Genomic DNA, 57,114 nt, shown 5'->3' with positions numbered 1-57,114 from the left:
GCTCCTGCAAAAATCCGGTAGTCGGGAGCCTTGTCGTTGTCCTTCTCGGAGGCAGCGAACTTGGCCTTGATGTTCAGCGTCAGCGTCTTGATCGAGCCGGTGTAGCCGTTGTCCGAAGCAGTAAAAGTGCCGATGGTCGCCATGGTCATCTCCGTCTGTCTGTTGCTCGGGCCGCGCCCATCGCAGCCTCGATGGCGATCCTTGGCCCGGGGAGCGATCGGCCCGCAGCCTTCAGGCCCGCAGCGCAGCGGAGGACGGCGAAAGCCTGCTTTTTTGTCTTCCGCGAGGAATGCCGCCGCTTGGCGGCAGGGGAAAAAAGCAGGCGTGAGCTGTTGCGGGAAGGCGATCGAGGCTCTTGCCGTCCCTCGGGCCTGATCAGCCATTCGAGGGTGCGTTGGACGCGAGCCCATGACCGAACTGACGGCGATGACCATAGCTGCCACCGCCCATCACAGCATTGGAAAACGGCGGGATCGATCAGAAAAACACCGACGTCTGCGGATCAATCGCCAGCACGACACACGGGACAAACCAAGCAAGCTCGATTGCATTCTTGCATCAGGAAACGACGGCGCCGGCCGGGACTATTCGCCCGATTGCGCTTTGAATACGCGAGGTCTAGGCACGATCAATGCCCCAACCTGATAGCCTCGCCGCGACGAAAGGGAGGTGCGGCATAGCCTCACAAGCCGCCGCCGGCCCGCGCAGATTGAACGGTTTATGGCCCGCATTTGGAGAGGGCTAGTGTGAGTCATCGCCAGCTTCGCTTCAGCTGAACCGGCCGCGCACCGTAAGGTGCGCGGCCGAAATTTGTTGCGCCGGGGCTGTTCCTTGCGACCCCGGCTTACCTCTTACTCGGCAGCTTCCGAGCAGAAATCATGCCCTTGCGCCCCGTCTGGCGCATCGGCCTGCTCCTTCGTCTTGGCCGTGCGCAGCAACAACGGCAACCAGCCGGTTGCCGCCAACAGCTCCTCGGCGGCAGCTGCCATCTCGGCCTTTTTCATCCCCGAGATACGTTCGGCGGCCTCCTCGCTGACGCCTTCGCGGACGGCCTCAAGGATGCGCGCCTTGGTGACCCGGCCGAGATAGCTTTGCACCGTCGGTCGCCAGTATCCGGTCATGTCGAGGGCGATGGCCCCGGCCAAACGGCTGGCCGCCGCCAATGCGCGCGGCCTGAGGTCAAATGGCAATTTGACCGCATTGACCGTCAACGCCGTGCAATGGGCGAACAGCGCCATGCGGCTGTCGTGATCGAGTTCGACCACGAATTCCCACAGCTGAGCCGCGTCGCGCGGCATTTGCCTCGCCCAATTGGCATGGCGATCCGACCAAGCTTTGCCGGCCGGAGCGTCCTCGATTCCGACCGCATGCGTGGCCAAATCCGTCTTCACGGGTTGAATGCCAACCACATGGGCATTGGCCCCGACATAGAAGATTTGCGCGGCGAGCGCATGGGTGGCCGCCACGATGGCGACGTCTGGCTGCTCACTCAGATTGAGGCGCAGCCCCAAGGTGCGATGCGCGGAGAGGTCGCGAACGAGCGTGTCAGACAGCCTCCGTTCCTCCTCTTCCTCCTCGTTTTCTCCCTCATCGCGCGTGGTTTGATCGCCTCCTTCACCCTCCTCGTCCGGTGCCTGGGCGTCGCCTTCCTGCTCGGTTTCGGCATGAGGGTTCTCATCCTCGGGGCGGATAAACCCGCGTTCGATCCTGATGGTGCCGTCGTGATTGAGGATCACGAACGCGCCGCCGCGCGCGACGTCACCGGGATCGTACGCCTGCCGTTTCGCCTCAAACTGCTCGATTTGGTTCTCCAACTCGCCGAACCGCGCGTCCACCTCATCAGGCAGTTCCTCAGCCGTTTGATGCGCTTCGGTCAGCCGATCGAACTCGGATTGAACGGCTTGAAGGGCGATCTGATCGTCCGCGGAAAGGTCGACCGGATGCGGGTAGGCACGGCGCATGCCGTGGGCGTGCGGGAAGTCGAGATGGGGCTCCGTCCACTTCCATCCCTCGGCTGCCCGTAAGGCGTCCGCCTCCCGGCCAAGCCGTGCTGTCACCAAGAGATCGAGCAGCGCCACGTCTTCCAGATAGCCGCTGCGATCCTCGGTAAAGAGGTCGCGCAGGATCGTACCGCCTGCCCCGATATAGGCCTCGAGCCCGACAAACCGCGCGCGGCGATCGGTTGCAGCGACATGGGTTTCGGTGAGCAGACGCCGGATCGTGCTGGCATCACGGTCGTAGGACAGACGCTCATAAACGCCTTCTTGCCGAGCCTGATCGTCAGTGATGGCAAAAGCCATCAACTGGTCAAGGGTCAGATTGCCATCGCGATACAGCTGCACCAATTTGGGGGAAACCGCACCCAACCGGAGGCGTTGCCGCACCACATGCGGCGTCACGCCAAAGCGGGCGGCGATCTCCTCCGCGCCGAAACCCCGCTCGTCCGCGAGCTTCCGGAACGCCTCGAACTGGTCGGCGGGATGCATGTTTTCGCGGGTGACGTTCTCGTCCAGGCTGATTTCGTGGGGATCGTTGGCGGTGTCGATAATGCAGCGCATCGGCTCAGTCTTCTTGATCTCCTTCCGCTTCACCCGCAGCAGCTGTGCAAGCCGCCTGCCCTCGCCGATGGTCACGAGATAGAACCCCGTGGCGGTTCCCGCTCCGTCCAACTCGGGCTCAACCACCAGATTTTGCAGGATGCCCTTGGCGGCAATACTCGCCGCATAACCCTCGATCGCCGCCTCGCTGTGCGGCGTCTTGCGCGCATTGTTCGGGGACTTCTTGAGCTTGTTGAGCGGAATGAAAACCTCCGTCCCGTTCGCGGGAATGATTTCAACTGATTTGGCCGACATGATCATTCTTCCCTTTGCTTCCATGGGTGCAGCGCGCACTCCGCGCCTGCACCCCTGCCCGTCGGCGAGACCGGGGGTAGCAAGCGCCAGGGCGACCCGAGCGGAGGGGGATCGCCCGCCCGCAAGGGCCGCTCGATAGAAGCGGGTCTGCACGAGCGCATGTGAGCTGTTCGAGAAATTGAAGACCTTTTGAAAGCACGGAAGACCGGGGAGACCGCTCGGGTCGGCGCCAGCGCCAGCCGGCGCTTTACCCTGGCGCGCGCGAGGGGCAGCGCCCATTAGGTCTCAAGCGTTAGAACGTTGAGCAAGTCAGCGCAGGCCAAAACAAGAGATCGAAAACAAGAGCAAGAGTGAGCAAATCAAAAGAGGCACCCGCAGGAGGGTCAGCATAGCGCCGACGCGGTACGCGGCGGGACCCGGGACCGAGTGCAGTCGCGAGACCGGTTACCAAGGCACCCGCGCGACGGGCAGTGATAGCGGTGCCGCGCAGCGGCAGCCCTTCGTGCGAGTGCCTCCGGCGAGCGACACATTATATCTGCTTGCGTGAGGGATCGAAGCCGAATGGCCGAGACGCAACGCGCTCGGTTCACGAGAGCCCGATGCGGCGACAGCCGCACGCGCACCCAAATCAGAATCAGTGAGACAGCGGCGGGGAGAGTGAGCCGATCCAGGATCGCCATCTTCGGCGCTCGACGGATTTCGTCGCATCTCAAGACAATGTGAGCCGCCTGATCTGGCTTGATTCTTCTTGCGTGATCGCATTCCCACAAGGCTGCAGCTTGATCTCCGTGCCGGTGCTTGCAGTTGCGCCAGCCAGCGAAAGTGCGATCTTCCAATTACCTCGGCGTGGTGCTGTCACGACTGGATAATTCCGATGGATTCTGTTCGGGGCGGTATTGGCCAGCGCCTGGTGTCGCGTGACCAAGCTGCCTCATACTGTGGTTTGTCAGTCAGCACCTTCTCGAACTGGGTAAAAATCGGAAGACTACCCTCTGCTCTTTCTGGCACGTCGCGATGGGACTTGAAAGCGATCGATCTCGCGTTAGACTCGCTGAGCGGATTACCCATCACTCAAACTCCGGACGTTGCGACATCCGCGCTGGACGAGTGGAGAGCAAAGCGTGCGCGTCAATCTCAAAGGGATTCATAAAGTAAAGGTGACGCTCTCAAGCGGCGAACCAAAGACGTACTATTACGCCTATCGCGGCGGCCCCCAGATCAAGGCAGAACCAGGCACCCCTGATTTCGTCCAGCAATACCAGGAGGCGCATTCGAACTTACGGCAGCCTCGGGCCGGCACCTTCATGTCAGTCATCGCGCGATACAAGGCGGCACCGGAATTCACCAAGATCGCAGCGTCCACCCGCCGTGACTATTTGAGGTACATCAAGCTCATTGAGGATGAATTCGCTGACCTGCCGATCGCCGCTCTCGCCGATCGCAGAATTCGCGGCGACTTCAAAGGCTGGCGCGACAAATTCGCCAACACGCCGCGCAAGGCTGATCTCGCCTGGACGGTGTTGGCGCGCATTCTGTCCTTCGCGAAAGATCGCGGCATTATCACCAGCAATCCTTGCGAGCGTGGTGGTCGGCTCTACGTCGCAGACCGCCGAGACAAGATCTGGACCGAGCAGGACATTGCCGCAGTTCTATCAGTTGCATCTGAAGAGATCAGGTTGGCGCTGATCTTGGCTTTATGGAGCGGTCAACGACAAGGCGACCTTTTGCGCTTACCTTGGTCAGCCTACGAGAGCCCTCATATTCGTCTCCGCCAGTCGAAAGGCGGGCGCCGCGTAGTGATGCCTGCCGGCACTCCCTTGAGAGCTCTGCTCGACACCACGCAGCGTCGGGGACCTCTTATCCTGACGAACACGCTCGGCCGGCCCTGGACTTCCGACGGCTTTCGAACATCGTGGGCAAAGGCCTGCGAACGGGCGGGCATTGGCGACCTGACGTTTCACGATTTGAGGGGCACCGCAGTGGTTCGGCTGGCGATCGCTGGCGCGAGCGTACCGCAGATCGCGGCTGTGACCGGCCACTCGTTAAAGGACGTCGAGGCCATTCTGGACGCGCACTATCTTGGTCGCGACATTCAGCTTGCAGAAGCTGCGGTACTCAAGCTCGAAGCGAGAACAAAACTGTAAAACGACCTGTAAAACGAGGTCGCCTACGATACCAAGCCAGATGCTAAGTGCTTGATTTATATGGTGGGCGCACCAGGGCTCGAACCTGGGACCCGCTGATTAAGAGTCAGCTGCTCTACCAACTGAGCTATGCGCCCGAAAGGCGGTCAATGCCTTGCGAGGCCGGTCGTTTAGCAAAGCGATCCGGGTATGGCAAGCGATGTGGCGCATGTTTTCCAAGGTTCTTCCACAGGCCCGAAAATGCTAAAAGCCGCTGGATTCCAGCGGCTTCGCCAAGGCCAATCCCCGGGCTAATTCCTCGGGAAATACGGGGTGGCTCAGAGCCGGCCCTCGCGATCCCGTTCCGGGCCGCCGTCACGGTCGAAACGGTCGCCGTGGAAGCGGTCCATGCCGCGCTCCATCATGCGGTCCATGCCCCGTTCCATGAAGTGTCGGGACGGGCCGTCCCCACCGCCGCCGAACGGGCCACGGTGGCGGGTCAGCACGGCAAGGCGCCGCTTCTGGCCCTCGTCGAGCGTCTTGTAGAGCGGATCGGCGGCATCGGCGATCTTCTTCAGGGCGGCGGAGGTCGCGCCCATGTCCTCGGCGCGCTGGCGCAGGCGGGCGACCGGATCCTCGGGCTTGTCGGCGTTCTTGCCGGCGTCACCCGGGCCGGCATTCATCCGCGCGTTGGCGCGGTCGATGCGCAGCTTGGCGAAGTCGCGCACGGCAGCCTCGACCGGCGGCCACAGCTTCTCCTGGTCGGCGTTGAGCTTCAGCCCGGCATGGACGGCGGCGATCCGCGCGTCGACGAAGGCGGCACGGTCCTCCGGGTTCATGCGGACGTGGCGGAAGTGCTCCATCCACGGGCGATGAAATTGGGCATAGACCGCGCCCGAGCCGGCGATGCTGAGCACGGCGATGGCGGCGATGGTGAACTTCCTCATACGGACCTCCTCTGGAAGGATGCCGGTGAGGATGAGCGCCGGACGGCTGACGCGCAACTTACAACTTGGACAGAGAGAGCGTTCTTACGAAGATGTAACTCCCCTGAATGTCCATTCAGATGCAGACTGAAATGATTTGCAACAAAAAGGGCCTCCGCGCAGGCTGCACGGAAGCCCCTTCATTGATGGTCGATCCGGATCAGTTCGTCGTGCTCTTCGATTCCTTGAGGAACTCGTCGATCAGCGGCTGGCCGACGCGGCCTGCGGCGTCCTTGTAGACCGGCTCCATCGCCTTGCGCATCGCCTCGTCCTGCTGCGGCGTGAGCTTGATGATCTCGCTCTTGCCGCTCTTCTTGATCTCGGCCAGCGCGTCGTCGTTCTCCTTCTGCGACTGCGCGTTGTTGAAGTCGGTCGCCTCCTTCATCGCCTTCGACAGCTGGTCGCGGATGTCGGCTGGCAGATCGTCCCAGAACTTCTTGTTCACGATCACGACGTAGCCGATGTAGCCGTGATTGGTCTCGGTGATGTACTTCTGCACCTCGTGCATCTTCTGCGTATAGATGTTCGACCAGGTGTTCTCCTGGCCGTCGACGACGCCGGTCTGCAGCGCCTGATAGACTTCCGAGAACGCCATCACCTGCGGCAGCGAGCCGAGCGACTTGAACTGGGCCTGCAGCACGCGCGAGGACTGGATGCGGAACTTGACGCCCTGGTAGTCGGCGGGCGTGACCAGCTTCTTGTTCGCGCTCATCTGCTTGAAGCCGTTGTCCCAATAGGCAAGGCCGGTGATGCCCTTGGAGTCCAGCAGCTTGAGCAGCCGGAGGCCGAGCGGGCCTTCCGTCACCTTCCGCAGCGTCTTCAGGTCCGGAAGGATGTAAGGCAGATCGAACACCTCGAATTCGCGGATGCCGAGCGGGCCGAACTTCGAGTTGGACGGCGCCAGCATCTGCACACTGCCGAGCTGGAGCGCCTCGAGCTCTTCCTTGTCCTTGTAGAGCGTCGAGTTCGGGTAGACTTCGATCTTGACCTTGCCGCCGGTGTACTTCTCGGCAAGCTCCTTGAACTTCTCCGACGCCTTGCCCTTCGGCGTGTCGGTGGCGACGACGTGACTGAACTTGATGATGATCGGCGATTGGGCCGATGCTGGCCCGGTCAGGGCCAACGCCCCGGTCAAGACCGCAACCGATGCCGCAGCCCAAATGAGTTTCCGCATGCTTCCTCCCGCACGTTTTTTGGTGGGGCACGAACCGTCGCCCCCAAGCCCTAGATTCAAGACTTGAAGGCAGGATTATAGGGAAGCGGGCACAGGCGCCATTGCCCCTTAGCAGGGGGCGGCTTGCAAAAATGCGGTATCCGGAGGCGAAATCTGCCGGACTGCCTCGCGCAGGGCGATGGCAGGGAAACCCTGCCATCGCCGTTGCCGCCTCGCGCAACCTCAGCCGTGCAGCGCAGGCGCGAGCTGGGCCTGCTGCGCGACCGCCGGATCGGTGATCAGAGTGCCGCCGTGCCCGTCCGAGGAGATCGCGAAGTCGGCGGCGCTGTACTGACCGAGCAAGTGCAGCGTCGCGACGTGGGTGCCGTCGGAGACCGTCAGCGTGCCGCCGGTGTTGTCGTTGTTCTGCGCATAGGCCATCGAGGTCAGGCTGTCGCTGAACAGGATGTCGCCGAGATCGAGACTGTCATGGTCCTGCCAGCCGGAGATCGTTCCCGTGAAGGCCGACGCCTGGGCCAGCACCAGCGAGGCATTGGGACCGGCGAAGATCACGTCGTCGATCGTGCCGCCCGCATGGACGAAGGCAAGCGCGCCCGAGCCGATCGTGGTGTCATCAGCGCTGCCGCCGGCCTGCACGTGCTGCGTGCCGGACAGGACCGTCGTGCCGGTTGCGCTGCCATACACATATTGCACGCCGCCGTTGACGATGGTGGCGTTGGCGGCGCCCCAATCGACCTGGACTCCGCCGGCATTGATCGTGGTGCCGGTCGCCGTGCCGTCGGCGTAGACGCTCTGCTGGCCGCCGGCGTTGACCGTCGTGATCGACGCGTTGCCGTGGAGATACTGGAGGGCGCCATTGCTGATCGTGGTCTGGACCACCGTGCCGCCATAGACCGACTGGGCGCCGCCATCCATGGTGGTGTTGATCGCGGTTCCACCCAAATAGACGTCCTGCCCGCCGCCATGGATCGTCGTGTCCGAGGCCGTGCCGCCGCTCTCCACGGCCTGCAGGCCCGAATTGATCGTCGTGAGGCTCGCCGACCCGAACACGTACTGACCGCCGCCGCTGATCGTCGTGATGATCGTGAAGCCCCAATCGATCTGGATGCCGCCGGCATTGATGGTGGATCCGGTCGCACTGCCGTCGATGTAGACGTTCTGCTCACCCCCGGCATTGACGATGGTGTTGAAAGCATTGTTGTGAACGTGCTGGAAGCCGCCATTCGCGACCGTGGTCTGGATTGCAACGCCGAAGACGTTCTGGGTGCCACCGTCCACGGTGGTGTTGGTCGCGATACCACCGCCAAGGATATCCTGGTCGCCGCCGGCCTCGATCGTCGTGCCGTCGGCCGAGCCGCCGATCTGGATGTATTGATTGCCCGAGATCACCGAGTTCGAGGCCAGACCGAACACCAGCTGCGCGGCCCCCGCGGCAACCACCATTCCATTGGCCGAGCCCTCCAGCACGACTGCCGCGCCGCTCTCGACCTGGATGTCGGAATAGCCGGACGCGTCCTTGATCCGCCAGACGCCGCTCTGGACGTCGAGCTTCTCGACATTGACGACCGCGCCAAGGAGCGAACCGGAGCCACTGCCCGACAGCACCAGCGTGTCGACGCCGTCGCCGCCGTCGATCGTGCCGGTGACGATCGAAGCGGCGGCCAGATTGATGCTGTCATCGCCCGCGCCCATCGAGACGTCACCGATGATGGAGCCGCTGTTGGTGAGCGTATCGTTGCCGCCGTCGGTGGCGACGCTGCCGAAAATGCCGCCCGTGTTGGTAACGGTATCGCCGAAGGCGCCGACGATCGAGATCGCCTCGCCGTTGTTGCCGCGGATCGTGCCGTCGTTGATGATGGTCATGACGCCGAAGGCGCTACCGTCATTGCTGTCGTCCACGGTGACCGCGCGCTGATCGCTGATGATCAGGCCGCCCACCTCGTTGTGGACGAAGCCGCCGCCGATCGCGAGCGCCTCGTTGAGGCCGTTGGCGCCGCTGGTCAGGCCGACCGCTGCGATCGTCCCGAAATTGTCGATCGAGACCAGACCGTCGACATCGACGCCGTCGGCGTCAGCACCGCCGACCGCCGTGCCGGTGATGGTGCCGCGGTTGGTCACACCGTCGTCGTGTTAGCCGCGCTGTCCATGTTGATGCCGGAGCCGCTGCGGCCGGTGATCGTGCCGTCGTTGTTGACGGTGATCGGCTGGTCGCCGGTGATGGCGTGGCGGGCGCCGTCGATGATTCCGCCGGCGTAGTTGTTGACCACGCCGCCGGCGTTGACCGACTGGAAGTCGATCGCGTCGTTGCCATCAGAGGCCGCCGAAGCGTTATGGCTGACGATCTGGCCGTAATTGTTGATGGTGGCGTTGGCGCCGGGCCGGATCGCGTCGGCATCGGCCGCCGAGATCACGCCGGTTGCCGCGTTGTTGATGACGGTATTGGCGCCGCTCGAATTGATGTCGTCGAGATCGAGCGCCTGGCCGGCATTGCTGCCGGTCCCGGTCGACGAGATCGTGCCCTCGTTGTTGACGGTGAAGGTGCCGCTCTTGCCCGGGACTAGGTTCGAGATCTTCACCGCGTCCTTGGTCGCGGTGATGGTGGCGCCGGCCTTGTTGTTGATGGTGAGGCTGCCGCTGGTCGAACCGCTGGTGGCGATCGCGCGGCTGGTGCCGGTGATGGTGCCGGAATTGTCGACCACCGCGCCGGGCGAGGTGCTGCCGCCGATCCAGGTGACCGGGGTCGAGCCCGACAGGGTCGCGCCGGCGAGAACGGTCAGATGATCGTTGTTCGCCAGCGTAATCGGGTTCGACGAGTTGCCGGAGACGAGAGTGCCGTCGTCATTGGCGATGGTGCCGGTCGCCGTCGCGGTGCCGATCGTAACCGCCGCGCCCGGATTGCTGGCGCTGGTGAGCGTGAGCGTAAAACTCTCGTCGGGCTCCGCGGTGGTGTCGCCTGAGATCGTGATGGTGATTGTCGCCGAGGACGCACCGTCGGCGAAGCTGCCGCTGAAGGTCGAGGCCGGCAGCGTGCCGCCGAAATCGGCCGCATCGGTGGTGCCGGCGGCGAAGCTGCCGGAGAAGCTGAGCACGCCGGTGGTGCCGCCGGTGCGCGCAATGGTGAAAGTCATGGTCTTGGTGCCGCTCTGCCCCTCGGCAACCGACACGCTCGGCGACGAGAACGAGATCGTCTGCGTGGCGGGCGCCGCAACGGTGAAGGCAGTAATCGGGAACGGTGCGTCGGGCGTGGTGCCGTCCGTACTCTGGTCACCGCTGCCGTTCTGGGTGGCCCAATTGGCGATGTTGCCGATCGCGGCGAGGTAGTCCGCGAAGCTGGCGAAGCCGGAGCGCGGGCCGTTATAGCCGACGATGTCGAGGCCGCCGGTGAAGCTGACCGCGGTCTGGCCGGCGACGAGGCCGGTGCCGGTCAGCGTGCCGTCGGAGGTCGCATAGCCGACATTGGAGATCGCGGCGAGGAAGGTCGGCGACGTCGAGGTGCCGACATAGGCGTAGACGACCTCGCTATCGTTGGACAGGCCGGTATTGTTGGCGTTGGTGAAAGTGGCCGAGCCGGCGCTGGTGCCGAACGTGCCCTTGCCGATGTTGTTGATGTCGATGACGGTGCCGGCGGGAATCGCGCCGGTCGCGGTCCAGGCGATCGTGCTTTCGGCGTTGCTGCCGGTTGCGAAGGCGGAGCCGTTCCAGTTGCTGTCTGTGAAATTGATGACAGTGCCCTGCGGGATGTCGGTCAGGGCGACAAAGGACAAATTATCGTTGCCGTCACCGTTGAAACCGGTGAAGGCGATCGAACCAGCGGAAAGGGGCATTCCAAATTCTCCAGCAGCAAGGGCGCGCAACGCTGCCGGTTAATGGAATGTTAACATGACATGTTAATAACATATTTATTGCGATACACCCCCGCATAACGGGATCGTGTGCCAAACGAAAAACGCGGCGCCGAGGGCGCCGCGTTTGCCGATGAACCGGAGAGGATGAAGCGTCAGCTCGCCGCTGCCGTCGTCACCGTATCGCGCTGGCGCTTCATGACGATCTTGTTGAGCGCGCCGAGATAGGCCTTTGCCGAGGCCACCAGCGTATCCGGATCCGCTGCGCGTGCCGTCATGGAACGGCCGTCATGGGACAGCCGCACCGAGACTTCGGCCTGCGCGTCGGTGCCTTCGGTCACCGCATGGACCTGATACAGCTCGAGCTTTGCCTCATGGGGCACCAGCGCCTTGATGCAGTTGAAGACCGCGTCGACCGGCCCGTTTCCTTCGGCTTCCTCGATCCTGATCTGGCCGTCGACGTCGAGCTTCATGGTCGCGCGCTGCGGGCCGTGGGTGCCGGCGATCACGGTCAGCGAGGTCAGCTTGATGCGGTCGTGGGAGGCCGCCATCTCCTCGTCGACCAGCGCCTCGATGTCCTCGTCGTAGATGTCCTTCTTGCGGTCGGCCAGTGCCTTCATCCGCGTGAACGCATCCTCCAGCTGGTTGGCGCCGAGCTTGTAGCCCATCTCCTCCAGCTTGTGCACGAAGGCGTGGCGGCCGGAATGCTTGCCGAGCACCAGCGACGACTGCTTCAACCCGACCATCTCGGGCCGCATGATCTCGTAGGTCGAGGCGTCCTTCAGCACGCCATCCTGATGGATGCCGCTCTCATGGGCGAAGGCGTTGCGGCCGACGATCGCCTTGTTGTACTGGACCGGGAACGAGGTTGCGGCCGACACGACCTTCGAGGCGCGCGTCAGCTGCGTGGTGTCGATCTTGTTCCACCACGGAAACACGTCGTTGCGGACGTTGATGGCCATCACGACTTCCTCGAGGGAAGCGTTGCCAGCCCGCTCGCCGATGCCGTTGACGGTGCACTCGATCTGCCGCGCGCCGCCGGCAATGCCGGCCAGCGAATTCGCCACGGCCATCCCGAGGTCGTTATGGCAATGAACCGAGAATACCGCCTTGTCGGAGTTCGGCACGCGCTCGATCAGCGTGCGCATGAAACGGGCATATTCCTCGGGCGTGGTGTAGCCGACGGTATCGGGGATATTGACGGTGGTCGCGCCGGCCTTGATCACGGCCTCGACGATGCGGCAGAGATAGTCCATCTCGCTGCGGGTGGCGTCCTCGGCCGACCATTCGACGTCGTCGATCTGGTTGCGGGCGCGGGTCACGTTGGCGATCGAGAGCTCCATCACCTGCTCCGGCGTCATGTTCAGCTTGACGCGCATGTGCAGCGGCGAGGTCGCGATCACGGTGTGGACGCGGCCGCGCCTGGCGAATTTCACCGCTTCGGCGCAGCGGTCGATGTCCTTCGGGTTGGCACGCGACAGGCCGGCGATCACCGAGTTCTTGGAGCGGCGGGCGATCTCGCTGACGGCCTGGAAGTCGCCTTCGGAGGTGATCGGGAAACCGGCCTCGATGACGTCGACGCCCATGTCGTCGAGCATCTCGGCGATCTCGATCTTCTCCTCGAACGTCATGGTGGCGCCGGGGCACTGCTCGCCGTCGCGCAGCGTGGTGTCGAAAATGATGACGCGGTCCTTATCGGACTTGTTCACGGGGGCCATTGCAAAATTCCTTTTGAGCTTTTTGCGCCGTCAGTCTGCTGGGCGCTTGAGGTGTCCGGTGATCTCGACCAACCCCTGAGCGCCCAGGCGCATGGCGCCCAGCCGGCCCTCAGGGGCAAGTAAGAAGAAGGCCGCCAATCAGGAGGGTGGGCAGCAGCGCGGCCGGGATCGTGGCGGCGGCCAGAGCCACCTCCCCCGAAATCCCATCGATTTGGCCGCGAATCAGCATTGCCAGACCCTTTTGAGCCCTCAAATCCTCGGTCAAAACCGTTGACGGTTGGTTGCCGGGAGGCTCGATGCGCCGTTTCTAGACGAGAAACGGCTGCAACCGCAACGCCAAAAGATGGTCAGGAGGACTGACCTGCCGCCAGATCTGCAATGTGCGGCGCGACGACCGGTCCGTCGCACGGATCATACGGCAAATCCGAATTTTATAAGCTGAAAATATGAGGGTGTCGCCGGGCAGCGCGAGACTGGAGCGATATGCGGGAAGGTCGCCCGGGTATCGCTCCTCACCCGCGTTGCGGTCAGGCTATCCCGCGCGGCGGGCGCGGGCCCTGCTTTCCCAACGGTCCAGCATCTGGCCGAGCTCGCCGGTCGCGACGGGGGCGGCCTCGTTGGTGTTGGCAGGTTCAGCGGCGCGGAGCCAGCCCGGCTCGGTATATTCGCGCCAGCGGCGCGCCTCCGCGCGTCGTTTGCGGGAGGCGAGATCGCGGGTGAAATAGCCGGCGGCGAACGCGATGGCGAGCGCTATGACCAGTGCAACAACGGCTAACACAATGAACTCCGGCTGATACCCCCGGAAACGTTCTGCCATCATCGCGCGTGAGGTCAAGGCTTGACACGTCCTAAAAACCGCACCGGCTAACCGCGCGAAGCCCACGACAGGCCCCGAACGACGAGACCGAGACGAATTGCCGCTCCTGCCCTCGCCTCGCCGCAATGCCGCCGCGTTCCAGCCTTCGCAAGCCTGCCATCGCGCGGAGGATGCGTACCTGCCCCTCGCAACCGGCCGCGGACCGGACTAACCTTCGCCCGCTCGGCCGGATCAACCGGCCAGCCGAACATAACCGGGAGGACGCGATGAAACGCCCAGAGCAGCGTGACCAGGATGCTGCGCTTTCACGACGAACACTCGTGCGGGGACTTGCGCTCGGCGCTGCGGCGACCGTAGCCGGCCCCACGCTGGCCCAGACCGGACCTGCCGCACCGCCAACGACGATCACCACCCCGCCGCGCGATTTCGGCCCCAACGGCGCGCCGACGACTTATTTCTCGGACCCCGACATCATCACCGTCGATCCGTCCTTCGACGATCTGGCGCAGCCCAACACCGCGATCAAGCGCCTCTACACCGGACTGTTGTGGGCCGAAGGCCCGGCCTGGAGCGCGCAGGGCCGGTATCTGTTGTGGAGCGACATCCCCAACAACCGGCAGATGCGCTGGACCGAGGACGACGGCCGCGTCAGCGTGTTCCGCACGCCCTCCAACAATTCCAACGGCAACTCGTTCGACTTCCAGGGCCGTCAGCTCTCCTGCGAACACCTGACCCGGCGGGTGACGCGCTACGAGCACGATGGCACAGCCACGGTGCTCGCGGACTCCTATCAGGGCAAACGCCTGAACTCGCCGAACGACGTCGCCGCGCATCCCGACGGCAGCTACTGGTTCACCGACCCGCCCTATGGCGGCCAGCTCTATGAAGGCGAGCCCGACGTGGCGGGCGGCCCGAGCAATGCAGGCGGCAAGCTCAATCCGCGGATCGGACAGCCGGCCGGCTTCGTGCCGGGCAAGCGCGAGCTGCCGACCAACTGTTATCGCATCGATCCCTCGGGTCGCATCGACCTCGTCGTCACCGAGGACCAGGTGCCCGATCCCAACGGCCTGTGCTTCTCACCGGACTACAAGAAGCTCTACGTCGCCTCGACCGGCAAGGGACCGGGCGACACCGGGCCCGGCGGCAAGGGCGAGATCTTCGTGTTCGACGTCGGCGCCGACAACAAGCTCTCCAACGTGAAGAAGTTCAGCGACTGCGTGATCGACGGCGTGAAGTGCGGGCCCGACGGCCTGCGCTGCGACGTCAACGGCAATGTCTGGTCCTCCAGCAACGCCGGGCGCGCCGTCGGCTATAGCGGTGTGACGGTGTGGTCGCCGGCGGGCAAGCTGCTCGGCCGCATCCGCCTGCCGGAAGTGTGCGGCAACGTCTGCTTCGGCGGCCCCAAGCGCAACCGCCTGTTCATGGCCGCGAGCCAGTCGCTCTACGCGGTGTATACGGCGACGCAGGGCGCTGGTCCGGGCTGAGGCGGCACGGAGCGGATCACGACACGGCGCCGGCGTACCTCGCCGGCGCCGAATGATGCTGTATCGCTCGTTTGAAGCGACCCAGCATTATCCCCATTCGTGATGATGCATCTCATACGGCTTTACGCCCAGCAGGTCGATGGTCTCGGAGCCGACCTGCAACAGGGTTCCGCCATGATGGTCAGATGATTTCGTGACGTGAACGTCGTTCGAAAATTGCAGCTTGTCCTGTTTGGGATCGAAGTCGGTGATGACCGCGGTGTTGTGCTTACCTGCGAGAACACCAAGGTCGAATTCGAATGTGTCGGCACCGGCACCTCCGGTCATGGTCATGCGGCCGGCCGCGGCGACCAGCGTGTCATCCAGATCTCCGCCGGTCAGGGTATCCCTGCCGGGAGATCCGACCACAAGCTGCGCCATGCCTGCTGCAGCCTTTTCTCCGGTCGGGTCTACGCCGCCCAGCGTGCCGCTGTGCCGCTCGGTGGCGACGAAGGCATCGCTCTGCATCGCAATGGTATCGGTGTCGCGCAGAATGAGGTCCGACAGCGTGGTGTTCTTTATCTCATTCAGGGTCTGATTATCGAAACCCTGGTTCTCGAAGTAGTAGCGATCGCCGTCGCGCAAAGCGCTGAACTGGTCGGCGATGATTATGCCGAAGGTGGGCCCGATGACGGCTCCTGGCGCATGATCCTCAGCCAATCCACCGGCCCACAAATCGACGGCATCGATCGAACCATAGGCTTTCTCGAACGCTGCTGCCGTCGCCGGATCAGAGCTGAACTGATCGAAGCTGGTGTAAGGCGCTAGCCCCAGCCCCTCCCGGGTTTGGTTCAGTGTACCCAGCCCAAGATCATGGCCGCGTTGGATATTGATCGCTGCCAGATCCATGCCGTCCGGAGGATCGAACAGGAGGTTTCGCAAGCCATCGACAATGTGAGCGTCCAGCGGGTTGGCCAGGTCCCCCGACAGATGCCGCAGCAGGCCATCCGCACCAGTCGCCTTGAAAGTCGCCGTGTCTTCGAAGAACGATTGCGCCAGCGTCTGCTGCGACGTAAAGGCACCCAGATTGCTGGTCGCACTGATCTCGTCGGAGACGATGGAGTGACCAAAGCGAAAGGCCGCACCGGCAAACTCTTCGGTGATCCGCGCGTCCGCCGTGCGGTCATAGCCTTGGTACGGCTTGATGGCGTCCTCGCCCAACAGATGCGGCAGGAACTCGTTGTAGGTGATGTTGACCATCTCGGCCGTGGTGATGGCCTTGGCCGTCTCGTATAGCTTGTCGCCGCTCCAGTTCGGATGGTCCTCGTGCAGTCGATCGACTTGGTAATTGTGCTCGCGCACAAACAAGACTTGCAAGGCGGTCAGGTCGGGATTCTCCTGCGCCCGGACGTCACCGGCCGCAAAGACGTTGCCGTGCTCGGTCTCGACGATCGGGAGATTGTCTCCCGCCGACACCTTCATATGGCCGTCGGCCGTTCGCAGGCTCGCTGCGGTGGCCGCGTCGGAACCGTAGATCTGCGATCCGTCCAGCCAACCCGTCACCGTATTGATCGCGGCTGCCGGATGCCCGGTGACCCCCGTCGCAGGATCGATCGCCACCCGCGTCAACGCGATCATGCTGCCGGGCGGCAGAAACTCATCATCAGCGGGGACCTTGATCGAGATATCATCCGTGCCTGTGCCCTCCTTCTGCAGATCCAGATCGTGATCGATGAACTGGCCCCACGCATACATCATGCCTGACAGCGCGACGCCGGCGTCATCCACCAGATGCGGGCCTTCCTCGCCATCGCCAATATCCGTCTGCGCCACGACAATGTTGCTGATCTCGCGCGGATTCGGACCTGGCGTCATTTCATTGACCCCATCGACGAAATTTGCCGGCCCCAGCCGAGCAAAGTCGGTGTCGGCCTGGTTCAAGGTGGGATCCGCACGATTGTTGTTGGAGCCGTCGATGCTGCGGAATCTGAGCGCCATGGTTTACCCTCCCCGTAGAGTGTTCGCCCCAGCGCCTGCTCCATTGGCGGCTTGCGGCATGACGCTTTTGTGATTCTTTATGACGCTCGCATGATCGTTGAGTGACGACATTCGATATACGACAGAATTGCACCTCTAGCGGCGAAGCGGCAATCTTGGCCTGAACGATCGTGCCGAACAGGCGATGTTGCGCACATCAGCGCAGCACTATCCAAGGAACAAGCCATGCGCGTCATCATCTGCGGCGGCGGCGTGATCGGGGCCTGCACCGCCTTGTTTCTCCGGCGCCACGGCATCGACGTCGTCGTGGTCGAACGGACCGAGGTCGCGGCCGCCGCCTCCGGCAAGGCCGGCGGCTTTCTGGCGCGTGACTGGTGCGCCGGCTCGCCGCTCGACGTACTCGCGCGGCGAAGCTTTGCGCTTCACGCGCAGCTGGCGGAGGAGATCGCCGGCGATTGGGGCTATCGCCCGATGACCGCCTATAGCGGCTTTGTTGCTCCCGACGGCGATCCGCGCCGGAATGCACCATCCGCGCTCGGCTGGCTCGCCAACGGCGTCGTCATCGCGCAGCGCATCGGTACGACTGAGACGACTGCGATCGTTCATCCCCGCAAATTTACGTCAGCCGTGATGAACGCGGCAGTCGCGCAAGGCGCCGAGCTTCGCGTTGGCCGCATCACGGGCATCGCGCGCGACGCGAATGGGACGACCGCGAAGGGTGTCGAGGTCGAAGGCAGCCTCGTTGAGGCGGACGCCGTCGTGATCGCGATGGGACCATGGTCGCTGCTCGCCGCGCAATGGATGCGCCTGCCCGCCGTTTATGGCCAGCGCAGCCCGAGCATCGTGTACGACATCGGCCCCGACGTTCCGGCCGATGCGTTGTTCCTGGAGTATGACGAGGACGGCAGCGCCGTGTCGATCGAGGTCTTTCCACGCGCCGATGGCAGCACGCATATCACCGCACTCTCGGACATCGCGCCGCTGCCGCTCGATCCGGCGGCCGTAACGCCGGACGTCGATGCGATCGCGCGCCTGCAAATCATGTGCGAACGGCTGTCGCCAATGTTTCGTCCCGAAAAGATCATCGCGCAGCAGGCCTGCTTCCGACCGGTGACTGAGGATGGCCTGCCGTTGATCGGCAAGGTGCCGCAGAGCGAAGGCCTCTATGTTGCGACCGGGCACAATGTCTGGGGCATCCTCAATGCGCCCGCCACCGGCGAAGCGCTGGCACAGCTGATCGCCGAGGATGCGGCGCGTGTAGACTTGTCGCCATTCGATCCGGCCCGGTTGAGGCCGCTCGATCCATCACTGCTGCAAGCGCGCTGAACCGGCATCGCTGCACGTCTTGTAGGCTACCGCCCGCTCCAAGGCTTCGACTTCAAGGCTTCGACGCTCACGCATGCCCGCCGACAGAATCTGCATGCCTGCGCGCGCCATGAGTGTCTCGCACTCATCCTGCCCGCAATTTGCGCAGCGCTAGACTTTAGTCCGTCTCTCCCAATCCTGAACGCGGTTTCACTTGCCGAGAATGGCTCCGCCGTTATAGTTGCGACATAATGGCTCACAAGAGGCCTGTTCAAAGGGAGAGAACAACATGAAAAAACGACTCTCTGTTGCATTGCGAATAGCGCTCGGTGCGGCCACGACAGGCGCGATGATGGCAGCGTCAGGCGCGGCACTTGCAGCCGATCCCCTCAGGATCGGCGTGATCGCCGAAGCGCAGGCGATCGCCGGCGCCTCCATTCCACAGGCGGCGCAGCTTGCCGCCGACGAGATCAACGCCAATGGCGGCGTCGACGGCCGCAAGATCGAGATCATCTCTTACGACAATCACTCTTCGTCGGCCGATTCAGTGCGTGCGTTCCAGCGCGCGGTGAACGAGGACAAGGTCAACGCGGTCATCGCCAGCTATATCAGCGAGGTCGTGCTGGCGCTGGAGCCCTGGGCCTCGCGGCTGAAGACGCCGTTCGTCACGCCGGGTGCCGCCTCCAACGAGATCAGCAAGAGCGTCCACGCCGATTACGAGAAGAACAAGTACACCTTCCACGGCTATCTGACCTCCGCCGCGCTGGCGCTCTCGGTCTGCGACGGCGCCAAGGACCTGCTCGTCGACAGGATGCACATGAAGACCGCGGTCATCATGAGCGAGGACGCCGCCTGGACCAAGCCGCTCGACATCGGCTACGAGGAATGCCTGCCCAAGATCGGGCTGAAGGTGCTCGACCACATCCGCTTCTCGCCCGATACGACCGACTTCACGCCGATCTTCAACAAGATCGAGGGCTCCAAGCCCGATGTGATCATCACCGGCATCTCCCATGTGGGCGTGCAGCCGACCGTGCAGTGGAAGAACCAGCAGGTGCCGATCCCGATGTTCGGAATCTCCTCGCAGGCAACCAACGAGACCTTCGGCAAGGACACCAACCAGGCGGCCGAAGGTGTGCTCTATCAGGGCGTCTCCGGGCCCGGCGTCGCGGTGACGCCGAAATCGGTGCCGTTCGCGGAGAACTTCAAGAAGAAGTTCGGCAATTATCCCTCCTATGCCGGCTACACCGCCTATGACGAGGTCTACTACATCGCCGACGCGGTGAAGCGCGCCGGCTCGACCGACGCCGACAAGCTCGTCGCCGCGCTCGAGAAGACCGACTGGGAAGGCACGATCGGCCGCGTCCAGTTCTACGGCAAGGACGATCCGTTCACCCACTCGATCAAATATGGCAAGGGCCTGATCACCGGGCTGATGCTGCAATGGCAGGACGGCAAGCAGAGCGCGGTCTGGCCCAAGGACGTCGCCAAGGTCGACGTCAAGTTCCCGAGCTTCATCAAGCTCAGCAACTAGCAGGACATGCTCCCGGGACCACCTCCCGGGAGCTTCCACATGCGGCTCTCCGCAGCACCTTTCCTCAAAGCGGCAGCTCGGCTGCCACCCGGCCAATCATAGATGCGAGCTTTCCAGATATTGATCGATGGCTTTGCCATCAGCGCTCTCTACGCTCTCGGTGCCACCGGCTTCACCCTGATCTTCGGCGTCTCCGGCGTGCTCAACCTCTCCCACGGTGCCATCATGGTGGCCGCAGCGGTGGCGGCCTGGGCCGCTGCCAGCATCCTCAACGTCGGCACCTATGCCGGTGCGCTGATCGGGGTCGCCGTCGCCCTCCTCACCGCCTTCGCGACCTATTTCGCCGTGGTGAAGCCCATTCAGGACTCCCGGCGCATTCCCAACGAGGAGAAGGAGATCTTCGTCCTCACGGGCACGCTGCTCTGGGGCATCATGATCCAGGAGCTGATCGCGTATTTCTTCACCAACAACGCCAAGACCGTGCTGCCGATCGTCGAGGGCGTGGTCGAGATCCTCGGCGTCCGCACGCCGAAGAACGAGATCTTCACCGCGATCGTGTGCTGCCTCGTGATCGCACTGTTGTGGCTGCTCGTGAACCGCACCCGCACCGGCAAGGCGGTGCTGGCGGCGTCGATGAACCCGCGCGGCGTTACCCTGCTCGGGCTCGAGCTCACCAACATCTACGTCGTGGTCTGGGCGATCTACGGCATCCTCGCCGGCATCGCCGGCGTGCTGCTCGGCATGTTCTTAGGCGTCAGTTCCTACAGCGTCGGACCGCTGACGGCGAGTGCGTTCTCGATCGTGGTGCTCGGCGGTCTCGGCAGCGTCTCCGGCTCGCTGATCGCGGCCTTCGTGGTCGGCTATCTCGAGACGCTGACGGCCTATCTGGTCTCGCCGGCCTACCGCACCATTCCGGCGCTGCTGCTGCTCGTGTTCGTGATGTATATCCGGCCCCAGGGCCTTCTGGGGAGGCGCTGAGATGTCCACCTTCTTCACCTCCCGCCTGTTCTTCATCTCGGTCGCGCTCGTCATCATCGCGGCGACGCTGCCGCTCTACGTCTCCGGCTACGTGCTCGGCCTGCTCACCGTCGCGTTCTATTTCGGCGTGTTCGCGATGGCCTGGGACCTGCTGTTCGGCTTCGCAGGCGAGGTCAATTTCGGGCCCACCTTCCTGATCGGCGTCGGCGCCTACACGGCCGGCATTCTCAACGCCCAGTTCGGCTGGTCGGTTTATCTCTGCATCGTGCTGGGGGCACTGGCCTCCGTCATCGCGGGCCTCGTGCTGGCGTTGCCGGCTTTGCGCGTGCGCGGGCCGTATTTCGGCCTGACCACGCTGGTCGCGGTGTTGATGTTGCAGAATTTCATCGTGGTGTTCGCCGATCTCACCGGCGGCGAGATCGGCCTGACCATCCCCGACGTCATCACCATCAACGCCGGCGCCAACTACTGGATCGCGCTCGGCTTCATGACGATCTCGGCGGCGATCCTCTACGGCCTGTCGCAATCGCCGATTGGCCTCGTGCTCCAGGCCAGCGGCCAGGATCCGGTGCAGGCCGGCGCGCTCGGCTTCAACATCGTCAAGCACAAGCTAGCGGCCTTCATCGTCAGCGCGTTCTTCTCGGGGCTATCAGGCGCGCTGCTGGTGTTCTATTTCGGCACCGCCTCGGTCGGTACCGTCGTCGACGTCGCGGTCGGTGTGAACGTGATCGTCTCGGCCGTGCTCGGCGGCCGGCGCACCGTGCTTGGCGCCGCGCTCGGCGCGATCTTCCTGATCGTCGCCGGCGAATTCCTAAGGCCGACCGGCGAGCTCGCGACCTTCATCGTCTCGGCGGTCGCGTTGCTCGTCGTGCTGTTCTTCCCCGGCGGCTTCCTCGGAGCGGCCCTCTCACGTGAGGCGCGCTCGTGATGGATATGATCGCAAACCGGGCCGTGCTCGACGTCCGCGGCCTGACAAAACGCTTTGGTGGATTGACGGCGGTGAAGAACCTCGGCTTCGAGGTCAACGCCGGCGAGATCTTCGGCCTGATCGGGCCGAACGGCTCCGGCAAGTCGACCGCGATGAAGAGCGTGATGGGCATCGAACGCCCGACATCGGGCGAGGTCATCTTCGAGGGCGAGAACGTCGCCGGCCTGCCCGCGCACAAGATCGCGCGCAAAGGCTTTGGCATGGTGTTCCAGCACTCGCGGCCGCTGAACCGGCAGACGGTGCTGGAGAACATCATGGTCGCGCTGTTGCCGGACAGCCTGTTCATGCTGTTTCCCGACAAGTCGCTCGTCGAGCGCGCCAAATGGATCGCCGACCGCGTCGGGTTGGGCAGCGTGATGAACCGCCGACCGCCGACGCTGCCTTTCGCCGATCTGCGCCGGCTCGAGCTCGCCAAGGCGATCGCGCGTGACCCAAAGGTCGTGCTGGTGGACGAGCCCTTTGCCGGGCTGACGCGGGCGGAGGTCGACGTCTTCTCCGACCTGATCCGCAGCTTTCGCGACGAGGGCCGCGCCGTGATGCTGGTCGACCACAACGTCAAGAGCGTCGCCGCGCTGGTCGACCGCGTGCTCGCGATGTATCTCGGCGAGGAGATCGTCACGGGCAAGGCCGACGAGGTCATGAAGAACGAGACGGTGCGCCGGGTCTATCTCGGCGGCGCCATCGAGACCCATGCGCGGCCCGAGACCAGCTTCAAGGACAAGGTGCCGCTGCTCCAGGTCGAGAATGTCAGCGTGTTCTACGGCAAGGCGCAGGCGCTGGAGAACGTCTCGATCCACGTCCACGAGGGCGAGTTCGTCTCCGTCGTCGGCCTCAACGGCGCCGGAAAGACCACGCTGTTCAACACCATCTCCGGCTTCCTGCCCTATAGCGGCGAGATCGTGCGCGGCGGCGACAGACTGCGCGGCACGAGCCCTGCAAAGATCGCGCGCAGCGGCCTCGTGCAATGCCCGGAATCGCGCGAGCTGTTCGGCGAGATGAGCGTGCGCGAAAACCTCGATCTCGGCGGCCAACATCTCTCCGACGACAAGCGCGCCGCGCAGCTCGCCTGGCTGTTCGAGCTGTTCCCGATCCTGAAGGAGCGCCAGGGCCAGATGGCACAAACGCTCTCCGGCGGCGAGCAGCAGATGCTCGCGATCGGCCGCGCATTGATGATGCAGCCGCAGATCCTGATCCTGGACGAGCCGACGCTGGGCCTCGCTCCCGTCATTCTCGAGCAATTGTCGAAAGCGCTGACGAAGCTGCGGCAGACCACCGCGATCACGGTGTTGCTCGGCGAGCAGAACGTCACCTTCGCGCTACCGCATGCCGACCGCGTCTATGTGCTGGAGCACGCCCGCATCGTCTGGGAGGGCGATCCAGGCCGCTTCGCCGCGGAGGCCGGCGCCGATTTTCTCTAATTCGCGCGTATCAATAACAAAACAAGCAAAGGGAAACGACCATGCGACCATCGACGAATCCAAGCAGCAGCTTCCTTCTCGCCTCGGCGCTGGCCCTGTGCCTCGCCGCGCCCGCCTACGCGCAGTCGAACGATCCGATCAAGATCGGCGTCATCGCCGAAGTGCAGTCGATCGCCGGTGCCGCTACGCCCGGCGGCGCGCAGATCGCTGCCGACGAGATCAATGCCAAGGGCGGCATTCTCGGCCGCAAGGTGGAGATCGTCACCTATGACAACAAGAGCTCGTCGGCCGACTCGGTGCGCGCGTTCCAGCGCGCGGTGAGCGAGGACAAGGTGTCGGCCGTGATCGCGAGCTATATCAGCGAGGTCGTTCTCGCGCTCGAACCTTGGGCGGCGCGGCTGAAGATGCCGCTGATCACGCCGGGCGCCGCCTCGAACGAGATCACCAAGGCGATCCACAACGACTACGAGAAGAACAAGTACACTTTCCACGGCTATCTGACCTCGGCGGCCCAGGCCCAGCTCGTCTGCGACGCCGCCAAGGATCTCCTGGTCGACAAGCTCAAGTTCAAGACGGTTGCGATCATGAGCGAGGACGCGGCCTGGACCAAGCCGCTCGACGTCGGCTACGAGGCCTGCCTGCCCAAGGCGGGCCTGAAGGTCGTGGAGCATGTGCGCTTCTCGCCCGATACCACCGACTTCACGCCGATCTTCAACAACATCGAGGGCAAGAAGCCTGACGTGATCGTGACCGGCATCTCGCATGTCGGCGTGCAGCCGACGGTGCAGTGGAAGAACCAGCAGGTGCCGATCCCGATGTTCGGCATCAGCGCGCAGGCGCTGAGCCCGACCTTCTGGAAGGACACCAATGGCGCCGCAGACGGCGTGCCGTCGCTGGCAGTGGCAACACCCGATGTTGCCGTGACCGCCAAGACAAAACCGTTCGCGGCCGCCTTCAAGGCCAAGTTCGGCACGCCGCCGGCCTATACCGGCTACACCGCCTATGACGAGGTCTACTTCATCACCGAAGCGATCAAGCGCGCGAGCTCGACCGATCCCGACAAGATGGTCGCTGAACTGGAGAAGACCGACTACGAGGGCACGATCGGCCGCATCCAGTTCTACGGCAAGGACGACGAGTTCACCCACGGCATCAAGTCCGGTCCCACGACCGTGTCCGGCCTCGTCTTCCAGTGGCAGGACAGCAAGCAGGTCGTGGTCTGGCCCGAGAAGATCGCGGAAGGCAAGCTGAAGTTTCCCGCCTTCGTGAAGCTGTCGCAGTAACCGGCTCGTCCCGGCATCAGGCCCACCGCTCATTCGCGAGCGGTGGGCTTTTTCTTGTCCTTCGGGAAACATGCTGCGCCGCGGCCGGCCGTAGCGACCTTGGGTCACGTTGACGTTTTGCCGCCACCTCCGCCATCTACCCCGCCGGTGATGAAGCGGAGCATCTCAGATGGACGCAGGCATCTCTCCCGGACAATCCCCGGCACCCCAAGATTTTGCCCAGATCTTCAGGCTGATCGGTGGGTACCGCATTTCGCAGGCCCTGCGCGTTGCCGTCGAGCTTGGCATTCCGGATCACCTGGCGGCAGGCCCGCGCCATTGCGACGATCTGGCGACAACGACCGGAAGCCATGCTCCGACCCTTTACCGGCTGCTTCGCTTCCTGGCCGGTGCCGGCCTGCTCGACGAGACGTCTCCGAAGCAGTTTGCGCTGACACCGCTTGGGTCTACCCTCCGCGCCGATATCCCGGCTTCGATCTGTCCGGTGGTGCGGCTATGGCTCAGCGAGTCGCACTGGCAATCCTGGAGCCATCTTCTGCACTCTGTACAGACCGGCCAGCATGCCTTCGATCACGCACACGGGACCGGGGTCTTCGACTATTTGCGCGAGGACACCGAGCTCTCTGCGATTTTCAACGCGACGATGACAACCAGCTCCGCCCGGTTGGCCACCGCGCTGCTCAAGCACTACGATTTTCACCGGATAGGCCGCATCGTCGACGTAGGCGGCGGACATGGCTTCACGCTCACAACGATTCTGGCCGATCACCCGACCATGAAAGGCGTGCTGTTCGACCTTCCCGATGTCGTAGCCGGTGCTTCTCTTGAGGCGATTGGAGGCAGGAACCGATGTGAGATCATCGGCGGGAGCTTCTTCGAAACCATTCCGGCAGACGCAGACGCCTACATCCTCAAGCAGATCATCCATGATTGGGACGACGATCAATCGCTGGCGATCCTGCGAAATGTTCGCGCGGCAATGCCAGGACATGCTCGGGTTCTGCTGATCGAACGACGGATCGAGCCAGATCATCGCGACGCCATGCGCGTGCTCCATATCGACATGGAGATGCTGGTCAATGTCTCCGGCATGGAGCGCACCGACGCCGAATATCGATCCCTGCTGGAGCAGGCCGGATTCCGATTGGCGAGGGTGGTGCCGTTGCTCGACGGCGCAGGCTTTGCGGTATTCGAGGCGATGCGCTCCGACACGAACTGAGATCGGGCAGATCGCTCGATGCAGTCCGTCTTCGCAGTTGCGTTCTGCGCCATGACCCGCCTATCGACCTTTCGCCATGTTGACTTTCCATCGTCCCGCTCCCCATAATTCGTAAAAAAATAACAAGACCAATCAACAGACGGGTTTTGAGGGAGGATAGGATGCCGACTTCACGCAGGCAGTTGCTGAAGAGCTCGGCGGCTGCCGCCGCCGCACTCAGCCTCGATTGGACCCGGGCCCAGGCGCAAGCCGAGAATTTGCGCATCGGCCTGATCTACGACCTCACCGGCCCGTTCGCGGCGGGCGGCTCGGTCGCCTCGTCAATCGGCGCGCAGATCGCGATCGATCTCGTCAACGAAAAAGGCGGTGTCGGCGGCAAGACCAAGATTGCTCCGGTCGCCGCGGATTCCCAGAGCAAACCCGACGTTGCGATCAACGAGGCCGAACGCCTGATCAGTCAGGAGAAGATCGACATCATCAACGGCGTCTATGCGAGCTCGCATGCGGTGCCGCTCGCGGCCAAGGTCGAGCAGCAGAAGAAGATCCTCTGGATCACGACCGCGGTCTCGACCGCCGTGTTCAAGGACAAGAATCTGCAATACGTGTTTCGCGCGCAGATCCATTCCGACCAGTATGGCCAGGCCTTCGCGAGCTTCCTCGCCGAGCATGCGCAAGGCAAGCTCGGTATGGATCCGAAGGACGTCAAGGTCGCGCTGATCCACGAGGACGGCCCGTATGGCGTCGGCGTCGCGGCGGCCGACGAGGCCTACGCCAAGCAGGCCGGCATCCAGGTGGTGCTGCGCGAAGGCTACTCCGCCTCGGCGCCCGACCTCTCGGTGCTGGTCACGAAAATCAAGCGCGCCAAGGCCGACGTGATCTCGCATGCCGGTTACAACCCCGACATCACCCTGTTCCTGCGGCAGGCGCGCGAGAGCGGATTGCGCTTCAAGATGCTGTTTGGCGCCGGCGCCGGCTACAGCCAGCTCGACAAGCTGCGCGCGACCTTCGGCGCCGACATCGACAATTTCTGCAACATCGACCCGGTGCCGGCGCAATTGCTCGATCCCGCAAAGCTCGCGCCGGGCATCGGCGATCTGACCAACGCCATGGTCACGCGCTACAAGGCCAAGACCGGTGCAACCGAAGTGCCGCCGCATTGCTCGATGGGCTTCAACCAGACCTGGGTGCTGCTCAACAACGTGCTGCCGGTCGCCAAGGAGAAATACGGCAGCTTCGATCCCGAGGCCATCCGCAAGGCCGCGCTCGACGTCGACATTCCCGCCGGCGGCACCATCCAGGGCTACGGCGTCAAATTCTTCCCGCCGGGCACGCCGCTGTCCGGCCAGAACGAACGCTCGACGCCGGTCGTGATGCAGAACGCCGGCGAGCGCATCTCGGTGGTGTGGCCGACGAACATCCGCACGCAGGACCCGGTGTTTCCGCTGCCGAAGGGTTCGACCTACGGGGCGTGAGGTGATGCGGACGGTCTCTTCCCCTCTCCCCTTGTGGGAGAGGGTGGCTCGCCGCGTAACGGCGAGGCGGGTGAGGGGTTATCTCCGCAAGCAAATCTCTTACGTTCGAACTCGTGGAGAGAGACCCCTCATCCGGCGCTCCGCGCCACCTTCTCCCACAAGGGGAGAAGGGATGGCAGCGTGCCTGCGGTCTCTTCAGCGGCCCTACAACACCACCCGCCGTCCCTCCTCCGCGGCCCAGTAGCCCGCGTAGTTCACCTTGATCGTCTCATACGCCAGCGCCAGGTCCGACAGCGGCTGCCTCCCGCTCGCGGCGCATTCCATGAAATCCTGGATCTCCTGGAGATAGCCGCGTGTCCACTCCTCCTCGAGGCAGACATATTGCCAGCCGGTTTTACGATCGACCTTCTCGGTGATGTAGACACTGGCGAGCTTCTCTTCGCTGGTCTGGTAGCTCATCAGATGCGTGTTCGGGGTGATGTTGGCGAACAGCGAACCGCCCGAGGTGTAGGTCTCGATCAGATTGCGGACGCCGCCCATGATCATGTCGCCGGAAAACACGGTCGCCTTGGTGCCGTCGGAGAAGGTCGCCGTCAGCGTGCCCCAATCCTCGACATCGACCGGATTGGCCTTGATGTAGGTGCGCTCCTCGGGCTTCAGGACGGCCGTGACGTTGCCGACATCGCCGGTGACGCTGGCGACGCGGATGGTTTCGCCGCGCGCCTTGGCCTCCACCTGCTTGAGATAAAGCACGGCCGAGAGCGGATGGCAGCCCATGCGGATCAGCGAGCCGCCGCCGGTCATCGCCCATTGCGCGGCATGCGCGGCGTGCGAGCCGGAATGACTCTCCTCGCCCTTCATGAACAGGATCTTGTCTTTGGTCGCCCTGATGATCTCCGCGGTCTTGGTCACCGCGGGCGCGTAGATCCAATCCTCCGCATACATGAAAAGCTTTCCGGTGCGCTCGATTGCGGCGCGGGTCGCGTCCATCTCCTCCAGCACCCGCTCATACATCAGCGCCTTCGGTACATGCTTGCCGATCGGCTGCGCGTCGCCTGCCCGGCCGAAATAGCCGGCGAACGGCTTTTCGCAGATCACGTGCTTGCCGGCCTGCATGCTGGCGACAATCATGTCGGCATGGAGATTGGGCGGGGTGCAGATGTCGATGACATCGAGCTCGCGGTCCGCGATCAGTTCGGCGAAGCTGCGATAGACCCGCGGAATGCCATGGCGGCCGGCGAATTCAACGACATGATCGCCGCGCGCCGCGACCGCCGCGACCTCGACATCCACACCGTAGACGCGGCGGAACGCATACATGTGCAGCTCCGACACGAAGCCGCAGCCGACAAGCCCCACCCGAATCCTGGCCATAGCACCCCCCTTAGCCTTGCGTTGGGCGGCACTATAGCGCGACGGCCAGCCTATTCCACCGAGACCCGCACCACGCCGGCGCTCATCATGCCGAGCGCTTTGGCCGCCGGCACCGAGAGATCGACGATCCGGCCGCGGATAAACGGGCCGCGATCATTGACGCGGCACTGAATCGACCGGCCACCGTAGGACACCGTCAGCACGCTGCCGAACGCGCGCGTGCGGTGAGCGCAGGTCAGTTCGCCGCCCTTACCGGCTTTTCCGTAACCGTAGTATGAGGCAAGCCCGCTTTCGGCTTGCGCGACAGAAAATGCAGAAAGCGAAAAAGTGGCCAGACTGAAGAATAACGTCGTCTGCGTTCGCACGGCACCGCTCCCGGTTGCCCTGCCCGGCGCTGCAAACGTCGATTTGTTCCGGTAAGTTCCAGGAACACTGCCGGGCGCGCCCGGCAGTGCCATCACACATTGTTACTGTTTATGGAACACCAGCGTGCGGACCTCGATGCTTTCGCGCGGCGCCGCATCGGCCGGCGTGGTCGGATCGACGAAGGCGGTATGCGGCCCGAACCGGGTGCGGCCGTCGGTTGCGGAATCGTAGCACTTGAGCAGCAGCGCCTCGTCCGGCGTCATCTCCGGAAAATAGAACCAGCGGTGGTTCGGATTGTACTTCACCGAATAGGTCTCGCCGCGGCGATTGGGATAGATCAGATCGGAGGCGACGAGATCGTCGGGCGCGACCGTCGTGCCGTCGGCCATCGCCAGCGGTGAATCGCGCAAGGGTCCGCGGATCGGCCGCCAGAGGTTGATCACCTGCACACGGCCTTTCAACAGCGCGTCGGCTTCGTCGGGCAGATGCTCGCGCACACGGTTGGCGCCGGAGACGACGGTCTGGTCGACATGGACACGCGTCGCAGGCTGGCGCGGGCCACCGTCGCGAATATCCGCCGCCCCCTCGACACGCCTGCGCACGGTGTGATCGAAAATGAAGACGCGATCGGCCTTCAGCGTCGCCCGCAAAAAGGCCTCGACGGCGGGATAGTAGACCGCCCGTATTTCCTCGTCGTTGTAAAAATCCTTCACCAGCGTCGGGTGACGCACCAGCGCAAAGCCCTCGCGATCGAGCGAGAAATTGTCCGCGATCAGGCGCGCATCGAAGATCGGGACCTGATGCGGCTCCGGCAACGACGTGCTCTTGGGCTCGCCCGGCGGCGGATCGAAAGCATAGGTGCGCGGTTTGCCGGAAACCGGCGCGAGGTAGTTGAGTTCAGCAGTGACGAAGGGAAGCGATTCGATTTTTGTTTCTTGCAGGCCCATGGCCGGTCTCCCGATGTGGTCGTCTGTGTGATTTTTGACGGAGTGCGGCGTGCTGCAAGGGAGGCGATGCAAATAGCAATGGGGCTGTTGTCGGCGGTGAGGAACGCAGAAGAAATGTTTCGAGGGTAACCCGGCGTACGCTACTCCCCTTCTCCCGTTGTGGGAGAAGGTGGCGCGAAGCGCCGGATGAGGGGTATCTCTCCGCGAACTCAATAGTGAGAGGTGAGTACGCGGAGAGATACCCCTCACCCGTCTCGCCGCTATCGCGGCGAGCCACCCTCTCCCACAAGGGGAGAGGGAAAGCGCCGCGTCCGGTTCACGAGTGGCTTACAACCCCGCCTTGGCGATCGCGTCCGCAAACGAGCGGTCTACGATCTCGGTCGCATCGAGCTTCTGCTTGATCAGGCCCCAGCGGAAATAGAGGTCGATCGTGCTCTGCTCGTCCGCGACCACGCCGTCGTCGATCGGGGCAATGCGGATCTTTGCGCGCCACAGCCAGTTCTGCGGCACGGCGGTCGGGATGTTCATCAGCTTGCCCCAGGTCGCGGCATAGCTGTCGACGTTGCTGAGCGACCACGCCCGCGCAGCCGTAAGGCGCCGGATGAAGTCCGTCAGCTCCGCGCGCTTGTCGCGGATCGCGTCGGGCCGTGCGACCTGGAAGCTCAGCCCCGGCGTCAGGCCCTCCGAGGTGATGACGCGGCGCGATTTGAACAGCACCTCTTCCTGGCTCACATAGGGCTCCCACGTCGACCAGGCATCGACCGAGCCTTGGGTGTAGGCGATCTTGGCATCGGACGGCGCCAGGAACGCGATCTGCACGTCGCTCGCAGCCCAGCCGTTCTTCTCGAGCGCGGCAAGGATCAATTGATGACCGATCGAGCCGCGACCCGTCGCGATCTTCTTGCCGCGCAGGTCCGCGAAGCTCTTGATCGGCGAATTCTCGGGCACGAGGATCGCGAGCCCCTCGCGGGTCTGACGGATCGCCGCGATCGCCTTCACCGGCGCGCCGGAGGCGGCGGCGAAGGTGAAGGGTGCATCGCCCACGATACCGGTCTCGATCGCGCCGGCGCTGAGCGCTTCCAGCAGCGGTGCCGCCGCCGGAAACTCCTTCCACTCGATCTTGTACGGGACGTCCTTGAGCACACCTGCCGCTTCCATCACGGCCTGCGAGTTGCCCTTCTGGTCGCCAACGCGCAAGGTGGTTTGCGCCGCCACGAGCTCCAACGAGCCGAACAGCAGCGCACCGGCCAGCATGAGACGGATCATTCCGCCGCCTCGCCGCGAACGGCCTGGCGCTTGGCGACCAGCTCGCGCGTCAGCGGGATCAGCTCGCGGCCATATTCGATGGCGTCGATCAGAGGATCGAAGCCGCGGATCAGGAAGTGGCTGATGCCGAGATCGTAATAGTCGCCGAACACTTCGGCGACTTGCTCGGGCGTGCCGACCAATGCGGTGGTGTTGCTGTTGGCGCCGGTGAGCTTTGCGATCTCGGTCCAGAGCCGCTTGTCGATGCGGCTGCCCTGGTCGGCGAGCGAGAGCAAACGACGCGCACCCGCTGTGGCATGGCCGTCGGCCGGCTTGCGGTAGCCGGTCTTGTCCTGGAGCGCGGTGGCGCGCGCCAAAATCTCTTCCGCCTTCTCCCAGGCCTGCTTCTCGGTCGGGGCAATGATCGGCCGCACCGAGAGGCTGAAACGCGGCGTCGGCCGTCCCTGACGAACCGCCGCGTTGTGGACGCGGGAGGTGACGTCGCGCACCTGGGCATAGGATTCACCCCACAGTGCAAAGGTGTCGGCATGCTTGCCGGCGACCTCGATCGCCGCATCCGAAGCGCCGCCGAAGTAAGTCCGGATGCCCTCGGGACGATACGGCTTCACCTGCGAGAATGCGTTCTCGACCTGGTAGTACTTGCCCTTGTAGGTGAACGGCCTGTCGCTGGTCCATTCCAGCTTGAGGACATCGAGGAACTCGGAGGTCCGGGCATAACGCTCGTCTTTGTCGTCGAGCGTGTTGCCATCCTGCCGAAGCTCGGTCGCGTTGCCGCCGGTGATAGCATGCAGAGCGACCCTGCCGCGGGAAAACTGGTCGAGCACGGCGAACTGGCGCGCCAGCAGCGTCGGCGCGGTGAAGCCCGGCCGCTGCGCGATCAGCACATTGAGGCGGTCGGTGACGCCCAGCACGTGCTGAGCAATTTGGAGCGCGTCCGGCGTCGTCGAATGAAACGCCAGCAGGGCGCGGTCAAAGCCGGCATTCTCATGCGCCTTCGCCACCGTCTCGATATGGGTGGGGTTGAGGACCGGCCCCTCGCGGACGACGATCTCGGACGAATTGTTGTTGCTGATGAAGCCGATGAACTCGATCGACATGATCGTCTCCCTGTTTGTTGTCCTGAAAGCTAGAGGCCCAATGCGGCACGGCCGAGGCCGGTGCGCGTGGCATCGTCCTGCGGCGTGTGCACGCGGCCGCACAGGACGTCGCGATAGTGCCTCTCCAGCGGATTGGTGCGGGACAGGCCGTGATTGCCGGTCAGCGATAGTGCATCCTCGACCACGGCGACGGCGTTGTTGGTCACCGTCAGCTTGATCACGTTGGACTCGCCGGTGGAGAGAGCGACGCCTTCGTCGAAGTCGCGGGCGAACGTCTCGATCAGCCGTGCATTGACTGCGAGCCTGGCCTCGATGGCACCGAGGATCTCCTGCGCCCGTGGCAAGGTCGCAAGCGGCGCGCCGAGGCTGGCGGGGACGCGCTGCTTCAGGAACTGGACGAACCAGTCGCGCGCGGCGCGGGCAATGCCGTCATAGATCGCGGCGACGAACACCGTGTGGACCGTCGCCTGCGCAACGTCGGGCGCACGCCACTCCTGGGGATTGCGGACATCGACCTCCGCATCAAGCGGGATCACGACGTCGTCGAAGATGACGTCGTGGCTGCCGCTGGCGCGCAGGCCGTGATGATCCCAGGTCTCGACGATGCGCGTGCCAGGCAGACCGGCCGGCACCAGGAACTGACCGACGCGCGGTTCGGCTTCGTCCGTCCGCGCCCAGACCAGATACCATTTCAGGATCGGCGATCCCGTCGAATAGATCTTGTGACCGGTCAGGCGCCAGCCGGTCTCGGTGCGCCGCGCGATCGTCGCCGGCAGGCCGCCGCGCGCGGGCGAGCCGAGTTCGGGCTCGACGCGGAGCGCATTGACGAGCGCGAGGCCCTCGACGCTCTCACGCGCAAGCTTGCGCGACAGCTTCGCCGGCCAGGTCGGGCTGCGCCCCATCACCAGATGGTTGATGTAGTGCATCGACAGCACCAGCGCGGTCGAGGAATCGGCCTTGCCGATGATCCCGATGACCCGCGCGGCATATCGTGCGCCCGCTCCGGCCCCGCCATGAACGGCCGGCACCGTCAGCGACAGCAGGCCCGCCTCGGAGAGCTCGCGAAAATTCGCGAAGGGAAAGCTGCCGGCGCGATCATGCTCGGCTGCACGCGCAGCAAAGCCTTCGGCCAGCGCCTCGGCGCGCGCGATGTAGTCGGGCTCGCTATGGGCTGCCCGTCCGTGAGCAACAGAAGTCACCATGTGGCATCCAACCCCAACAAGCCGAGAATCTGACGGCGCAAATCCGCAAGATACGGATCGCCGCGATGGCGAGAATAGGGTCGGTCGACACGGATGTCGGCCTTCACCCGCGCCGGGCGGTCGCTGAACACGATGACACGGTTGGCGAGCACCAGCGCCTCCTCGGCGTCGTGCGTCACCAGCAACGTGGTAAAGCCCTTGCGCTGCCAGAGCGAGACGAGCTCGGCCTGCATGGTGATGCGGGTCAGCGAGTCGAGCTTGCCGAGCGGCTCGTCGAGGATCAGGATTTTTGGATCATTCACGAGCGCGCGGGCGAGCGCGACGCGCTGCGCCATGCCGCCGGAGAGCTGATGCGGATAGGCATTGCGGAACGACGACAGACCAACGAGATCGAGCGCGTCATCGACACGCTTCCGCTGGCTCTTCAAAATGCCCTGGGCCTCGAGGCCCAGGGCGACGTTGTCCCAGACCGACCGCCAGGGAAAAAGGGTCGGATCCTGGAACACGACGACGCGCGAGGGATGCGGACGGGTGATGCGCACCTCGTCCTCGCGGAGCGTTCCGGCCTTGGGCTTGTCGAGGCCCGCGACGAGCCGGAGCAAGGTCGACTTGCCGCAGCCGGAGGGGCCGAGCAGCGCGACGAACTCGCCCGGCTCCACGGAGATGCTGACGTCGCTGAGAACAGGCAGCTCAGTGCCGTCGATGTCGAAGGCGTGGCTGACCTGCTCAATGTCGAGCGCGGCGCCGGCGGCCGGCGGGGGCGCGATTTCGGCCAGTGCGGTTGCGGCTACCATTTCACGGTCCCCTTCTGCCAGACCAGCAGGCGATCGCGGATGGCGAACAGCAGCGTGATGGCGCCGGAGCAGAGCAGCGACATCACGATCAGCGCCGCATACATGTTGGCGTAGGCGGCCCAGCCCTGCGCCCATTGCAGGTACCAGCCGAGCCCGGCCTTCACGCCGATCATCTCGGCCACGACGAGCACGGCGAAGGACGAGCCGAGGCCCATGAACAGGCCGACGAAGACGTGCGGGAGTGCGGCGGGGATCGCGACCTTCAGCACCAGGAAGGACGGCTTTGCGCCGAGCGTGCGTGCGACGTCGTAATAGGCGTTGCTGACGCTTGCGACGCCGGACCAGGTCAAGACGGTGACCGGGAAGCCGGTCGCCAGCGCGATCAGGAAGGTCGAGGCGCTCCAGCTCGACGGAAAGGTGAAGAAGGCAATCGGCAGCCAGGCGGTCGCCGGGAGCGGCCCGATGAAGCGCAGCACCGGATGCACCCAATAGCCGACCGCGCGCGACCAGCCGATCGAGACGCCGGTCAGGAAGCCGACCGTGGCGCCGATCAGATAGCCGCCAAGCTGCAGCTTGACCGAGGCGAAGACGCTGTCGAGCAGCTTTGGCAAATCGTCGGTATAGACCTCGATGATCGACTGCGGCGGCGGGAAGAACGGCAGCGGCAGCCACGCAAACTTTGCGGTCGCAACCTCCCACAACGTCAGGAATGCGCCGAGCGCCACGAGCCAGGGCGCGCGCTGGCGCAAGGCCTTACCGGCGGAGCCGAGGTAGTCGGCGCCGACGGTGCCGAACAAGGCGATTGCGGCAACGATGAAGGCAGCGATGCCGAGCGAGTGCGTCCGCGACCAGTCGCCGACATCCTCCCACCACAGGCAGGACAGGCCGAACGCGATCCACGCGACGCTCGCGAGAACGCCGACGCCGGATTCCCGGACCCAGCTCGCAAGAACCGGCGCGCGCGAGAGGCGCGGCGCGCCGGAGGCGAGGCCGTCAGACAGCGAATACGTCGACATAGATGCGCTCCGCGAATTTGGCCGTATCGGTGCTCTGCTTGAAGACCTGGACGCTCTTCAAATCGTCGGCATAGGACTTCAGCTCGCGCTTCAACACCTCACCCACGGGATGATGATGGTGGGTATGGTAGCGCACCATGCCCTCGATATCGGCGAGTGATGCCGTCTTCGGCGCATAAGGCTGGAACGACTTCGCCGTTACGGTCGGGTTCTGCGCGGTGAACATCGCGGCATCGAGCAGCGCCTGCGTCAGGGCGCGCGCGACCTGCGGTTCCTCGCGCACCAGGCTGCCGCGCAGGCCGAGGATGCAGCAGCTCTTGTCGCGATATTCGCCGTCGAGATTGGAGGCGACTTCCTTGTACTGACTGTCCTTGAGCCAGAGATAGCCGAGCGGATCGGAGGACAGGAAGGCCTGCACCTCGCCCTTCTCGACGGCGACGTTGAGCAGGTTGCCGGGATAGGCGCGCCAGTCGACATCCTTGACCGGGTCGATACCGAGCTTGGCGAGCTGAATGGAGAAGAAGTTCTTGTCGGGGCCACCGAGGTCGCCGACCGCGACGATCTTGCCCTTGAGGTCGGCGAGCTTGCTCACGTTGGAGTCGGCGCGGGTCAGGACGCGCATGCAGCCGCCATGGGTGCCGGCGGCAATCTTGACGTCAAAGCCCTGCTCCAGCGGCTTCAGCCAACGCAACGCCATGCCGAGCCCGGCATCGCTCTTTCCCGTCGCGATCGCCTCGAGCAGCTGATCGGTCGAGCCGGAATAGTTGATGAGCTCGATGTCGAGATTGTGCTTCTGGAAGAAGCCGTGCTCGATGGCGACGGGCACCGGGGCAAGGCAGACCGCGCCCGCGTTCCAGGAGAGTTTCAGCTTGCGCGGCGCGCCGGTGAGGACGGGGCCATCCGCGGCCGTCCGGCACAGCGGAAACTCAGAGAGATCGACACCGGGCGCGATCGCCTGTGGCGCAAAGGCCTGGGCTGCACCAAAGGCACCAAGCGGCGCGGCGAATGCCGCCGCAAGCCCCGCCTGCAGCAAATGACGCCGGTCGAGGCCCGATCCGCTGCCCTTGTTGTCGTTGCCCATCAGTCCCCGCTCCTGCGCTGGCACAGCTCCGCCATTCACGCAACGTCTCGCGTTGCGCATGTTCCATGTGGAGCTGCGTTGAGAGAATAATTTCGCCGGCGCTTCCCGCGCCGCTTTGATGCGATGCGCAAATCATGCGGCGCGCCCGCCGCATCGTCAATGAAATGGAATTTCGAATGTGGCGCGAAGCGAGGTCATTCTCTCCATCAGCGCATGGGACAGCGATGAAACGATTTTCGTTGCTGCATCATCTTGCAAGGATGCGCCGCGACTCCGCGGCCTGCATCATTCTTACGCATCTCCCGCCGCGCACGCGGTGCGTTCTCGAAAGCGGCGCTACGCTGAAACGTCATTGCCCGACGCATCTAGAATACGGATAGCCATTTCATTGACTGCGCATCGCGCCGTCATAGACTTGATCGTCTCGCTGCATCGCTCGCTCACGCGTCGTGAGCAAAGCAACAAGACAGGCCACATGAGCATCAACTTCGACGACCATTCCATCACACGCCGGCTCGCAGCATCGCTGTTCGCCGCAGCCATCACCTTGTCGACCGCGGCCGCCTCGTTCGCGGCCGACACCGTCGTGCTGCGCGTCGGCGACCAGAAAGGCGGCAACCGTTCGCTGCTCGAAATCTCCGGCTATGCGAAGGACCTGCCCTACAGAATCGAATGGTCGGAATTCCCTGCCGCCGCTCCGATCCTGGAAGCGCTGAACGCCGGCGCGCTCGACGTCGGCTACACCGGCGATCTCTCCTTCCTCTCGGTCTATGCGGCCGGCGCGCCGATCAAGGCGATCGGCGGCACCAGGTCGGATGCGAAGACGCAAGCGATCCTCGTGCGCCAGGATTCGCCGATCAAGTCGGCCGCCGATCTCAAGGGAAAACGCCTCGCCGGCACGCGCGGCGGCTGGGGCCAGTTCCTGATCGACGCGACGCTGGAGAAAGCGCAGATCAAGCTGGAGGACGCGACCTTCGCGCCGCTCGGCCCGGTCGACGCCAAGATCGCACTCGTCGCCGGCTCGATCGATGCCTGGGCCGTGTGGGAGCCCTACGTCTCGTTCGCGACGCTGAAGGACAAGGCCCACGTGATCGCCGACGGCGAAGGCCTGACGCCGACCATCACCTTCATCGTGGCCTCCGACAACGCCATCGCCACCAAGCGCGCGGCGGTGCAGGACCTCGTGCAGCGGCTGAACAAGGCGCGGCTGTGGTCGCTGGATCACATCAGTGAATACGCCAAGAGCACGGCCGAGCTGACCAAACTGCCGGAGGACGTGCTGCTGTCGGCCTACACCGCGCAGCGCACCAGCCCGATCGTGATCGACCAGAACGTGGTGAAGGAGGTGCAGGAAGCCTCCGACCGCTCGACGCGCTACGGCATCCTGCCGAAGACGCTCGATGTGAGCAAAGCCGTCGACCGCAGCTTTACAGCCGTGGCCGCGGGGTCAAACTAGCGCGGGGCGCGGCGGGATGCGCAAGTCCAGCCTCAAGGCCGGCCCGTTGCATCTCGCCGCGATCGTGCTCGCGCATTTCGCCTGTATGAGCCTGATCGTGTGGCTCTCGCTCTAGGCCTGCAAGACCGTCACCAGTATCCGCCATAATAGCCCCGGTACGGCCGGTAGTAGCCGTAGCGAGGGCCGTAGTATGGACGATAGGCCCGATAGCCGTAGTAGCGGGGACCAGCGTAGTAGCCACCATACCCATAGCTCGGCCCATAGCCGCCGTAATAGGCCGGCGCATAACCATAGCCGTAGCCCGGCCCATAACCATAACCGCCGTAATACGGACCGCCGCCATAGTAACCATAGGGCGCGCTGCTCGCGATGGCGCCGCCGATAATGGCTCCGGCGAGGAGGCCTCCTGCGCCCCATCCCCAGCCTCCTCCGCCCCAGCCACGGCCGCGCCAATACACCGGGGTGACATCGTCACCGACGGCGGCCTTCATGGTCGCGACGTTGGTCGGCAGCGGAGCCGCTGCCGCCTGCTCGATTTGGCCGGCCATCACCGCGCCCGCCAGCGAACAGGCAATTGCGGTTTTCCAGATACTCATCGTCTTGCTCCCTGTCTGACGTTTCGTTTGGAAAAGGATCGCAAGGCCATGATCGGGCATCCTTGCCCCAAGTCAAAGCCTCCGAAAGTCACAGCCTGCATTGCGTGCACCGCACAAGAATACAAGCGCATGCCTCGATTGTGGTCCGGCCAACGCCGGCGCCCGCACGGAAATGACACTGGTGCGACGGAGCCGGGGCCACAGCAAAGCATTAAGCTTCCCGTGCGTTCGCAACCAACAAGCACCTTCCCGATTTACTATTCGTACCGTTACTATCGGTTCCAACGTGCGCGGCCGGGAGGCTTCTCGCAAAGCGCCAGAGTCGTGGGAGGATGACATGAGTGCCGCGAGACCCGAGCCGCTTGCCCGTCAGGCGCTGGCGTTCGTCCTGGCCGGCGGACGCGGCAGCCGGCTCCTGGAACTGACCGACCGGCGCGCCAAGCCCGCGGTCTATTTCGGCGGCAAGTCCCGCATCATCGATTTCGCGCTGTCCAATGCGGTGAATTCCGGCATCCGCCGGATCGCGGTCGCGACCCAGTACAAGGCGCACAGCCTGATCCGGCACCTTCAGATGGGCTGGAACTTCTTCCGCCCCGAACGCAACGAGAGCTTTGACATCCTCCCGGCCAGTCAGCGCGTCTCGGAGAACATGTGGTATGTCGGCACGGCGGATGCGATCTATCAGAACATCGACATCATCGAGTCGCACAACGCACGCTTCATCGTCGTGCTCGCCGGCGATCACATCTACAAGATGGACTACGAGGTGATGCTGCGCCAGCATGTCGACAGCGGCGCCGACGTCACCGTCGGCTGCCTCGAGATGCCGCGCGCGGAATCATCCGGCTTCGGCATCATGCATGTCGACGAGAACGGCTGGATCCAGCAGTTCCTGGAGAAGCCGGCCGATCCGCCGCCGATGCCGGGCAAGCCAGACGTCTCGCTCGCCAGCATGGGCATCTACGTGTTCGATACGAAATTCCTGTTCGACCAGCTCAAGCGCGACGCCGAGGATACGAACTCCAGTCACGATTTCGGCAAGGACATCATCCCCTATATCGTCAAGAACGGCCGCGCCATCGCGCATCAATTCTCGACCTCGTGCGTACGCTCGGGCAGCGATCCCCGCGCCTACTGGCGCGATGCCGGCACGGTCGATGCCTATTGGGCGGCCAATATCGACCTCACCGACGTCGTGCCGGAGCTCGACCTGTTCGACCGCGCCTGGCCGATCTGGTCCTATGCGGAGATCACGCCGCCCGCCAAGTTCGTCCATGACGAGGAGAGCCGGCGCGGCCAGGCCGTGAGCTCGCTGGTCTCGGGCGGCTGCATCATCTCCGGCGCCTCGCTGCGCCGCTCGCTGCTGTTCACCGGCGTGCGCGTCAACTCCTACGCCACTGTCGAGAACGCCGTGATCATGCCCTACGTGAACGTCGCCCGCGGCGCTCGCTTGAAGAACGTCGTGATCGACCGCGGCGTCGAAATCCCCGAGGGGCTCGTCGTCGGCGAGGACCCGGAGCTCGACGCCAAGCGCTTCCGCACCACCGAGCAGGGCATCTCGCTCATCACCCAGACAATGCTCGACAGGCTCAATACATGACGCCTGTTCGCGTCCTCGCGGTCGCCTCCGAAGTCTACCCGATCGTCAAGACCGGCGGCCTCGCGGATGTCGCCGGCGCACTGCCGCTTGCGCTGAAGGCGCACGGCGTCGAGATGCGCACGCTGATGCCGGGCTATCCCGACGTGATGCGGATGCTGGGGGGAGCCGGCGAAATCCGGCGCTGGCCGGATTATTTCGGCGGCCCAGGACGCCTGCTCGCCGGCTCGCATCACGGGCTCGATCTGTTCGTGCTCGACGTGCCGCATCTCTATGCGCGGCCGGGCAATCCCTACGTCACTCCCGAGGGCGTCGACTGGCCCGACAATGGCCTGCGCTTCGCTGCGCTGTCACGTATCGCCGCCGACATCGGCCACGGCCTCGTCCCCGCGTTCGTGCCCGATGTGGTGCACGCCCACGACTGGCAGGCGGGGCTTGCGCCCGCTTATCTGCACTATGACAACCGTCCGCGGCCGGGCACCGTGATGACCATCCACAACATGGCCTATCAGGGCAAGTTCACTCCCGAGCTGATCGGTTCGATCGGTCTGCCCTGGGACTCCTTCAACGTTCGCGGCCTCGAATATTTCGGCGGCATCAGCTTCCTCAAGGCGGGGCTTCAACTCGCCGATCGCATCACCACGGTCTCGCCGACCTATGCGCAGGAGATCCAGAGCGATGAAGGCGGCATGGGGCTCGGCGGCCTGCTGCGCGAACGCGCTGATGTGCTGAGCGGCATCCTCAACGGCATCGACACCGACGTGTGGAATCCGCAAACCGATCCGCACATCGCCTACCGCTTCGGCGCGGACGACCTCACGTTCCGGGCCGCGAACAAGGCGGTGCTTCAGCAACAGTTCAATCTCGATTCCTCGGACGAGGCGCCGTTGCTCGGCGTCATCAGCCGCCTGTCCTGGCAGAAGGGGCTCGATCTCCTGCTCGAGGCCATTCCGACCATCTTGGGCGACGGCATGCAGCTCGCACTGCTCGGCAGCGGCGATCGCGATCTCCAGGATCGCTATCAGGCCGTCGCCCGCGCGAACCCCGGGCGGATCGGCGTCGTGATCGGCTATGACGAGATTCTGGCGCACCTGATCCAGGCCGGATCGGACGCCCTCATCGTGCCCTCGCGGTTCGAGCCGTGCGGCCTGACCCAGCTCTACGCGCTGCGCTATGGCGCAGTCCCGATCGTGTCGCGCGTCGGCGGCCTCGAAGACACCATCGTCGACATCGGTGAGGCCGACACATCGGACCGCGACGCGACCGGCTTCAAGTTCGCGCCCGTCACCGTGGAGGCCCTCACCGGCACGCTGCGCAAGGCCAACACCGCCTTCCACAACAAGGCGACCTGGCGCCGGCTGCAATTGAGCGGCCTTGCGACCGACGTCTCCTGGCGCAACCGCGCCGGCGACTATGCCGTGCTCTATCGCGATCTGATGGCGGCGCGCCGGACCTCATGATCACCACCGAATCCATGCTATAGAGCCGGTATGGACCCTTTCGCGATCAAGCTGATCGGCTTTGCCGCCGCAACCTGCACCACCGTCGCCTACGCGCCGCAGTTCATCAAGGTCTGGAAGACCCGCTCGGCGCGGGACATTTCGCTCGGCATGTTCCTGGTCATGGTGCTGGGCCTGGCGCTCTGGCTCATCTACGGCCTGCTCTCTGGCGACGCCCCGCTGGTCGCGGCCAACGCCATCACTATGGTGCTCGCCGGCGGTATCCTGTTCATGAAGCTGAGGTATGGGTGAGGTTGAAGCTGCGTAGAGCGGATTGACGCGTGTACCCATAAGATCCCGGATGTACCTGAAAGGTAACGGTCCTTGATCCAGATCAAGTCAGACTGTTTGTAGCCCGCTGCTTAATTGCCAATATGCCAGGCCGCAGGAGCCGCCTCCGTAGCGGCGCCGGAAACATTCTTCGTCGCTACGACGCCGCCGTAATATGAAGGGGCGGCGACAGACGCATTCTCAACACCGATCTCGCGTTCCCAAGGGGGCGCCTATGAGTAGATCAGAAGCTGACGTCCAAGATCTGCGCATGATGGAAAGATGCCTCGAACTCGCTCGGCAAGGGGTGAAGCAAGGAGAGCTGCCATTCGGCGCCGTAATCGCGTTTCGAGGACAGGTCATCGCAGAAGCGACCAACCACGTTTCATCGGAATGCGACGTGACCCGACACGCGGAACTCGTGGCTCTTTCAGAGGCGCAGAAGATTCTAAGACAAAAGCGTTTGCCGGATTGCACCTTGTATTCAATCGTCGAACCTTGCCCAATGTGTTCTTTCCCGACACGGGAGGCACGGATTGGTCGCGTGGTGTTCGCCATTTCATCTCCGATCATGGGCGGATTTTCGAGATGGGACGTTCTGTCGGACAACAATCTGTCGAGCAAACTGCCTGAGGTCTTCGGACCTGCGCCGGAAATCGTCTCGGGCTTGCTATCTCAAAGGGCCGAGCAGGTGTGGCGCGACTGGAACCCGCTCGCATGGCGATTTATGAGACGACGAGGCTGCTTCGGACGAGCGGCCGAGCAGACTTCGTGCCACGCGGGCGCGCCTCGGCCAACGTTTTCCTGGAACGCGCTGGCGGATATTTTGGCCGCGCCGGCTCTTTCGGTGAGTAACGTCTTCCTGCGCCGGCGTGCAGATTCAAACACCATCTCGGACCTGGACAAGCCTGGAGTCTGAGATCGGGAGCGCGCTGCTGCAGGATCAGGCGCGTGTGGCTATCGTTTCAAGTGCACGCGTCGGAATGGGGACTCGGTCTCGTGAACACAGGTGCGGGAAACCAAAGTGAGCTCCGAGCCGTCGCTTGGCGTTGCGCAAAGCCATCACCGCCATGACGGAGTCAACGGCGAGCCGGCTAAGACCAGGGAGTTGCCCCGGGTCTTGAACAAGCGAACGTCCAATCTTGCGCAGTTCAGGCTTACCTGCTGGCCCGATATCTATGAGCGCTGCCCTCGGAAGTTTTCGATGAGCGGGGTTTAGAACAACACGACAGACGGCAAAGGGAATTCTGAGTTCGGAAGCAATTCGAGCGACGATCTGCGACTCCATATCGGCGGCAACCGCCCCGGTGATGCTATGGAAATCCCGTCTCTCTTCAAGACTTGTCATCGGGGAAGCGACACCAGCTATCGCAGAGTAGCTGGCACCCGGGATCATCCGAAGGAGCTCCTCGGCCCAGGGGAGGTCAGCTGGATAAGCTTCATCTTTCGCGGCAAATACCGACGAGGCGATGACAATGTTACCTGGTCGGAGCTTCGGATCTAGCCCGCCGCACACCCCGAAACTTATAATGCCGCGCGCGCCATGTCTGATGGCGTCACGCAAGTAAAAGGCGGTCCGGTCACCTTCAGCGATCATCGCTGGCGCGCCGGCTATTCTGGCCTCGATCGCAAGTCCAACTACGGCGATGACCGCCTTCAAGTCACAGCGGGGGGCGCCAGTCTGAGCGTCGTTGACCGTGACATGCAGCGTCATCAGAGGCGTCGATAATCCTGAAACCGAAGTATTTCCAGACTCGGACAATCAAGAGTAAGCCGGCACTAGCACTGTCCGTCTAGACAAAATCGACAGGCCTCCCGATTGGAAGCCAGTTGTTGGAGAACTGTGCCTCGGACACCACAGCTGCCCCCTGATCGCGGCGGAGACTCGCACCTTCAATGGCGCAACGAACCCAAAGCGGACTCCTCGCAAATACCGTGAATCGCTGTGCTTCAGCGAGAGCGATGCCATGATCGAATTTTGCCGCTGTTTTGCCCGACGTGTCAAACCCGTCGAACTACCGCTCGCGTATCCTGCCGGCAAAAGTACTCTGCTAAGCTATTCTATTTGCTGGGCCGTTCTACTGTGCATGGGGTTGTTTTCGACATTTTTAGTCGGAACCCCGTAGGGTGGATTAGCCCGCGGCTGCGCGAAGCGCAGTCCGCCAGCGTAATCCACCACCTTCATTGCGGCTCGATGGTGGATTACGCTGCGCTAATCCACCCTACGATTCATCCAAACACATACGACGCCATCGCGACGTTCGCGACCTCGTCGACGAAGACGCGCTTGCCCACGTCGTTGCCGGCGGCACCTGCCGCGACCATCAGCGGCAACAGATGGTCCTCGCGGGGATGCGCGAGACGCGCGCTCGGCGCGTTCTCCCAGTCGACCAGCATCGCGTTGCGGCGCGCCGCATCCGGGTTGCTGATCGCCTCGTTCAGATAGGCCTCGAAATCATACGAGACCGGCTTTGACTCCGGCCGGTTGAAGCCGCGCATGTTGTGATAGGTGAGCCCGCTGCCGACGATCAGGATGCCTTCGTCGCGGAGTGATGCGATCGCCTGCCCGACCTTGATGTGCTCGGCCGCATCGTAGCTCGCCTTCAGTGACAACAGCACGATCGGCATGTCCGCGTTCGGATACATCAGGCCGAGCGGCACGAAGGTGCCGTGATCGAAACCCTGATTGGGATCCTCCCGGCAATCGAGGCCGGCGTGCTTGAGCAGCGCCTTCACCTCCGCAGCGAGCTCGGGCTTGCCAGGCGCCGGATATTTGAGGTGATAGGTATGCTCGGGGAAACCGTAATAGTCGTACACCATCGGCGGGTGCGCCGAGGTCGACACGGTGAAGGCTTCGGCCTCCCAATGGCCGGTGATGACGAGCACGGCCTTGGGCTTCTCGGGGAGAAGCTGCGGCAACCGGCCGAACTCCGCGGCCGTCTTGGCATATTGCACCCGCCGGTCCTCCATGAAGGGCCATGGGCCGCCGCCATGCGACAGGAAGAGGGTTGGAAATCGCGTCATGGATGCCGGCTCGTCTCGTTGACCACATGCGCGTGCGAGCTGCCCGCGCGAACGGCGGCGAGCATAGGCAAACCGGTATGGTTAGCAAGTCGTTAACGATTTGCCGCCCACAATCCGGCCATGGCCGAAGGAGTCGGCCTGAAGACAAGCGGGACGTGAGATGAAGAAGTTTGCGCTGGGGGACGTCGTCAACAGTGACAAGGGCCGCCGCGGCGTCGTTCGCGCCGCCTACAGGTCCAAGGACGGTCAGCAGTTCTACGCCGTCGAGAAGGACGGCGCGATGGACCATCTGGAAGAACACCGGCTGAGCCCCGCGCCGCGCGTCGAGCTCGCGGCCTAAGCCCAACTCATTTTCTGCTCTCGCTTGCAAGCCGGTCCAGGCGATCCGACCAGGGGTCGTCTCCGCTCGCGATGCGATCGTTCGTGATCAGCAGCAGGCGATCGCGGTCTGCGGCCGCGTCCCAATGCGGCAGATCCGGGCCGTTGGGATTGCCAGTTTTCGCAAAGTTGATCCAGTAACCGCGCATGCGGGTCGCGACCTCGCGATCCCCCCATGTGAGCGGCCCCGCGCCGGGCACGCCTTCCGCGCCGAAGACGAATTGCAACTCACGTCCGTGCCCTTCGTCGGGATTTGCGCGCCGGGCCTCGGTCACGTAAGCGAAGCGATAGCGAAACGTAGGCGCACCGGTGGCCGCATGGAGGCGGGCAAGCAGCCTGACCGGCTCGGAGAAGACCTTGTCGGTGTAGAATTTGGCTTCGCGCTCCGATGGCCTGGCGATGTCAGGGTAGAGCTGGCGCAGCTCATCGCTGCTCTCGCCTGAGGACGCCAGCGTCTCCTTGATCTCCCGCTCGCCGTCGAAACGCGTCTCGTCGTCATTCGAGCCGATCATAAGTGGAATGCGGCTTTCATGTCCTGCCGCAAATCCCGCGGCCACGTCTTCACGCACCAGGATTCCATCCATCGCGGGCGCGAAGCTGCGTTCGGATTTGGCGAGCAGTTTTTGTTCGGCCGCAAGCAGCCGCGCCGGCGCGGCGACGCGCAAATCCGCCTGCTGCCCAAGCGCCGCCACGAATTGCCGGCCCATGGCCTCCGCCTCCTGCACCGGGCGCAGGCGCGCGCGGCCGGGCAGCGATTGCAGAATGGCTTTCTGGAACAGATCGCGCGATTGCGCACACAGCATCAGCAGCGCGATCGACGTCGCGCCTGCGCCGCTGCCGAACAAGGTGACATTGTTCGGATCGCCGCCGAAGGCTGCGATGTTGTCGTGCACCCAATGCAGCGCCGCGATCTGGTCCATCAGGCCGTAATTGCCGGAGCCACCTTCCGACAGCGCGGGATGAGTGAGCCAGCCGAGCGCGCCGAGACGATAATTCACGGTGACCACGATGAGGCCGGCTTGCGCGAGCTTTGCACCGTCGAACAGCGGATCGTTCGCGGTGCCGCTGACGAAGCCGCCGTCATGGATGAAGACCATCACCGGCAGCGGGCCGTCGACCCCGAAGGGACGGAATACGTTGAGCGTGAGGCAGTCCTCGCTCGTATCAGGCAGCGAGGGCTGAAGACACGGCGCGCCGTACTCATAGGCGGTGCGCATCTCGGGGTTCTCGGCCGTTACCTGCGGTGGGCGCCAGCGCAGTGCGCCGACCGGAGCCGCCGCGTAGGCTAGCCCCTTGAACGACGCCACCTCGCCCTCGACGGCGCCGAGCATCTGTCCTTCACGCGTCAGCGCGAACGGAAACTGCCCGACCGCCTGAGCGACGGCCGCACCGTCCCAGCAGAGGAGTGAAGACGCCACAACGAGGGCAAACTGGAGCCGCATCCTGGGGGATCTCGATGCGCCAAGAGGTTCCCCGACAGGTTACGTCTGCGGCCCGCGATGAGGCAAGCTCGGCGGCGTCCGTCTAGCCGCCCTTGGCGACGATCTCCGCCAGCGCGCGGCGTGCGACGATGCCGAGCTCACCAAGCGTGGAATGGCCCGATTGCGCCGCCTCGATCAGGCGTTCGGCGATGAACCTGCGGCTGTCGTGATCGCCGCCGTGCGGCAATTGGCGGCACGTCTGCTCCAGGACGACGTCCATGTTGGCTTTCGTCCGCTCGCTCAACTCTGTCATGACGTCCGGTTGGTACGCGTGGCTTGTAACCGCAAGCATACACAGAAGGATGTGGTCTGATTAGCCCGGACAATCCCGGCGGTTGTGCATCGCGGTGCGTGTATCGCCGCAACCTTCGCGCGGCCACGATGGTGCCGCAAACAACTACCGAAGATTGTACCTGTCCTGATGACAAGCCAAGCCTGCGGCGATAGCCTGCCGGCAAAACAAAAGACACGGGAGGAATACCATGCCAGACGCAATGGTCGCCGCACGTGAGTCCAAAGCGGCGAGTGGAACAACCCAACAGGTCGACGTTGCCGTGGTCGGCGCCGGATTTGCCGGCCTTTATCTTCTCCATCGCCTGCGCAAGTCCGGCCTCACGGCGGTCGCCCTCGAGGAAGCCGGCGATGTCGGCGGCACCTGGTACTGGAACCGCTATCCCGGCGCCCGCTGCGATATCCAGACCATCGACTACAGCTACACTTTCGATCCCGAGCTCGATAACGCGTGGACCTGGTCGGAGAAATACGCGACCCAGCCCGAGATCCTGCGCTATCTCGGCTTCGTTGCCGACCGCTACGATCTGCGCCGCGACATCCGCTTCAAGACCAAGGTCACCGAAGCCAAGTGGGATGAAGCGACTGAGCGCTGGCAGCTCACCACGAGCAGCGGCACGCCGGTCTCCTGCCGCCACTACATCATGGCTACAGGCTGCCTCTCCGCGCCGAAGCCGCCGGAGATCGACGGCGTCAAGGATTTCGAGGGCAAAGTCTATTTCACCGGGCGCTGGCCGCATGACGGCGTCGATCTCGCCGGCAAGCGCGTCGCCGTGATCGGCACAGGCTCGTCGGCCATCCAGTCGATCCCGCTGATCGCCGAGCAGGCCGCGCATCTGACCGTGTTCCAGCGCACGCCAAACTTCGCGCTGCCGGCGCATAACGGCCCCTCGCCATCCGATCGCATGGATATTTTCCAGAGCGACCGCGCGGCCTATCGCGAGCAGGCGCGACAGTCGATGACCGGCGTGCCCTATCCGCAGCAGACCGTCGTGAGCTGGCAATTGAGCGATGCCGAGCGTCGTGAGCGGTTCGAACGTGCCTGGGCCGCCGGCGACCTCGTCCACATCCTGACGCAGCTCTGGGCCGACCAGGGCGTCGACTTCAACGGCAATGCGCTGATCGGCGAGCTGATCCGCGAGAAGATCGGCGCTGCCGTGAAGGATCCGGAGACGGCGGCGGCGCTGATGCCGCACGACCATCCCTTCGGCGCAAAGCGCCCCTGCCTCGATACCAATTACTACGCGACCTACAATCGGCCGAACGTCACGCTGGTCAATCTGCGCCAGGAGCCGATCAAGGCGATCACCGCGAACAGCATCACGACGGCCAGGCGCAGCGTCGATGTCGACGTCATCGTGTTCGCGACCGGCTTCGACGCCATGACCGGCGCGATCCGCGCCGTGCATCCGATCACCGGACGCGGCGGCAAGTCGCTGACCGATGTCTGGGCGCAGGGGCCGCAGACCTATCTCGGGGTCACGGTCGAAGGGTTCCCCAACTTCTTCATGATCACCGGGCCCGGCAGCCCGTCGGTGCTGTCGAACATGGCGGTGTCGATCGAGCAGCATGTCGACTGGGTCGTCGACCGCATCGCTGCGCTGCGCGACGCCGGCTTCACCACGATCGAGCCGACCGAGACCGCGCAGGCCGGCTGGGGCCGGCACATGACGGACTGTTCGATGGTGACCCTGCACCGGCTCGCCAACACCTGGTACACGGGCGCCAACGTCCCCGGCAAGGTGCAGGGCCTGATGCCTTACACCGGCGGCGTCGGCCCCTATCGCAGCATTTGCGACGAGGTCACGGCCCGCGGCATGCTCGGCTTCAAGCTGACCGGCCCCAACGGCGCCGCGCAATGCAACGACGGCGAGGTGGTATGCCTGCAGCCGGATGTGCGGCTGGTGCTGAACCTGCTGGCATCGCTGAACCTGCCGCCGATCGAGTCGATGGGCGCGCTCGGCGCACGCGCCTTCGTCAACGAGTTCAACAAGGGCCGGCCCGCGGGACGGCTGATCGGCGATATCGTCGACGGCACGCTGCCCGGCACGGACGGCCCGCTGCCTTACCGGATCTACAAGCCGGCAACGCCGGGGCCGCATCCGGTCGTGGTCTATTTCCACGGCGGCGGCTGGGTGCTCGGCGACGAGCAATCGGACGAGCCGTTCTGCCGCGATCTGGTGCGGCGGACCGGCATGATGTTCGTCAGCGTCGGCTATCGCCACGCGCCCGAGCATCGTTTCCCGACCGCGGCCGAGGACGGCTATGCGGCAACACGCTGGATCGCCGAGCACGCGACAGAGCTTGGCGGCAGGCCGGGCCCGGTGCTGGTCGCGGGCTGGAGCGCCGGCGGCAACATCGCCGCCGTCACCTGCCAGCTTGCGCGCGATCGCGGCGGGCCTGAGATCGCCGGCCAGCTCCTGGTCTGCCCGGTCACCGACTGCACCTTCGACCGGCCCTCCTACAACGACAACGCGACCGGCTATTTCCTGACGCGCTCGCTGATGTACTGGTTCTGGGACCTCTACTGCTCACCGGCCGACCGCACCGATCCGCGCGTCTCGCCGCTGCGCGGCAACGTCGCCGGTCTGCCGCCGGCCTTGGTCGTCACCTGTGAATTCGACCCGTTGCGCGACGAGGGCATCGCCTATGCCGAGGCAATGGCGGCCGCCGGCGTCCCCGTCGAGCAACTCAGGGCGCGCGGCCATTTCCACTCGTCCTTTGCGATGGTCGACGTGGTGATCACCGGTGTAGCAGGCCGGGTGCAGATGGCCGAAGCCCTGCGGCGCTTCGCCGGGCTTCCGCCGGAAGTCGGCCGCGGCGATGAGGATAGCCACGCTCATGCCAGCCCGGGCCACAGAATCGCGGCGGCCGCGAGCTGATTTGCGACAAGGCGGCCGGGAACCTTTTCCCGGCTGCTGCGTTAAGCGCTTGGCATTAAGATGCAGTGATAGGTGTGGGCCCCGGCACGCAGATCCGCGTGTTGGGGCAATTTTTGTTGCGTGAGGCGGGACGATGGGAGACGTGGTTGCGGATTCAAAGGTCGATTTCGGAGCGCCTGCAACCCTGCATAAATGGCCGTCGCTTGCGAACCAGCGCCGACCGGACAGGGATTCTTATCCGATAAGCGAAGGTACACTCGACCAGTGCATATCGGCCTTCATGGAGAAGCCGGCCACGACCAGGCATCTCTATGAGATTCACACGATTGCGCAGCCGCCGCTGGTCACCGATATCCTCTCGCCCGAGCACGTCATCGAGCTATCGCGGTTGAGAGAATTTCTCTGATTGCGTGCAGACGCGGAAGCTGCACGCGCGCGACAAGCTTTTCATTAGGCAGGAACCTTCTACCGGATTTTCCCGTTAACCGGGATCGGAAGTCGAGACGAGAGCCCCAAGATGCTTGAAGCCGGCGTACCATCCGCGGTCGTGCCCTATGGCGCAGACCAGACCCTGTTCGTGGTGATTGATCGCCGCGACAAGGCGACTGAAATCCGCATCGAACGAAGCGATCTTGAAGCCACCATCGGCGAGCTCGTCGCCGGCTGCTTCAACGATCCGATCAAGGTGATCTCGTTCAACACGCTCGAGCACTGGATGAAGGACATCTCGACCGAAATCGCCGGCGAGATCAAGGCGCGCTGCGACATCGATGGCGTCCGGCTTCCCGACTATCTCAGCGACTTCGTCGAGAGTCATACCTGACCGCGCCCCGTCCTCGTCGATACGCTCCAAATCGCAGGCAAAATAAAGCGCCGCGGAAGCGGCGCTTTTCGTGTGGCAGCATTATTGTGTGAGCGTGATCTTATCGGAAAACCACTCCACGCTTTGCCGGATCAGTGGTGCCAGAACAACGCCAGCAGCAGAACGATCGGCAGCGGCACGCCAAGCAGCCAAAGCAAAGCACCTCGTCCAAAACCCATGACTTCCTCCTCCACATTCATCATTGACATGACGCCAGAGACGAACAGAAGTTCCGCGCCTCGCAGCAAGGGGCGAATGCGTTCAGTGCATGGTTATCAGGCGCGCCGGTACCTGCCGGCGATGACCTCGATTTCGCGGCGACGTTCGCCGGCGAAGGTCAGGAGCTTTTCGATCGTCAGCGTATCCGTGATCCGTTTGGCGAGCCGCTCGGCGCGCGCGGCCTGATCTTCGAGATACTGGATCGTGTTCAAACGCCGCCTCCCCCGAGGACCCCAAATTGGAGCCCCGACTTGTTTGGGCAGCCATGGTGCGTCAGGGCGACTAACACTCGGTTAAGCGGGGCGGCTCAAGTCAATGAATCGCGTTCTATCGCACCACGTCGAGCCGGACATTGGTGATGCCCTTGTCGACCATGCCGAGCGCCTCGGCCGCGGACGGCGAGATATCGACCACGCGTCCGCGAACATAAGGCCCGCGGTCGTTGACCCGGACGGTCACGAAGCGGCCTGAGGAGACGTCGGTGACGCGCAGCTTCGTGCCGAACGGCAGGCTGGGATGCGCCGCGGTCAATTCGTTCTTGTCGAACCTCTCGCCGCTCGCGGTCTCCGTGTCCGAATAGAAGCTGGCAACGCCGTGCGAAGCGGTTTGCTTTGCGTCACGGTCGGGGACGCGTACCCGGCTGATCGGACGCGGATGCAAGGCCGCTACCCTATGGGGCCGCTGGACCGCAGCCTGCCGATTGGTGCCAAGATCGGCCTTCTGGCGGCCGACCGGCGATTGTGCGCAGGCGGCGAGCGATGCGGCACCGACGATGGCGAGCAGCAACCGGCATGAGCTTGCGAGGGAAATTCGGGCACTTTCGGCACGTGCAATGCGAGACATGGTACGCCCTCCGAACTGCCCGGAGTTTCGGCGGGCAATGAGGGCAGAACCTTGGCTGAAGGAAAGCAGGCTTAGGGCCACGACCGTTTCGCGCCGGCTGTGGCGATTCCACCACAGTGGCGTGTCCTAAGTCGAGCCAGACTCGCGAAAAACTAACCCGATACAACGCGCCAGACGATCGAGCGCGTCTCCGGCTGCGCGTCGCTCGCCTCGGTGTCACCCTGCAGGAGCCGCATCAGCTCGCGCCGATAGAGCCGCCGCCAGCCGGTTTTCAGGCTGGCGAGAAAGTCGAGTTCCCGTTGCGTCAGTGTGCACATCATGGACCCGATCCGGTTGCGAAGGCCGCGCCGTCAGCCGACGAGGCCTCCCATCGGCTTGACGTCAGCACTGCCGGGGAAGACCGCATCCGCCAGCACCTTCTCCTCGACGCGCAGATGATCCCTGAGCAGACCCTTCAGCACGGCGCGGAGATCGGTGGTCGGCTTGAGGTCGCGATCCTCGAACAGTTGCGCGGACTTCAGTCCCGGCCAGTCCGCGATCACGCGGCCGCCGGTGAGCGCGCCGCCAATGAGGAAGGCGACCGTGCCCGTGCCGTGATCCGTGCCCTGCGTGCCATTGATGCGCGCGGTGCGCCCGAACTCGGTGACGACGGCGACGACCGTCTCGCCCCACACCTCGCCCATGTTGCTCTCGATCGCGGCAAACGCACCGTCGAGCGCGCCGAGCAGATTGTAGAGCTGGCCTGACGCTGCGCCTTCCGCGATGTGCGTATCCCAGCCGACGAAGCCCATCGCGCCGACGCGCGGGCCGTCGGGCTTGGCGAGATAGCGCGCGGCGGTGCCGGCGGCTTCGGCGAAATAGGCGCGCACGCGCGCGATGCCGGGCGGCATCAATGTCGGATCGTCCGACATCGGATCGCCCGTGCCGGGCGCGCCGCCGAGCGAGGCGAGCTTCATGCGTGCCTGGAGCACGGTCGCAAGCTTTGGATCGGTGTGCTGGTAGAGATCGAGCAGGCGGTTCTGCGTGTCCTCGCTCGCCGGCAACAGTTTTTGCGGCACCCATGTCATGACGGGCGCCGAGCCGCGCACCACCAGCGGCGTCACCGAGCCGATGCCGAGCGCACGGCTGCCGCGCGGATCGACGCGCCCACCCGACTCCATCGCGAGCAGCGCGCGGTTGAGCCATCCCGATGCGGTGGCACCGGGCTTGGTGAACCCGCTCTCCAGCACGTCCTGGCCGTCGAAATGCGAGCGTTCGCGGTAGGGCGTCGCGGCGGCATGGACGATTGCGGCCTTGCCGGTCTTGTAGAGCCGGTGCAGGTTCGGCATCGCCGGGTTGAGCGCGAAGAAGGAATCGAGCGGCAATGCCGGCGGCTTGCCGTCCAGCACCAGCGCGCGATCGCCGCGCAGGCCGACCCAGTCGGGATCGCCCACCGGCGCGACCGCACCGAGACCATCGAGCGCGCCACGCAGGACGACGACGAGAAGGCGCGGATCGCGCCCTTCGGCGCGTGCGATCCGCGGCATCTGGCTCCACGCGAACAGCGCACCGGAGCCGACCAGAAGTTCGCGCCGCGTGGGCAAATGATTGTCGAAGCCCATGCTCACCTCCTCTGAAAATCTGCCGACATGAACAGCAGCGCCAGCGCCTGCTGGCGGCTCTCGGCGCGGCCGACCGCCTGCTTCACTTCGGGCGCGATCTGCGATGCGAAGACGTCCTCGATGATCCCCTGCGGATCAGCAGTGGCCGCCACGCGCTCGGCAAAATTGTTGGCGATGTCGAGCCGCCGACCGATGCCATCGATCCAGCTTGCCTCGTCATCCGGATAGCCCTTGGGCGCCGACGGCCGCCACAGCCCTTCGCCGAGCAGCTCCTGGCCCGCCGTGAAACGCGTGGGGTCGACGACCGTAATCCCCGTCGCGCGCACCATGCCAACGCCCCATTCGCTCGGACGCTTCAGTTTTGACGGCGACCCGCGCCACGCGTCGTCCGACGAGACCATCGTAATCGCGACCTGCTTGAGATCGCCCTCGGTGTCGCGGAACGTCTTCGCCATTTGTTCGACGAGTGGCGGAGGCGGCTCGTCGGCCACGAAATGCCGTGCGAGCTTGGTTGCGACATGGGTCGCGGTCGCCGGATGCGCAGCGAGGTCGCGCAGCACGGCGCGGCCCTGCTCGGCGTCCTCCTGCTCGTAACGCTTGCCGAGCACCGTCTGCCCGCCGGGCTCGTGGAGCCGCGGGTTGAAGGTGAATTCGCCGCCGTGCTCCGGATTGTCTCCAGGAGGAACAAGCGTCCATCCCGTCAACACATTGGCGAAGCTGATCACGTCGTCCTGAGTGTAGCCGGTCCGCACACCCAGCGTGTGCAATTCTATGATCTCACGCGCAATGTTTTCGTTGAGGCCGCGGCTGCGGTTGATGCCGGCGATCGAGTTCGCGCCCATCGAGCCCAGATTGTCGAGATAGAACAGCATCGCCGGGTGGCCTTCGACCGCCAGCAGAAGATCGACGAAGTGGCCGAGCGCATTTGCGCGAATGGCCTCGCGCTCGTAAGCACCCGACATGCTCTGGATCTTGTAGGCCGAGATGCAGAAATGGTTGGACCAGAACCACACCAGCCGCTCGGCGAAGCCGATGTCGGCGGCGAGCGCGGCTTCGATGCGCAGCTTGGCTTCCTGCAAGTAGATCGGACGGCCGGGATCGGGAACGGCGTCGGCCGCCTGCTTGGCCGCCATCTCGGCAGCATCCTTCTCCTGGCCCTGTGCTGGCGCTTGCCCCTCGGTCTGCGCCTGAGCCTGAGCCTGGTCACCCGGAGCAGTTGGCACCGCAGCCACCTGCTGCTTCTTGGCCTGTTGCTGCGCCTGCTTGGCGCGCGCGGCTCGCCGTGCATTGGCATCGGCCACTGTGCGATAGGCCTTCGCACTGGTGGGAAGGCTGGCGGCGGCGCTCAATGCGAGCGGCCGATCGAGCTCTGCGATCAACGCGCCGCGCGGGTCGGTCCCGACAGCCGCAAGTGATCCCGGTCGCGGCCCCATCCCGAACCGATGAAGCGCCAGCACCGCTTCAGCCTTTGCAGAATTGCTCATGGCGAACGCCCAATTCTCCGAGCCACCCGACGGCAGCGCGATGTTGCCGCGTGCGGACTACGAACCGTAATGCTACAGACCGTAGCACTAGAGATCGGCTTGCGCAAGCCGGGATTGAAAACGCCGCTGCACTATCTCGGTAGAACAAGCGCGCATCCGCTGCCCGGCGGACGCGCGTGAGAGGCCTAGAAATTCGGCCCGAGCGCGATCTTCGCCGCGTGCTGCTCCCAAGGCCCAGGATTCAAGATGAGCCCAGAGACTTTGCCCGCGGCGTCCCTGACGAAAGCGATCCGGGTACGATCTTCGTCGGCTGCGGTGAATTCGTTGCTTGATGTCGCCACGAACGAGGTCGCCTTGCCCTTCTCGAATTCGAGGACCGGCCAGACCCCCGTCGCTCCCGCGACGAGCTTGCCTTCCGCGACGCGAACCTGAAGCCGGACCGAATTGACACGGCGGTCGGCTCTCACGACACTGAGGTCGTTCACGCCGTCTTGCCCCTTGTGGACGAGCCTCATCTTGATCGTCGAGTTGGCTGGCCCTCGCAGCTTGGCCAGGACATCGGCGAGCGCGAGGCCTCTCAGCGGCGCGCCGTCAATTTCAGTGATGAGGTCACCCGCCGTCACACCGGCCTTGGTTGCGGGGCCGCCGCCAGGGTTCGGCTTGTTGATCCTCAGCCCCTCCTGCTCCATGGCGACGAAATTCCCGATTCCAAGCCATCCGGTTTTGCCATCGGCCAGGCCCTGCCTGTCACGCGAGCTCACCGTGGCGCCGAAGTCATAGGTTCCGGCATAATCGGCGAGCGCTTCCGGGCTCAGGGTCACCGGCACAGCCGGCGGGACGGCGGTCGACTCGGGAATCGTCAATGCGCCATAGACGAGGTGATTGATCCCCGAATACAGCACCGCCTGGCGCCCTTTGCTGCCGGGCGTCGCCTGGACCATCTGTACGCCGATCAATTGCTCGGCCGGATCGATCCAGAAATACGTGCTCCAATGTCCAGCCCAGGAAAAGCTCCCGACCGCTCCCGGTATCCAGCTTTGGACCGGATCGGCGCGGATGGCGAAGCCAAGCCCGAAGGTTGTTCCGGCGCGGGCGCCAACCTCGTCACCTCCGAAGATGCTGACACCCGATGGCAGTGCGTTCGTCGTCATCTGCTTCACCGCATGCGGGCTGAGCACGCGCACGCCATCGAGCTCGCCGCCATTGAGCAGCATCTGGCAAAAGCGGAGATAGTCGGGCGCGGTCGATACGAGTCCGCCGTCGCCGGAAAACAACTTTGGCGGCGTCGTAACATCCCAGATCGGCGGCCGTTCCGGCATGGGAGAATCGACCAGCCGATCGAGCTTCTCCTTCGGTACAAAGAAGCCGGTGTCGACCATATGCAGCGGCCCAAAGATGCGGCTCTCCAGGAACTGATCGAAGGGCTGACCGGACGCCACTTCAACGACCCGGCTCAGCACTTCGGCGCTCCAGCCATATTCATGGACCTCGCCGGGCTCGTGCGCGAGCGGCAGGCGGGCCAGGCTCGAAACGAATTCCGCCAACGTCGTGTCGCGTCTCCGCACGGCCCTCAAGCCGTAGAGCCCATGGATCGTCCGGATCCCGAAGTCGGCGCTTGCGTCGGCAAGGCCCCGTTCCGGGTAGGCAAAATCGAGCTCCGGATAGATCAGGCCAGACGTATGGCGCAACAGATCGCGAACCGTCATCGCACGTTTTGCTGGTTTTGGCAGACCGAGCCCGTACTCCATTTCGCCTGTCGCTGGGTCCGCCTTCTGGAAAGCGACCCGCATGTTCGCAAGCTCCGGCAGATATTGCGAGACGGGAGCGTCGAGGTCGAGCATGCCCTCGTCCACCAGAATCATGGCGGCGGCACTGGTCACCGGCTTGGACATCGAGGCGATCCAGAAGATGGAATTCGTCTTCATCGGGACGGTCTTGGCGCGGTCCTGAAATCCGATGGCCTGCAAATAGGCGAGCTTGCCGCCCTTCGCGATTGCGACGACGGCGCCGGGCAAAAGGCCGTCCGACGGCGGGAAAGAATCGAAGCGCGCCTGATACCACGGCGCGATCCGCGCCAGACGCGCGGCCGAGAATCCCATGCTTTTCGCATCGCCCGGCGTCGCGAGGTCATCGGCGAAAGCCGTCCCCGACAGGCAAAGCACAACGGGAATCGCCCACATCGATGCGACGAGTCTCATTCCGCAGTCTCCGCAGAAGCACAACAAATCTGAGCAGGCACTCCTGCGGCAGATGTGAACCGCTAGAAATTGGGTCCGAGCGCGATCTTCGTGATCGTGCCGTTCCTGACGCCGATGCGC

Annotated in this window: 50 protein-coding genes and 1 tRNA gene (2 of these 51 running past the window's edge); 20 read left to right on the top strand and 31 right to left on the bottom strand. The window is 64.1% G+C overall.

Features of this window, described 5'->3' with window-relative positions:
- Nucleotides 1-143, bottom strand: partial view of a DUF736 domain-containing protein gene (locus tag AB7G19_RS10615; RefSeq protein ID WP_441268819.1) — the beginning only. The gene continues 169 nt to the left of window position 1, outside the view; only the first 143 of its 312 coding nucleotides appear in the window; its start codon is at nucleotides 141-143; its stop codon lies off the left edge, out of view.
- A gap of 265 nt (nucleotides 144-408) precedes the next feature.
- On the opposite strand from AB7G19_RS10615, the gene AB7G19_RS10610 reads away from it, so the two are divergent.
- Nucleotides 409-645: a hypothetical protein gene (locus AB7G19_RS10610; RefSeq protein WP_441267790.1), complete on the top strand. Its 237-nt coding sequence runs from the start codon at nucleotides 409-411 to the stop codon at nucleotides 643-645.
- A gap of 206 nt (nucleotides 646-851) precedes the next feature.
- On the opposite strand, the gene AB7G19_RS10605 is transcribed toward AB7G19_RS10610, so the two are convergent.
- Nucleotides 852-2,852: a ParB/RepB/Spo0J family partition protein gene (locus AB7G19_RS10605; protein ID WP_441267789.1), complete on the bottom strand. Its 2,001-nt coding sequence runs from the start codon at nucleotides 2,850-2,852 to the stop codon at nucleotides 852-854.
- Between the two features lie 1,121 nt (nucleotides 2,853-3,973).
- Here AB7G19_RS10605 and AB7G19_RS10600 point away from each other — a divergent pair.
- Nucleotides 3,974-4,996: a tyrosine-type recombinase/integrase gene (locus AB7G19_RS10600; RefSeq protein WP_038959757.1), complete on the top strand. Its 1,023-nt coding sequence runs from the start codon at nucleotides 3,974-3,976 to the stop codon at nucleotides 4,994-4,996.
- Between the two features lie 61 nt (nucleotides 4,997-5,057).
- Here AB7G19_RS10600 and AB7G19_RS10595 read toward each other — a convergent pair.
- The 7 genes from AB7G19_RS10595 to AB7G19_RS10565 all read right to left on the bottom strand — a co-directional run bounded on the left by AB7G19_RS10595 (nucleotide 5,058) and on the right by AB7G19_RS10565 (nucleotide 13,473).
- Nucleotides 5,058-5,133 (bottom strand) — tRNA-Lys (locus AB7G19_RS10595).
- 180 nt (nucleotides 5,134-5,313) lie between these two features.
- Nucleotides 5,314-5,922: a Spy/CpxP family protein refolding chaperone gene (locus tag AB7G19_RS10590; RefSeq protein WP_441267788.1), complete on the bottom strand. Its 609-nt coding sequence runs from the start codon at nucleotides 5,920-5,922 to the stop codon at nucleotides 5,314-5,316.
- A 199-nt stretch (nucleotides 5,923-6,121) separates the two neighbouring features.
- Nucleotides 6,122-7,135, bottom strand: a complete 1,014-nt coding sequence (locus AB7G19_RS10585; RefSeq protein WP_063981683.1) for a TRAP transporter substrate-binding protein — start codon at nucleotides 7,133-7,135, stop codon at nucleotides 6,122-6,124.
- Nucleotides 7,136-7,357: 222 nt separating this feature from the next.
- Nucleotides 7,358-9,253 carry a hypothetical protein gene (locus AB7G19_RS10580; RefSeq protein WP_441267787.1) on the bottom strand — a complete coding sequence of 632 codons (1,896 nt, stop codon included), beginning with the start codon at nucleotides 9,251-9,253 and terminating at the stop codon, nucleotides 7,358-7,360.
- Nucleotides 9,250-10,959 (bottom strand): beta strand repeat-containing protein, encoded by a 1,710-nt coding sequence (locus AB7G19_RS10575; RefSeq protein ID WP_441267786.1) that lies wholly within the window; start codon nucleotides 10,957-10,959, stop codon nucleotides 9,250-9,252. The genes AB7G19_RS10580 and AB7G19_RS10575 overlap by 4 nt, the downstream gene beginning before the upstream one ends.
- A 173-nt stretch (nucleotides 10,960-11,132) precedes the next feature.
- Nucleotides 11,133-12,695, bottom strand: a complete 1,563-nt coding sequence (locus AB7G19_RS10570) for a 2-isopropylmalate synthase (RefSeq protein WP_063981681.1) — start codon at nucleotides 12,693-12,695, stop codon at nucleotides 11,133-11,135.
- A 532-nt stretch (nucleotides 12,696-13,227) separates the two neighbouring features.
- Nucleotides 13,228-13,473 carry a hypothetical protein gene (locus tag AB7G19_RS10565; RefSeq protein WP_441267785.1) on the bottom strand — a complete coding sequence of 82 codons (246 nt, stop codon included), beginning with the start codon at nucleotides 13,471-13,473 and terminating at the stop codon, nucleotides 13,228-13,230.
- A 305-nt stretch (nucleotides 13,474-13,778) separates the two neighbouring features.
- On the opposite strand from AB7G19_RS10565, the gene AB7G19_RS10560 reads away from it, so the two are divergent.
- Nucleotides 13,779-14,996, top strand: coding sequence for an SMP-30/gluconolactonase/LRE family protein (locus AB7G19_RS10560; protein WP_441267784.1), 1,218 nt, complete (start codon nucleotides 13,779-13,781; stop codon nucleotides 14,994-14,996).
- Between the two features lie 87 nt (nucleotides 14,997-15,083).
- Here the strand turns inward: AB7G19_RS10560 and AB7G19_RS10555 are convergent, their stop codons facing one another.
- Nucleotides 15,084-16,973, bottom strand: a complete 1,890-nt coding sequence (locus AB7G19_RS10555) for a peroxidase family protein (protein WP_441267783.1) — start codon at nucleotides 16,971-16,973, stop codon at nucleotides 15,084-15,086.
- A gap of 225 nt (nucleotides 16,974-17,198) precedes the next feature.
- Here AB7G19_RS10555 and AB7G19_RS10550 point away from each other — a divergent pair, with 225 nt between their 5' ends.
- From AB7G19_RS10550 to AB7G19_RS10515, 8 genes are all read left to right on the top strand, one after another.
- On the top strand, nucleotides 17,199-18,299 hold the full coding sequence (locus tag AB7G19_RS10550) for an NAD(P)/FAD-dependent oxidoreductase (protein ID WP_441267782.1): 1,101 nt from the start codon (nucleotides 17,199-17,201) through the stop codon (nucleotides 18,297-18,299).
- Between the two features lie 328 nt (nucleotides 18,300-18,627).
- On the top strand, nucleotides 18,628-19,812 hold the full coding sequence (locus AB7G19_RS10545) for an ABC transporter substrate-binding protein (protein WP_441268818.1): 1,185 nt from the start codon (nucleotides 18,628-18,630) through the stop codon (nucleotides 19,810-19,812).
- Between the two features lie 102 nt (nucleotides 19,813-19,914).
- The gene (locus tag AB7G19_RS10540; RefSeq protein ID WP_028156504.1) at nucleotides 19,915-20,790 is read left to right on the top strand and encodes a branched-chain amino acid ABC transporter permease; all 876 of its coding nucleotides are present in this window, start codon (nucleotides 19,915-19,917) and stop codon (nucleotides 20,788-20,790) included.
- Between the two features lies 1 nt (nucleotide 20,791).
- On the top strand, nucleotides 20,792-21,718 hold the full coding sequence (locus AB7G19_RS10535; protein ID WP_014493139.1) for a branched-chain amino acid ABC transporter permease: 927 nt from the start codon (nucleotides 20,792-20,794) through the stop codon (nucleotides 21,716-21,718).
- Complete coding sequence (locus AB7G19_RS10530) at nucleotides 21,718-23,196, top strand: ATP-binding cassette domain-containing protein (protein WP_441267781.1); 1,479 nt, start codon at nucleotides 21,718-21,720, stop codon at nucleotides 23,194-23,196. Before AB7G19_RS10535 ends, AB7G19_RS10530 begins: the two co-directional genes overlap by 1 nt.
- Before the next feature lie 41 nt (nucleotides 23,197-23,237).
- A complete protein-coding gene (locus AB7G19_RS10525; protein ID WP_441253394.1) occupies nucleotides 23,238-24,479 on the top strand; it encodes an ABC transporter substrate-binding protein in 1,242 nt (413 codons plus the stop codon).
- A 169-nt stretch (nucleotides 24,480-24,648) separates the two neighbouring features.
- Complete coding sequence (locus AB7G19_RS10520; protein ID WP_441253393.1) at nucleotides 24,649-25,698, top strand: methyltransferase; 1,050 nt, start codon at nucleotides 24,649-24,651, stop codon at nucleotides 25,696-25,698.
- 161 nt (nucleotides 25,699-25,859) lie between these two features.
- Entirely contained in the window at nucleotides 25,860-27,170 is a 1,311-nt protein-coding gene (locus AB7G19_RS10515) for an ABC transporter substrate-binding protein (protein ID WP_208088083.1), read from the top strand.
- Nucleotides 27,171-27,374: 204 nt separating this feature from the next.
- Here AB7G19_RS10515 and AB7G19_RS10510 read toward each other — a convergent pair whose 3' ends face one another.
- The 9 genes from AB7G19_RS10510 to AB7G19_RS10470 all read right to left on the bottom strand — a co-directional run bounded on the left by AB7G19_RS10510 (nucleotide 27,375) and on the right by AB7G19_RS10470 (nucleotide 36,313).
- Nucleotides 27,375-28,544, bottom strand: coding sequence for a Gfo/Idh/MocA family protein (locus AB7G19_RS10510; protein WP_028154373.1), 1,170 nt, complete (start codon nucleotides 28,542-28,544; stop codon nucleotides 27,375-27,377).
- A 50-nt stretch (nucleotides 28,545-28,594) separates the two neighbouring features.
- The gene (locus tag AB7G19_RS10505) at nucleotides 28,595-28,909 is read right to left on the bottom strand and encodes a septal ring lytic transglycosylase RlpA family protein (protein WP_071910599.1); all 315 of its coding nucleotides are present in this window, start codon (nucleotides 28,907-28,909) and stop codon (nucleotides 28,595-28,597) included.
- A gap of 102 nt (nucleotides 28,910-29,011) precedes the next feature.
- Nucleotides 29,012-29,857: a CmcJ/NvfI family oxidoreductase gene (locus AB7G19_RS10500; RefSeq protein ID WP_441253392.1), complete on the bottom strand. Its 846-nt coding sequence runs from the start codon at nucleotides 29,855-29,857 to the stop codon at nucleotides 29,012-29,014.
- A 327-nt stretch (nucleotides 29,858-30,184) separates the two neighbouring features.
- Entirely contained in the window at nucleotides 30,185-31,123 is a 939-nt protein-coding gene (locus tag AB7G19_RS10495) for an ABC transporter substrate-binding protein (protein ID WP_441253391.1), read from the bottom strand.
- Nucleotides 31,120-32,220, bottom strand: coding sequence for an LLM class flavin-dependent oxidoreductase (locus AB7G19_RS10490; RefSeq protein ID WP_441253390.1), 1,101 nt, complete (start codon nucleotides 32,218-32,220; stop codon nucleotides 31,120-31,122). Before AB7G19_RS10490 ends, AB7G19_RS10495 begins: the two co-directional genes overlap by 4 nt.
- Before the next feature lie 29 nt (nucleotides 32,221-32,249).
- Nucleotides 32,250-33,422 carry an acyl-CoA dehydrogenase family protein gene (locus AB7G19_RS10485; RefSeq protein ID WP_441253389.1) on the bottom strand — a complete coding sequence of 391 codons (1,173 nt, stop codon included), beginning with the start codon at nucleotides 33,420-33,422 and terminating at the stop codon, nucleotides 32,250-32,252.
- Entirely contained in the window at nucleotides 33,416-34,216 is an 801-nt protein-coding gene (locus tag AB7G19_RS10480; protein WP_441253388.1) for an ABC transporter ATP-binding protein, read from the bottom strand. The genes AB7G19_RS10485 and AB7G19_RS10480 overlap by 7 nt, the downstream gene beginning before the upstream one ends.
- Nucleotides 34,210-35,232: an ABC transporter permease gene (locus AB7G19_RS10475; protein WP_441253387.1), complete on the bottom strand. Its 1,023-nt coding sequence runs from the start codon at nucleotides 35,230-35,232 to the stop codon at nucleotides 34,210-34,212. The genes AB7G19_RS10480 and AB7G19_RS10475 overlap by 7 nt, the downstream gene beginning before the upstream one ends.
- The gene (locus AB7G19_RS10470) at nucleotides 35,210-36,313 is read right to left on the bottom strand and encodes an ABC transporter substrate-binding protein (RefSeq protein WP_354102706.1); all 1,104 of its coding nucleotides are present in this window, start codon (nucleotides 36,311-36,313) and stop codon (nucleotides 35,210-35,212) included. The genes AB7G19_RS10475 and AB7G19_RS10470 overlap by 23 nt, the downstream gene beginning before the upstream one ends.
- 475 nt (nucleotides 36,314-36,788) lie before the next feature.
- Between AB7G19_RS10470 and AB7G19_RS10465 the strand changes: the two genes are divergently transcribed.
- Entirely contained in the window at nucleotides 36,789-37,769 is a 981-nt protein-coding gene (locus tag AB7G19_RS10465; protein ID WP_441253386.1) for an ABC transporter substrate-binding protein, read from the top strand.
- A gap of 128 nt (nucleotides 37,770-37,897) precedes the next feature.
- Here AB7G19_RS10465 and AB7G19_RS10460 read toward each other — a convergent pair whose 3' ends face one another.
- Nucleotides 37,898-38,365 (bottom strand): hypothetical protein, encoded by a 468-nt coding sequence (locus tag AB7G19_RS10460; RefSeq protein WP_028150379.1) that lies wholly within the window; start codon nucleotides 38,363-38,365, stop codon nucleotides 37,898-37,900.
- Nucleotides 38,366-38,702: 337 nt separating this feature from the next.
- Between AB7G19_RS10460 and glgC the strand changes: the two genes are divergently transcribed.
- The 4 genes from glgC (at nucleotide 38,703) to AB7G19_RS10440 (ending at nucleotide 42,650) form a co-directional block, all read left to right on the top strand.
- Entirely contained in the window at nucleotides 38,703-39,965 is a 1,263-nt protein-coding gene (gene glgC, locus AB7G19_RS10455) for a glucose-1-phosphate adenylyltransferase (RefSeq protein WP_085401567.1), read from the top strand.
- Nucleotides 39,962-41,422 (top strand): glycogen synthase GlgA, encoded by a 1,461-nt coding sequence (gene glgA / locus AB7G19_RS10450; protein ID WP_441253384.1) that lies wholly within the window; start codon nucleotides 39,962-39,964, stop codon nucleotides 41,420-41,422. The genes glgC and glgA overlap by 4 nt, the downstream gene beginning before the upstream one ends.
- A 30-nt stretch (nucleotides 41,423-41,452) precedes the next feature.
- Nucleotides 41,453-41,713: a SemiSWEET transporter gene (locus AB7G19_RS10445; protein WP_028150382.1), complete on the top strand. Its 261-nt coding sequence runs from the start codon at nucleotides 41,453-41,455 to the stop codon at nucleotides 41,711-41,713.
- A gap of 253 nt (nucleotides 41,714-41,966) precedes the next feature.
- Nucleotides 41,967-42,650, top strand: a complete 684-nt coding sequence (locus AB7G19_RS10440; RefSeq protein WP_441267780.1) for a nucleoside deaminase — start codon at nucleotides 41,967-41,969, stop codon at nucleotides 42,648-42,650.
- Between the two features lie 24 nt (nucleotides 42,651-42,674).
- On the opposite strand, the gene AB7G19_RS10435 is transcribed toward AB7G19_RS10440, so the two are convergent.
- A complete protein-coding gene (locus AB7G19_RS10435) occupies nucleotides 42,675-43,445 on the bottom strand; it encodes a phosphorylase family protein (RefSeq protein WP_441253382.1) in 771 nt (256 codons plus the stop codon).
- A 515-nt stretch (nucleotides 43,446-43,960) separates the two neighbouring features.
- Nucleotides 43,961-44,755: a DODA-type extradiol aromatic ring-opening family dioxygenase gene (locus AB7G19_RS10430; RefSeq protein ID WP_441253381.1), complete on the bottom strand. Its 795-nt coding sequence runs from the start codon at nucleotides 44,753-44,755 to the stop codon at nucleotides 43,961-43,963.
- Between the two features lie 160 nt (nucleotides 44,756-44,915).
- Here AB7G19_RS10430 and AB7G19_RS10425 point away from each other — a divergent pair, with 160 nt between their 5' ends.
- Complete coding sequence (locus AB7G19_RS10425; protein ID WP_014493109.1) at nucleotides 44,916-45,095, top strand: hypothetical protein; 180 nt, start codon at nucleotides 44,916-44,918, stop codon at nucleotides 45,093-45,095.
- Between the two features lie 7 nt (nucleotides 45,096-45,102).
- Here the strand turns inward: AB7G19_RS10425 and AB7G19_RS10420 are convergent, their stop codons facing one another.
- Together AB7G19_RS10420 and AB7G19_RS10415 are read right to left on the bottom strand one after the other, a co-directional pair.
- Nucleotides 45,103-46,575 carry a carboxylesterase/lipase family protein gene (locus tag AB7G19_RS10420; RefSeq protein WP_441267779.1) on the bottom strand — a complete coding sequence of 491 codons (1,473 nt, stop codon included), beginning with the start codon at nucleotides 46,573-46,575 and terminating at the stop codon, nucleotides 45,103-45,105.
- A gap of 82 nt (nucleotides 46,576-46,657) precedes the next feature.
- Nucleotides 46,658-46,834, bottom strand: coding sequence for a hypothetical protein (locus AB7G19_RS10415; protein ID WP_231143017.1), 177 nt, complete (start codon nucleotides 46,832-46,834; stop codon nucleotides 46,658-46,660).
- 262 nt (nucleotides 46,835-47,096) lie between these two features.
- Between AB7G19_RS10415 and AB7G19_RS10410 the strand changes: the two genes are divergently transcribed.
- The 3 genes from AB7G19_RS10410 to AB7G19_RS10400 all read left to right on the top strand — a co-directional run bounded on the left by AB7G19_RS10410 (nucleotide 47,097) and on the right by AB7G19_RS10400 (nucleotide 50,610).
- Nucleotides 47,097-49,787, top strand: a complete 2,691-nt coding sequence (locus tag AB7G19_RS10410) for a flavin-containing monooxygenase (RefSeq protein ID WP_441267778.1) — start codon at nucleotides 47,097-47,099, stop codon at nucleotides 49,785-49,787.
- Nucleotides 49,788-49,920: 133 nt separating this feature from the next.
- Complete coding sequence (locus AB7G19_RS10405) at nucleotides 49,921-50,193, top strand: hypothetical protein (protein WP_208088099.1); 273 nt, start codon at nucleotides 49,921-49,923, stop codon at nucleotides 50,191-50,193.
- Nucleotides 50,194-50,304: 111 nt separating this feature from the next.
- Complete coding sequence (locus AB7G19_RS10400; RefSeq protein WP_166343540.1) at nucleotides 50,305-50,610, top strand: hypothetical protein; 306 nt, start codon at nucleotides 50,305-50,307, stop codon at nucleotides 50,608-50,610.
- 314 nt (nucleotides 50,611-50,924) lie between these two features.
- Here AB7G19_RS10400 and AB7G19_RS10395 read toward each other — a convergent pair whose 3' ends face one another.
- The 7 genes from AB7G19_RS10395 to AB7G19_RS10365 all read right to left on the bottom strand — a co-directional run.
- Complete coding sequence (locus AB7G19_RS10395; RefSeq protein WP_166343542.1) at nucleotides 50,925-51,080, bottom strand: hypothetical protein; 156 nt, start codon at nucleotides 51,078-51,080, stop codon at nucleotides 50,925-50,927.
- A gap of 115 nt (nucleotides 51,081-51,195) precedes the next feature.
- Entirely contained in the window at nucleotides 51,196-51,711 is a 516-nt protein-coding gene (locus AB7G19_RS10390; RefSeq protein WP_085401556.1) for a septal ring lytic transglycosylase RlpA family protein, read from the bottom strand.
- Between the two features lie 152 nt (nucleotides 51,712-51,863).
- Nucleotides 51,864-52,031 (bottom strand): hypothetical protein, encoded by a 168-nt coding sequence (locus tag AB7G19_RS10385; RefSeq protein WP_441267777.1) that lies wholly within the window; start codon nucleotides 52,029-52,031, stop codon nucleotides 51,864-51,866.
- Nucleotides 52,032-52,061: 30 nt separating this feature from the next.
- On the bottom strand, nucleotides 52,062-53,312 hold the full coding sequence (locus tag AB7G19_RS10380) for a DUF1501 domain-containing protein (protein WP_441267776.1): 1,251 nt from the start codon (nucleotides 53,310-53,312) through the stop codon (nucleotides 52,062-52,064).
- 2 nt (nucleotides 53,313-53,314) lie between these two features.
- Nucleotides 53,315-54,796, bottom strand: a complete 1,482-nt coding sequence (locus AB7G19_RS10375; RefSeq protein WP_441267775.1) for a DUF1800 domain-containing protein — start codon at nucleotides 54,794-54,796, stop codon at nucleotides 53,315-53,317.
- A 185-nt stretch (nucleotides 54,797-54,981) separates the two neighbouring features.
- Entirely contained in the window at nucleotides 54,982-56,994 is a 2,013-nt protein-coding gene (locus AB7G19_RS10370; RefSeq protein WP_441267774.1) for a serine hydrolase, read from the bottom strand.
- Nucleotides 56,995-57,056: 62 nt separating this feature from the next.
- Nucleotides 57,057-57,114 carry the 3' end of a M56 family metallopeptidase gene (locus tag AB7G19_RS10365; protein ID WP_441267773.1) on the bottom strand. 2,462 nt of this gene lie beyond the right edge of the window, so only the last 58 of its 2,520 coding nucleotides appear in the window; its start codon lies off the right edge, out of view; the stop codon is at nucleotides 57,057-57,059.

The sequence above is a fragment of the Bradyrhizobium sp. 215_C5_N1_1 genome (assembly GCF_052075935.1).
In the GTDB taxonomy this organism is placed as follows: Bacteria; Pseudomonadota; Alphaproteobacteria; order Rhizobiales; family Xanthobacteraceae; genus Bradyrhizobium; species Bradyrhizobium barranii.
The sequence above is the reverse complement of the archived record's forward strand: the minus strand, read 5'-3'. Positions and strand labels throughout refer to the sequence as shown.

Coding starts and splice junctions, on each gene's coding strand:
- AB7G19_RS10425 (WP_014493109.1), top strand. CDS start 44,916: ATGAAGAAGTTTGCGCTGGGGGACGTCGTCAACAGTGACAAGGGCCGC.
- AB7G19_RS10540 (WP_028156504.1), top strand. CDS start 19,915: ATGCGAGCTTTCCAGATATTGATCGATGGCTTTGCCATCAGCGCTCTC.
- AB7G19_RS10545 (WP_441268818.1), top strand. CDS start 18,628: ATGATGGCAGCGTCAGGCGCGGCACTTGCAGCCGATCCCCTCAGGATC.
- AB7G19_RS10430 (WP_441253381.1), bottom strand. CDS start 44,755: ATGACGCGATTTCCAACCCTCTTCCTGTCGCATGGCGGCGGCCCATGG.
- AB7G19_RS10475 (WP_441253387.1), bottom strand. CDS start 35,232: ATGTCGACGTATTCGCTGTCTGACGGCCTCGCCTCCGGCGCGCCGCGC.
- AB7G19_RS10555 (WP_441267783.1), bottom strand. CDS start 16,973: ATGGCGCTCAGATTCCGCAGCATCGACGGCTCCAACAACAATCGTGCG.
- AB7G19_RS10465 (WP_441253386.1), top strand. CDS start 36,789: ATGAGCATCAACTTCGACGACCATTCCATCACACGCCGGCTCGCAGCA.
- AB7G19_RS10610 (WP_441267790.1), top strand. CDS start 409: ATGACCGAACTGACGGCGATGACCATAGCTGCCACCGCCCATCACAGC.
- AB7G19_RS10570 (WP_063981681.1), bottom strand. CDS start 12,695: ATGGCCCCCGTGAACAAGTCCGATAAGGACCGCGTCATCATTTTCGAC.
- AB7G19_RS10420 (WP_441267779.1), bottom strand. CDS start 46,575: ATGCGGCTCCAGTTTGCCCTCGTTGTGGCGTCTTCACTCCTCTGCTGG.
- AB7G19_RS10370 (WP_441267774.1), bottom strand. CDS start 56,994: ATGAGACTCGTCGCATCGATGTGGGCGATTCCCGTTGTGCTTTGCCTG.
- glgA (WP_441253384.1), top strand. CDS start 39,962: ATGACGCCTGTTCGCGTCCTCGCGGTCGCCTCCGAAGTCTACCCGATC.
- AB7G19_RS10390 (WP_085401556.1), bottom strand. CDS start 51,711: ATGTCTCGCATTGCACGTGCCGAAAGTGCCCGAATTTCCCTCGCAAGC.
- AB7G19_RS10460 (WP_028150379.1), bottom strand. CDS start 38,365: ATGAGTATCTGGAAAACCGCAATTGCCTGTTCGCTGGCGGGCGCGGTG.
- AB7G19_RS10435 (WP_441253382.1), bottom strand. CDS start 43,445: ATGACGCTGCATGTCACGGTCAACGACGCTCAGACTGGCGCCCCCCGC.
- AB7G19_RS10560 (WP_441267784.1), top strand. CDS start 13,779: ATGAAACGCCCAGAGCAGCGTGACCAGGATGCTGCGCTTTCACGACGA.
- AB7G19_RS10385 (WP_441267777.1), bottom strand. CDS start 52,031: ATGATGTGCACACTGACGCAACGGGAACTCGACTTTCTCGCCAGCCTG.
- AB7G19_RS10375 (WP_441267775.1), bottom strand. CDS start 54,796: ATGAGCAATTCTGCAAAGGCTGAAGCGGTGCTGGCGCTTCATCGGTTC.
- AB7G19_RS10380 (WP_441267776.1), bottom strand. CDS start 53,312: ATGGGCTTCGACAATCATTTGCCCACGCGGCGCGAACTTCTGGTCGGC.
- AB7G19_RS10470 (WP_354102706.1), bottom strand. CDS start 36,313: ATGGGCAACGACAACAAGGGCAGCGGATCGGGCCTCGACCGGCGTCAT.
- AB7G19_RS10400 (WP_166343540.1), top strand. CDS start 50,305: ATGCTTGAAGCCGGCGTACCATCCGCGGTCGTGCCCTATGGCGCAGAC.
- glgC (WP_085401567.1), top strand. CDS start 38,703: ATGAGTGCCGCGAGACCCGAGCCGCTTGCCCGTCAGGCGCTGGCGTTC.
- AB7G19_RS10525 (WP_441253394.1), top strand. CDS start 23,238: ATGCGACCATCGACGAATCCAAGCAGCAGCTTCCTTCTCGCCTCGGCG.
- AB7G19_RS10445 (WP_028150382.1), top strand. CDS start 41,453: ATGGACCCTTTCGCGATCAAGCTGATCGGCTTTGCCGCCGCAACCTGC.
- AB7G19_RS10480 (WP_441253388.1), bottom strand. CDS start 34,216: ATGGTAGCCGCAACCGCACTGGCCGAAATCGCGCCCCCGCCGGCCGCC.
- AB7G19_RS10575 (WP_441267786.1), bottom strand. CDS start 10,959: ATGCCCCTTTCCGCTGGTTCGATCGCCTTCACCGGTTTCAACGGTGAC.
- AB7G19_RS10515 (WP_208088083.1), top strand. CDS start 25,860: ATGCCGACTTCACGCAGGCAGTTGCTGAAGAGCTCGGCGGCTGCCGCC.
- AB7G19_RS10520 (WP_441253393.1), top strand. CDS start 24,649: ATGGACGCAGGCATCTCTCCCGGACAATCCCCGGCACCCCAAGATTTT.
- AB7G19_RS10485 (WP_441253389.1), bottom strand. CDS start 33,422: ATGGTGACTTCTGTTGCTCACGGACGGGCAGCCCATAGCGAGCCCGAC.
- AB7G19_RS10415 (WP_231143017.1), bottom strand. CDS start 46,834: ATGGACGTCGTCCTGGAGCAGACGTGCCGCCAATTGCCGCACGGCGGC.
- AB7G19_RS10530 (WP_441267781.1), top strand. CDS start 21,718: ATGGATATGATCGCAAACCGGGCCGTGCTCGACGTCCGCGGCCTGACA.
- AB7G19_RS10410 (WP_441267778.1), top strand. CDS start 47,097: ATGCCAGACGCAATGGTCGCCGCACGTGAGTCCAAAGCGGCGAGTGGA.
- AB7G19_RS10440 (WP_441267780.1), top strand. CDS start 41,967: ATGAGTAGATCAGAAGCTGACGTCCAAGATCTGCGCATGATGGAAAGA.
- AB7G19_RS10405 (WP_208088099.1), top strand. CDS start 49,921: ATGGGAGACGTGGTTGCGGATTCAAAGGTCGATTTCGGAGCGCCTGCA.
- AB7G19_RS10490 (WP_441253390.1), bottom strand. CDS start 32,220: ATGTCGATCGAGTTCATCGGCTTCATCAGCAACAACAATTCGTCCGAG.
- AB7G19_RS10510 (WP_028154373.1), bottom strand. CDS start 28,544: ATGGCCAGGATTCGGGTGGGGCTTGTCGGCTGCGGCTTCGTGTCGGAG.
- AB7G19_RS10605 (WP_441267789.1), bottom strand. CDS start 2,852: ATGTCGGCCAAATCAGTTGAAATCATTCCCGCGAACGGGACGGAGGTT.
- AB7G19_RS10535 (WP_014493139.1), top strand. CDS start 20,792: ATGTCCACCTTCTTCACCTCCCGCCTGTTCTTCATCTCGGTCGCGCTC.
- AB7G19_RS10495 (WP_441253391.1), bottom strand. CDS start 31,123: ATGATCCGTCTCATGCTGGCCGGTGCGCTGCTGTTCGGCTCGTTGGAG.
- AB7G19_RS10550 (WP_441267782.1), top strand. CDS start 17,199: ATGCGCGTCATCATCTGCGGCGGCGGCGTGATCGGGGCCTGCACCGCC.
- AB7G19_RS10585 (WP_063981683.1), bottom strand. CDS start 7,135: ATGCGGAAACTCATTTGGGCTGCGGCATCGGTTGCGGTCTTGACCGGG.
- AB7G19_RS10590 (WP_441267788.1), bottom strand. CDS start 5,922: ATGAGGAAGTTCACCATCGCCGCCATCGCCGTGCTCAGCATCGCCGGC.
- AB7G19_RS10500 (WP_441253392.1), bottom strand. CDS start 29,857: ATGGGCCTGCAAGAAACAAAAATCGAATCGCTTCCCTTCGTCACTGCT.